This window comes from Acinetobacter sp. 197, from assembly GCF_048148385.1.
GTDB classification, from domain to species: domain Bacteria; phylum Pseudomonadota; class Gammaproteobacteria; order Pseudomonadales; family Moraxellaceae; genus Acinetobacter; species Acinetobacter pecorum.
Genome location: NZ_JAYWZK010000013.1, coordinates 1 through 56,750, shown reverse-complemented (window position 1 = coordinate 56,750; position 56,750 = coordinate 1). Strand labels below are relative to the sequence as shown.

Below are 56,750 nucleotides of genomic sequence, written 5' to 3'. Positions count from 1 at the left end.
GGGTAATGATGATTTAAGCTCTGTACCATATGCGACGCACCAGCTGGTGAGTGTAGATGGCGAGTGGACAGTCAAAACGATTTAATTGCTTGGCTCAGTGTTCATGTCACTGAGTGGGGCTTTCAACTTTAACAGCATGATGTAATGAGGCTATTATGGGCAAGAATGTTGTGGTACTTGGTACCCAATGGGGCGACGAAGGTAAAGGTAAAATCGTCGACCTGCTCACAGATCAAGCGGCAGCGGTAGTTCGTTATCAAGGCGGACATAACGCAGGTCACACTCTTGTGGTTGGTGGTAAGAAAACTGTCTTACACCTCATTCCATCAGGTATTTTACGTGAAAACGTATTGTGCTTAATTGGTAACGGTGTGGTTCTTTCTCCTGAAGCGCTCATCAAAGAGATGGACATTCTTGAAAAAGAAGGCGTTCCTGTTAAAGAACGTTTACGCATTTCTCCAAACTGTCCACTTATCCTGCCAAACCACATCGCACTTGATCAGGCGCGTGAGAAAAAACGTGGTAATGCGAAGATTGGTACGACAGGTCGTGGTATCGGTCCTGCATACGAAGATAAAGTGGCACGTCGTGCAGTACGTGTTGCTGACCTGGTACGTGGTGGTGAACATCTTACAGCCCAGCTGACTGAACTACTGGACTACCATAACTTCCAGTTAACTCAATACTACGGTGTTGAAGCAGTTAAACTGGAAGATGTGCTGGCACTGTGTGACGAATGGCGTAAGGTTGTTGCTCCACTGGTTGTGGACGTAACTACTGAATTGCATAACTACCGTAAAAACGGTGACAACATCATGTTCGAAGGCGCGCAAGGTTCACTTCTTGACGTTGACCACGGTACATATCCGTATGTAACTTCTTCGAATACAACTGCTGGTGGCGTAAGCTCTGGTTCAGGTCTGGGTCCTTTGCACCTTGACTATGTACTGGGTATTACCAAAGCGTATACAACGCGTGTAGGTGCAGGTCCATTCCCAACCGAGCTGGTGTATGACGCTGCAAATGACACAGGTGATGCGATTGGTAAACACCTCGGTACGATTGGTAATGAATTTGGTGCCTCTACTGGCCGTCAACGTCGTTGTGGCTGGTTCGATGCTGAAATTCTACGCCGTTCAGTCGATGTAAACTCACTTTCTGGTATTTGCCTGACTAAACTTGACGTTCTTGACGGTTTGGAAGAAGTGAAAATCTGTGTAGGCTATGAAGCTGCAGATTCTGGTTGTGTGGGTTCTTCTGATGCGCTTGCATTCGAAACTTTAAAACCGATTTACGAAACTATGCCAGGCTGGTCTGAGTCAACTTTTGGTGCGAAATCACTGGATCAGTTGCCACAAGCTGCATTGAACTATGTAAAACGTCTTGAGCAATTGATTGAATGTCCAATCGACATCATTTCAACGGGTCCAGACCGTGAAGAAACTATCATTCTTCGCCATCCATTCGATGCTTAATTTGTTTTAAGCTTCAATAAAAAAACCCATCTTCGGATGGGTTTTTTTATAGGTTGAAATTATGTAGCTATTTCAAGACTAAAGTTGCATCGGTAATCAGGCATGATGTGCTTTAACATATCGATATATAAAGAAAGAAAAATGAGTATCAGGATGCAAAAAAATATATCGGCGACCATGTTTTATTCATTATTATTCGCGATGGGCGGGGCACCAACAATTGCCATGATGATTATTCGTGCGCAAACCCAAAATCCTGAGATTATTTATACTGTACTCATTGGTCTCAGCGTCATTATTGCCTGTATCCTAGTGCCTGTTATCTTGCTGCAAAATGCTTTTTTATATTTCAAACGTAAAGATGAAATACTTGAACAGAAAATAAAACCTCTCAGTCAGGGGTATCTGGGCTTAAATATTATTTGTCTGATTTACTGGTTAGCGATACAGTACTTGGCTTAAAAATTACATAATTTATAAGAAGATGGAGTAATTATACGTTTAGCTACTGCATGCTTTCCCTTATAATTTTTACAATGTAAATTAAGCTTGAGCTAAGGTAGAGTTAATTATAATGAAGAATAAACTTTTATTAAGTATGGCCACTGCCACAGTGGTGACATTGTCGGGTTGTACTACCATTGCCGATATTGCCGGGGCGGATACTGCGACTTTAAATGCATCTGCCAGCCAAAGCTATAATGCCATGGTGAATGATGCGCGCAATAAAGGTCAGCTGGATACCAGTTCAGCCACATATAAACGTATTAATACCGTGTTTAATCGCTTGAAGCCGATTGCTAACCAAATGAATCAAACCGGTACGCCATTCCAGTGGCAACTGGCTGTACTTAAATCTGACCAGGTCAATGCCTTTGTTGCCCCGGGTGGTAAAGTCGTATTCTACACTGGTATTGTGAATAAACTGAATCTGACTGATGCTGAAATTGCAGCAATTATGGGTCATGAAATGGTACATGCCTTAGAAGAGCACTCTAAGCAGAAAATCGGCGCGCAGGCCCTCACTGACCTGGCCTTGGGAATTGGCCTGAGTGCAGCAGGTGTAGGTCAGGGCGGCGCTGCAGCTGCACAGCTGGGTAGTCAGATCGGGATTGGTTTGCCGTACTCGCGTAATCTGGAAAGTCGTGCTGACCAGGGCGGTTTGATGCTGATGGCGCGTGCAGGCTATAACCCGAATGCAGCCATTACCCTGTGGGAAAAAATGAATAAATTAGAAGGTGGCGGCGGAGTCGCTTTCCTGTCTACGCATCCATCGAATAGCCAGCGTATTGGACAGATGCGTCAGCAGTTGCCAGCAGCAATGCAGATTTATAACCAAAACAAATAATCCAATGATTATTCTTTGAAAGAAGATCTTGATGGGATTAAAAGGGCAGGGTATTGATCCTGCCTTTTTTATGGCTCATTTTTTGATGGACATTGTTTGAGTTATTTTTCTTGGCAACAAAAAAGGGCAAAGTTTGCACTTTGCCCTTTATCACACCCGATCAGAAGATCTTAGTGTTGGTGACCACCTGCACCATGTACATGGCCGTGATCTAATTCTTCTTGAGAAGCTTCACGAACAGATACGATTTCAACTTCAAAAGTCAGATCTTGACCAGCAAGTGGGAAGTTAGCATCAACAACAACATTGTCGCCTTCAACTGCTTTAACAGTTACGATTTGCACGCCGTCATCAGTTTGAGCCTGGAACTGCATACCTGCTTGAATATTGTCTACGCCTTGGAACATTTGCGCAGGAACTTCTTGAACTAGGTCTGGGTTGTATTCGCCATAACCTTCAGCAGCTGGAACGTTTACAGTGAATTTATCACCTACAGTTTTACCTTCTAGCGCGTTTTCTAATCCTGGGATGATATTACCTGCACCGTGCAAATAGGCAAGTGGTTCACCTTGAGATTGATCGAGAGTTTCACCCTCTGCGTTAGTCAATGTGTAGTGGAAAGAAACCACGTGGTTATTTGCAATAGCAGTCATGTTAATTGATCCATTCAATTTTTTAAGGGTACATCATAAAGTGAAATTGCGTTTTTGTAGACTAAAATTAGCAAAAAAACGCAATTCGACAATTTTATTGACGATTTTTTCATTGATTGGGCCAAATTCTGGAATTTCAATGCAATTTCAGCTTTGGAGAAATTTTCCGTGTAACAAAATCTTTTGCGGTTAGAATGCCTGCATGCGCATACCCATGAATGGTTGCCTGATGAATCCGGTACAAGGACACATACATTGATTTGGCGACAAAGCCTTGCACATTGACCTGACCGAGTAATTCCCCAACGGCTTTATTCTGACTTAGGGAAATGAGTGAACCTTTGTCAGAAAATTTAAACATGGGTAAGTAGTTTTCCTCATTGATCCGTGCTTTTAAGGCATTGGCCAGAAAGTTGGCCTGCTGGCTGGCGACTTGGGCGCGTGGACCCAATACCGGTTCATCTGCTGCAGGTTGGCAATGTGCACAGTCACCAAAAGCAAAAATGTCTGGATCAGACTTGGTCTGCAGGGTGGAATAGACTTTCAATCGGTGAATATTGTCCTTTTCCATATCTTGTAGTTGCACCAAGACTTCAGGTGCTTTGATACCTGCGGCCCAGACTTTAATCTCGGCATCCAGACTTGAACCATCTGTAAAATAAATCTTGTCTTCATCGACCTTGGCCACCCGATGACCGGTCAAGACTTCAATGCCAAACTTTTCCATCTGTTGCATGGTGTGTTCAGCAACTCTAGGTGAGAGCGCCGTCAGAATGCGGTCCGCCGCTTCAATTAGGGTGATTTTGACTTTTTTCGGGTCAACCTTGTTTAAACCATATTTAAAGAAATTATGTTTGGCTTCTACCAGCTCCGCTGCCAGTTCTACCCCAGTTGCTCCAGCACCAATAATCGCGATATTCAGTTCACGATTCGAAGCTTCATGCTGTGCGTTCAGATAGAGATGCAACATGTCCTGCTGAAAAACATCCGCCTGTTTACGGCTGTCGAGAAAATGACAGAATTGTCTTACCCCTTCAGTATTAAAATCATTCGAGGTAGAACCCAAGGCCAGTACCAGTGTGTCATAGGAAATATGCTGGTTTTTCTTGGATTGGGCTATTTTGGAGAAATACTCTGTTTCGACCAGGATTTGTTTGGCTTTACGATCTAGTCCTGTGAATGTACCCAAGACAAATTCATAATGATGTGCTGCTGAATGAGCAAAATAATTGGTTTCTTCTTGATGTGGATTTAAGGTACCTGCAGCCACTTCATGCAGCAGCGGTTTCCAGATATGTGTCAGTTTTTGATCGACCAGAATAATCCGGGCCTTACCGCTTTTACCCAAGCTATCACCCAACTGAGTCGCCAGTTCCAGACCACCGGCACCGCCACCCACAATCACGATTTTATGTGCTGTCATATATGATTAACCTGTTTATTTTTTTAATAAAAATAAGAGAAATAGAAAGAAAATATACTATGGCATGGGCCAGATCGCGTCTTGGTTAAAATTGTTATACACATTACAAAACGTAGCAATTCTGTGAGGGCAGGTAAGTTTCCCTGTCTTGAGGGTGTGAGGCAGGGAGAAAGGAAAATCTGCCAGAAGATCAGCGAAAAAATCTTCTGGCTTAAAGAACAGTTAACTTGACAGCTAGCGCTATTATTTATTTAGAGGATAAAGCTTTACGCTTGGTGTAGAGTCTGAAAAGAAAGTAAATAAACCTTGCAGCCAGCTAAAGAATTTCTGAAACAGGTTAGCTTCTTCAATTTCGACATGATCTTCAATCAGGATAGTACGGATTAACTGGTTATTTTGATAGACCTGAATGGTTGCCAGAGGCATGATAGTCGCCAAGGGCGCAATGAGCTCAGATGCCTTTACTTCCACACTGATATGCGTCTGGGTTTCTTGTAAAGGTTCGATACTTCTTAAAATGCCATCACCAGTATTCAGCATAATACGTTGATTGGTCTGGTCGAATTGATTCAGGTCGATACTATACCCCTGATCATATAAAGAGGTGGTAATAATCTGCGGTTGCTTGGTCTGCACCTTAAACATTTTTAAGGTTGATTTGATTACAGGCAGCTCAGCCAGTAGCTGTTTATCTTTGATCGCTACTTCATTGCGGGTATAGGTATAGGCCAGATTCATCAGCTTATGCGATACTTCAGCGCGTTTTGCCGCACTTTTAGTACCCAGTACTACCACAATCAGACGTCGGTTCGGCATTTCAAGATCTGCCGTGACACGATTGGCCGTCAGCGCCAGGTTGTAGCCTGCTGCACGGGTAAAACCGGTTTTTAAACCATCCACCGTAGGATCTACCTGAAGCACACGGTTGGTTGCGCGATGAAAATGTCGGTTATAGGTAAAGCTTGGCTGTTTGGAATAATACAGATAATCCGGAGTTTCATTGACGACTGCCATAGATAGTCTGGCCAAATCTGCGGCAGTAGAATAATGTTCAGGCATGGTAATACCTGCCGGATTCTGGAAATTGGTATGCTGCATGCCCAGCGCTTTGGCTTCCTGATTCATGCGTTCAACAAACTGCGGAATACCACCCGAAATTTTCTCAGCCAGCGTCACCGCAGCATCATTGGCAGACATGATAATTAAGCCCGCCAGAAGCTGATCGACTGAAATCTGATCACCTTCTTTCAGGTACATCTGTGACTCATCCCACATCACAGTTTTCACCACAGGAGTCGCGGTTAAAACTTCATTTTTATTTAATTTTCCGGCCTCAATTTCCTTTAAGGCAATATAAGCCACCATCATTTTGGTTAGCGAGGCCGGAGCACGCTGAACATCAGCATTGTGCTCGGCAATAACTTGACCAGATTGTGAATCCAGAATGGTCCAGGCTTCAGCTTCAACACTTTCAGGCATAATATTGAGTAGGGCAGCATGGGAAAATGCAGAAATAAATAAACTGAATACCGCAATCAGTGAGATGATGTATTTCAATGGTGTTCCTTGATAACCCGGCGGGTGTCGAACGTTAAAATTTCACGCATGCTATGCCTTTTTTATACAGATAGCTAGTCGTAAATGTAGACAAATAAGACAGCTAAACCATCCTGGCTTAAAAAATGCTAAGCTAAGCTATATCTCATTTATTTTAATTTTATATCGTCTATTATGTTGCATTATCAAATCGAATTTGACGATTATCGTCAGCATCTTATTCACGTAACTGTTCGCTTTCTTGCTGATCCGACGCAAGTCTTGTCATTGCCGACCTGGATTCCGGGAAGCTATCTGATCCGGGAATTTTCCAAACATATTGAAGCGGTCAAGGCTTATGATGAAGATGGGCGCCAGCTACAAATCCAGAAGTTTGAAAAGAATAAATGGCGTTTATTCAATACCGATCATGAGCTGATTACGGTGGAATATGATGTCTATGCCTATGACCTGTCCGTTCGTGGTGCATACGTGGATCAAAATCGTCTCTACGTGAACCCGGCTTGTGCATGTCTGGGGCTGGAAGGTCAGGAAAATAAAGAAATTGAACTGGAAATCTTCCTGCCAGATGAATTAAAGCATTTCCAATTGGCAACAGGCATGCAGGCCAAAAGTCTGGTCAAAGGCCGTTTCACGCTGAAAGCTAAAAACTATGCCGAACTGATTGATGCGCCATTTGAGCTGGCAGAACAAACCCGTTTCAGTTTTGATGCCAATGGGATTCCACATGAATTTGTGGTGTCAGGCAAACATGCCATGAATGCTACGCGTATGCAGCAGGACATTGAAAAAATCTGTCGTACAGAAATTTCCATGTTTGGTTCAGCGCCATTTGCGGACTATACCTTTATGACCATGGCAACAGGCAATAGCTATGGTGGTTTGGAGCATCCAAATTCTACCAGTCTGATTTCACCACGTGATGACTTGCCGAAAGCCAATGAACCTGAAGAACCTTCAAAAGATTATCAGCGTTTCCTCGGCTTATGTAGCCATGAATATTTCCATTCATGGTTGGTGAAGTTTATTCGACCTGAAAACTTCGTGAACTATGATCTAAACAGAGAAGGCTATACGTCTTTGCTGTGGATCTTTGAAGGTTTCACCTCTTATTACGATGATTTGATTTTGCTGCGTAGCGGCGTGATTAATCAGGAATCATATATTGCTTTGTTAAAAGCACAGATTGACCGTTATTTGCAAAATCCGGGACGTGCGATTCAGTCAGTGGCTGAATCCAGTTTTGACGCCTGGGTGAAATTCTACCGTCAGGATGAAAACTCCAATAATGCCGGAACCAGCTATTACAACAAAGGTTGTCTGGTAGCGCTATGTCTGGACTTGGGACTGCGTTTACGTGGTTCAAGTCTGGATGCCTTAATGCGCCGTTTGTATGAAAATGCGCAAAATGGTATTCAGGTGCACGAACGGACAATCTTTGAATTATGCAAAGAACTGACAGGTGATGATTGGTCAGAACAGATTAATCACTTGATCAATACGACAGATGAACTACCGCTGGATCAGCTCTTACCTGAGTTTGGTATCGGTTATAGCCTGAAAAATGACAAGTCTTTGCCATTCGGCTTAAAGCTGGCAGATAAGCCGGAAGGTGTACTGGTTCAATCTGCGCGTCGTGATGCTGTGGCTGTACAGGCCGGTCTTTCTGCCAATGACATGATTATTGCGATTGACGGTCTAAAAGCCACCACCAAGCTTCTCGAAAGCTATGCAAAACAGAACGGTAGTTTTACAGTATACGCGTTCCGTCGAGATGAGCTGATGACTTTTGAAGTTCAGGCAGGCGGTGCTGAACTGACCGAAGTTGAACTGAAAGTTGAAGATCAGGCCAAAGCTGAGAAATGGTTGAAAGCTTAATTCAATTTAAAACTTTAAAACTTTAAAACCGATGCTTAGGCATCGGTTTTTTATTGACTAAATATCAACATGATATTTATTTGATGAGAGGTCAGGAAGTTCCATTGAATTTAGCTGCGATTTAATGATGCTGATTCCTCATTTGAATTCATAAAATGCTAGTACGACCATTATTGGCTTTGCGTTCTGCTATAGCAGTCAATGTATCGCAAAGACCTCTTGGTCCTGATTAAACATCTGGTTAGCTTGCTGATCCAATGTAAAGCTCCTTTTTTGAATACATTTTATTTTTTAGATCACTAAATATGAATCGTAAATGGCATTTCAATAAAAGAATAACAAGAAAAAAAGGAAGGCCCAAAGAGGGTGGGCCTTAAGTGGGAGAGCTTAGTTGCCGCGATAGGTTGAATAACCATAGGGGCTTAATAGCAGCGGGATATGATAGTGATTGACTGAGCCATCTACTTCAAAAATCACCGGTACTTCCGGGAAAAAGCTGTTTTGCTTTTGGGTTTTAAACCAGTCACCAGTTTTAAAAGTCACTTTGTAGGTTCCTTTATCAAAGGTTTTATTCTCTGGGTACAGTGCTGTGATACGACCCTGAGGATTGGTCCTTGCTTGTGAAAGCTGTACCCATTTGCCATTTTTCTGTGTTTCCAGCGTCACTTCTACATTCGGAGAAGGTAGGCCATTTTCCAGATTCAGCACGTGTACACTCAGCGGGTTCTGGGCAAAAGAAAGAGTTGCTGCAGTAGTGGCAAGAGTCGCGATTAAGATTTTTTTCATGTTATGTTCCTCGTTGGAATGACGGAATAATGTTTAATCAAAGGAATAAAAAATTACTAATTAAAAGAAATCAAAGCTGCTTTAAGGTGGTTTGAATGCCGCTATTGGCACATTGATGATCCTGTACTGAACCGCCCGCACCTGCGACGCCTACAGCGCCTACAATCTGGTTTTGGTAAATGACAGGGACGCCACCACCCAGTAATAGCAATTCAGGCAAGCTATTCAGATTCTGTGCATCCGGATTTTTCTGGGCATTGCGCATAAAATCCAGTGTGCTGGTTTTAGTTGAATACGCGGTGAAAGCTTTCCGTTCCGCTGCAATCAGGTTGTGAATGCCGACAGATTCATGGCGCTGGCTGGCCAGCAGGTTGCCACCCTGATCCAGAATAATGACTGCCGCCGGCTTGGCCTGTTTCTGGCAAGCAAGCATGACGTTGCTGGCCATGAGCTTTGCTACTTCTAGCGACATGACTGGCGCCGTTTTAAATTCTGCATGTGCCAGTGAGCTGAATAGTAATACGCTGCTGAGCATGGTCAGGGTTGTGTTGGCAATTGAAATTTTCATGGTTATCTTTCATGCAATTGGCTACTGGGACTATCTTAGAAAAAAATCCGCCAGTACAGCATGACAATCAGATTACCAATTTGTAATCTAGAACTAGCTAAAAACAGCTAAACTACTGACATGCATATTTTAATTGTAGAAGATGAAGTCAAGATTGCTGAATATCTGGCAAAAGGACTGAATGAGTCAGGTTATAGTACGACCATCGCAGAAAATGGCGTGCGAGCATTATCGTGTTTGCAGCAACAGTCTTTTGATCTGGTGCTGCTTGATGTGATGCTGCCGGACCTGGACGGCTGGCAGGTATTACATACCCTGCGAACTTTTAGCCAGATTCCGGTATTAATGCTCACTGCACGTGATCATGTGCTAGATCGGGTGAAAGGACTGGAGCTTGGTGCCGATGATTATCTGACCAAGCCTTTTTCCTATATTGAATTACTGGCCCGAATTAAAAGTCTGTTGCGCCGTGTGCCGCGTCTGGAGCAGGAGGCCTATCAGGTTTCAGATCTGGTATTGAACCGCTTAAAGCATGAGGTTTACCGTAACGGACAAAAGATCGACTTGAGCCAGAAAGAATTTGCCCTGTTGCAATTGTTAATGGAACATCAGGGACAGGTGATGACCCGGAGCCAGATTGCGTCCATGGTCTGGAATATCAATTTTAATACTGATACTAATGTGGTCGATGTGGCTATTCGCAGGCTGCGTAGCAAAATTGATGATCATTACACGCCAAAACTGATCCATACCGTACGTGGTATGGGTTATAAGCTAGATGAATGTCCATGAAAAACCCTGTGTTATTGCCGTTGGCAACACGATTGAGTATTGCATTTGCACTGGTGTCTTGCGTGGTGTTTCTGAGTGTGGCGTTGCTGTCTTATCAAAATATGCAACAGATGATTCAGACCCAGCAGGATCAGGCGCTGGCTGCGCGTATTTCCCGGATTGAGATTTTTCTTGAAGATGCCCAGAGTTTCAAACTTCTGGTCCAGCATCCCAAATTATATGAAAATATGCTGGGACAGGAAGATAATTTACTGCTGCTGCAGCATCAGAATAGTCGTCTGATCGAAATCAATCCTTTGCAGGTTCATATTCCGGCATTGCATTATTCTTCCAAATTACAGTTTCAGAATAATCAGGCTGAACATCCTTCAACACGTCTGGCTTTTAAACAGGTGCAGTTTGATGGTCGCAGCTACCAGCTGGTAGCGGGTAAACAGTTGGCAGAAGGACAAAGGGCACTGGCAACCTATTTATCAAAACTGGTGCTCTATAGTCTGCTTGGTATATTGCTCTCGACCTTTATGGCCTGGCTGGCTGGACGCTATATTCTCAAGTCAATGCGTCAGCTGATGCTGGCGACAGCACAGGTCAATATTCAGCAGCCCAATCAGCACATTGATGTTCAGAGTAATACGCTTGAGGTACAAGAGCTGAGTCAGGCCATGAACGATATGCTCGGTAATATTCAGTCTGCATATCAGCAGTTGGCACGTTTTTCTGAGGATATTTCGCACGAACTTCGCACGCCATTAAACAATCTAATCGGGCAGACACAGATTCTGTTATCGCGGCCGCGCGAGCCTGCTGAACTGGAAAATCTGCTCTATTCCAACCTGGAAGAATATGAACGCCTAAGCCAGATGATTGAAAGCATGCTGTTTATCGCGCGGGTAGAGCATGGTGGATTTACGGTTGAAAAACAGCATTTCAATCTGAATGAGATGCTGCAAGAATTACTTGAGTACTTCAGTTTTCTGGCTGAAGAAAAGCAGATGCATTTAAAAATTAATGTTCCAGCAGATTTAAGTCTGACTGCCAGCACCGCATTATTACAGCGCGCAGTTGCCAATCTGATCAGCAATGCCATTACTTATGGTCAGCCGGGGAGTGAGATTAGTGTGTCGGCACAGCGACTGAATCATCGCATTAAAATATCGGTGCTGACGCCAGAGGTATGGATTGCAGATGAGCATCATCCGCATTTATTTGAGCGTTTTTATCAGATAGATGACAGCCGACATGAAAAAGCCCAGACGGGTGGTCTGGGCCTTGCCATTGTGCAGTCGATTATGCAGCTCCATCAGGGGGGAGCAACTGTAGAAAATACGCCGTCTGGCGTGGTATTTAGCCTGTCACTACCTGATGAATAGGCTGAGCTTTAACCACGACCCCGGCCACGACCACGTGGTGCCTTGGTATTTGGACGAGTAGTACCATTGGTGCGACGTTTCGGCTTTTCGCTTTCGTCCATTTGCCAGATGCGTTTGGTGCCAGACTTTTTCACGGAACCATCTTTGTTCTTGCGAACGATTGGTTTGCCACCCGTACCCCCCGGCTTCTTCACATAAGAACGTGAACGATATGGTTCTTCAGCAGGGATATTCTGGAAGTCAGGGTAAAGTAATGGCTCAATTTCTCTGGTCTCACCCGGCTGCAATCCCATACGAACCAAATCAATCTCACCAATTTTGGTACGGATCAAACGTAAGGTCGGGAAGCCGACAGCAGAAGTCATGCGACGAACCTGACGGTTACGACCTTCACAGATGGAAATCTCAACCCAAGACGTCGGAACAGAGGCACGGAAACGAACAGGAGGATTACGCTCCCACAACCATTCCGGTTCAGACACTTTTTCAGCACGTGCAGGAAGCGTCATGCCATCTTTCAGCTCAACACCTTTACGAAGCTGTTCAAGGGCCTCGTCAGTCATATCACCTTCAACCTGCACCATATAAGTTTTAAACTTTTTATTGGCAGGATTGGTGATATATTGGTTGAGACCACCGTGATCGGTGAGAAAAACCAGACCTTCTGAGTCCATGTCCAAACGGCCAGCAAGACGCAGATCTTTGTCGTTGACGAAATCGGCCATGGTAGGATGCTTTTCATCCGGACGGAATTGGGAGAGGACGTCATAAGGTTTGTTTAGAATGACGATTTTCATAGGAAATAACTTCTATAATTACATTAATTTAAAAAATGTAGAGGTTTATTTAAAAGGGAAACTTTGTTATTTCCCGTATAAATCTCAAAAACAACAAATCTGGATTAGAATATTATGCGTTAAGAACAGCTGAAAGTATTGCCTAATTGGCAATTATTTAAGATTTGTCAGCGGCATTAGGGAGAATACTAATAATGGGATATCAAAAAATCGTAGTACCTGTGGATGGTACCAAAATTACCGTAAATGCAGACCTTTCACTCAACGTACCAAATAATCCAATTATCCCATTTATTGAGGGGGATGGAATTGGTGTTGATATTACACCAACAATGCAGGCTGTGGTAGATGCTGCTGTGCAAAAAGCATACGCCGGGAAGCGTTCCATCGAATGGATGGAGGTCTACTGCGGTGAAAAAGCTAATAAAATTTATGGCATTTATATGCCTGAAGAAACTCTGGAAGCGCTGCGAGATTATGTGATATCTATTAAGGGTCCACTGACTACGCCAGTCGGTGGGGGGATTCGTTCCCTGAACGTGGCATTACGCCAGGAACTGGATTTATATGTCTGTGTGCGTCCGGTACGCTGGTTTGAAGGTGTTCCGTCACCGGTACATCATCCGGAACTGACCGACATGGTCATTTTTCGTGAGAATTCAGAAGATATTTATGCCGGAATTGAATGGAAAGCAGATTCTCCCGAAGCAAAAAAAGTGATCAAGTTTCTGAAACAAGAAATGGGTGTAACCAACATTCGTTTTGAAGACAATTGTGGGATCGGGATCAAGCCTGTCTCCAAAGAGGGTAGCCAGCGACTGGTGCGTAAAGCTATCCAGTTTGCTATTGAGAATGACAAGCCGAGTGTGACCTTGGTACACAAAGGCAATATCATGAAATACACTGAAGGGGCGTTTAAAGAATGGGGCTATGAAGTTGCGCTAGAACGTTTTGGTGGAGAGCTTTTGGATGGTGGACCGTGGGTTAAAATCAAAAATCCAAGAACAGGTAAAGACATTATTATTAAGGATGTCATTGCCGATGCTTTCTTGCAGCAAATCTTGATGCGTCCGGCAGATTATTCCGTGATTGCCACACTGAACTTAAATGGTGATTATATTTCTGATGCGCTTGCTGCGGAAGTCGGGGGAATCGGGATTGCACCAGGTGCCAATATTGGCGGTTCGATTGCAGTCTATGAAGCAACCCACGGGACAGCGCCTAAATATGCCGGACAAGATAAGGTGAATCCAGGCTCGATTATTCTGTCTGCAGAAATGATGCTGCGCGATATGGGCTGGACAGAAGCTGCCGACCTGATCATTAAGGGTATTTCAGGGGCAATTGCGGCAAAAACGGTGACCTATGATTTCGAGCGCCTGATGCCAGGTGCAACTTTACTTCGTTGTTCTGAGTTTGGTCAGGCCATCATTGACAACATGGATGCTTAAAACTGTAATTTATAAATCAAAACCTGCATTAACTGCGGGTTTTTTTATAGCTGCTTTTTCACTAAAAGTTTAAGTGATTTTAGCTGAAAGTTAAAATGGGTATCAGGCTGCAAATTTATGTAAGAAGTGTAATAAGCCCCAAAATGATTCGCTCATAGCTGAATGACTTAGTGAAATTTGTATTACATTAACGTATTTGGATACAGCTCAGCGATTGGCTTATTTTGTATACACGGTACAGTAATGAATGGAACTTCCAGTGATATAGAGACGGTTCTCTAAAGGAGTATATAATGGCGAAAACTAGAGCGAAGCATAAGCAGGTCCAGCAAAAAGACAAGCAGAACAATGCTCAGAACGAAGAGCAACAACAGCAACAACAACCATCGAAACCATCTCGCGCAAAAAAACGCAGGTAATCTCTTTTTTAACCTAAATAACAAAGCCCTCATTTGAGGGTTTTGTTATTTAAAAGCTTATATAAAATCATCACTAAAAATAACAGGATTATGATTTTAAATTAGGCGGTTGTGATTAAGATAAAAGTCATTTATTTAATTAGATGCGAATATTGGTGAAATTTCTTTGGATTATAAGCTTACTGTTGTCTATGGGGTTTTTACTGACGGCCTGTCAGCCACCGCCGTCAGGTCAGGCAGCGGGATGGAAAAGCCCATATCTATATTGGCAATTACAAAGAACCGAGTTAGAAGCGCCGCTACAGATTCCGGTGGAAGGGGTTAGAGTCGGCCAAATCAATGATACCTGGGGAGCAGCACGTAGTGCTGGTCGCAAACATGAAGGTACAGATATTTTTGCCAAACGTGGTACACCTGTATTTAGTGCGACTCAAGGTATTGTAGGGAAGATTGGGACCAATAATCTGGGTGGAAAAATCATCTGGGTGACCGGTCCAAATATGAGCCAACATTATTATGCACATCTGGACGATTATGCAGAACATATTCAGGAAGGTGACTGGGTTGAGGCAGGTGAAGTTATTGCTTATGTGGGTAATACGGGTAATGCTAAAAATACCCCGCCGCATTTACATTATGGGATTTATTTAGGGGGGCAAGGGGCTACCAATCCGTATCCTTATTTGGTACCTTCTCCTTGAGTAGAATCTGGCTGAATGTGTTTGTTGGTTTTGAGTCTGGAGAAACCTGTATACCAGAATAGTTGCATTGTTCCCAATAAAAGGACAAATGCAGCCAATATAAACTGCTGATGGTAGCTTAATCCCAGATACTGTAGCGCACTGAAACTGAGGCCACCGATCAGCTGAACAGCGGCAAAACATAAGGTGGCAATACTCCAGAGTTTTTTATAAGCCAATCCATACAGTTGTAGAATGGTGTAAGAGGTCAGGAAGACCACAGCGGGATTTAGCATCCCGGTAAAAAAGGAAGAGCTAAAAGTGAGTAAGGGATAGGCATCTAGAGTCGCAATAAAAATGGCCATAATATAAAGGCTATAAAGAATTTTCAGTGCAGCAAAATTACCCCATTTTTTGGCCAGTGCATAAGCACTCAAGGCACCTAAGGCACTGCCTAGTCCATACAGAATCCAGTTGAAATTAATCCAGAACAAGCTCAATCCCAACTGCTGGCTTAAATAATCAATCCAGAAGAGTGAATGCGGTATATAGGCGAATGCACTACAGGCGTATACCGTCAATAAACTATAAAAAATACTATTCAGAGGGAGATGAGCGGTAACAGCAGGTGCCTGTAGAGAAAGATAGGGTTTAAACTGCTGTAGTAGTAAGCTTAAAACAGTAGACATAAGCAGGGCAAAGCCCCACAAGATCAGCCATGCAGTCTGGACGGAAATTTGATCCAGATAGGGCAGAAACAGGGTTGCAACTAAAACACCTACTCCAATTCCGCTAAAACCAATAAAGTTGATTTTAAGACGGTCTTGAAGTTCACAGCACTGCGCGACCACACTCGGCGATAAGATCATCATTAATCCACCGCTGATCCCGGAAATAATCCGCCAAGCGATATACCATGCTTCAGAAAAACCAGAAAATGCACAGCACATCAGGCTGAACATGCCGGCAAAGGCTGAAATTTGAATATAAGTGCTCATACTCCGGTCTTGAGGCAGGCGCATGGCGGTAAATGCGCCGATCAAATAGCCTAGCAAATTGGCGCTGCCCAAGAGACTGGCAAAATCTGTACTCCAGCCAAAGGCCTCGCGTGTACCAGGTAACAGGGCGGTATAAGAAAAACGAAGAATACCAATACCTAAGCACATGCTAAGACAAAGGAGCAGGCTGAGTTTTATTGTATTTGAGGACATCCGTGTACTCATAGAATTTTATATTTGGTCAAAAAATAACATGAATTTTTATGGTTGAGGAAGAATTGCCCGTTAAGAAACCCTGGAGTACAGAAATTTGTGCAAGAAAACCGCTAGGCTTTTTAAAATGTATAAGTTAAAACCTGAACTTTTCAGAAAAGTAAAAAAACCGCATTTAAAAATGCGGTTTTTTTTATATCGTCTGGTGCCGGAATTAACGCATCTTGGCCAGGAAACGGCCAACACGCGTAATAGCTTCACGCAGTTCATTTTCAGCCGGCAGGAATACTACACGGAAATGATCCGGTGTCGGCCAGTTAAAGCCTGTACCTTGAACCAGAAGTACTTTCTCTGCGCGTAACAAATCCAGCATCAGTTTTTCATCGTCCTGAATTGGATACACATTCGGATCCAGTTTCGGGAAGCAGTACATTGCACCTTCAGGCTTGACGCAAGATACCCCGGGGATCTCGTTCAGCATTTCCCAGGCAATGTTGCGCTGTTCATATAAACGCCCACCTGGACGAATCAGGTCGTTAATGGACTGATAACCGCCCAGCGCAGTCTGAATCGCATATTGTGCCTGATGATTGGCGCACAGGCGCATCGACGCCAGCATATCCAGACCTTCGATATAATCTGCTGCACGAGACTTGTCACCAGTGATTGCCATCCAGCCCGAACGGTAACCGGCAATACGATACGCTTTAGACAAGCCGTTAAATGATACGCAAAGTTGATTACCTGCCAAGGCAGCCACAGCAACATGCTCGATCCCATCGTAGACAATTTTGTCATAGATTTCGTCAGCAAATAAAATCAGGTCATATTTCTTGGCCAAGTCGACGATTTGTTGCAAGACATGACGTGGGTAAACCGAACCAGTCGGGTTATTCGGGTTAATAATCACAATGCCGCGGGTATTCGGCGTGATTTTGCTTTCCATGTCGGCAATATCTGGATACCAGTGATTTTCTTCATCACATTTATAGTGAATCGCTGTACCACCAGACAGATTCACTGCTGCCGTCCAGAGCGGATAATCTGGCATCGGAATCAGCATTTCATCGCCATCATCCAGAAGGCCTTGCATGGCCATTACGATCAGTTCCGATACCCCATTACCGACATAGACGTCATTGACGTGCATATCCAGAATACTTTTTTGCTGGTAATACTGGCAGATGGCCTTACGCGCCGGGAAAATCCCTTTGGAATCGGTATAGCCAATCGCATTTGGCAGGTTTAAAGCTACATCATTGATAATTTCTTGCGGCGCTTCAAAGCCGAATGGGGCAGGGTTACCAATATTTAATTTAATGATTTTATGGCCAGCTTCTTCCATCTCTATGGCCGCTCGTAACACAGGTCCGCGAATGTCGTAGCAAACATGATCAAGCTTGGATGATTTCTTGATTTCGCGAGGGGATTGGATAGTGTTCGGCATTTTGATGTTCTCGGATGGAGTGGAGGTCACTTTTGCATAACGATATAAATAACTTTTAAATGTCTCAGTTGTGACTAGATCGAGATGGTGATCATCGCGGAGTAGTGCAACAATTTTCTCATGCGTAAATCCAAGCTGTTGATACTGTTTGATCACAGGCAGCAGATTTTTAAAAATTACGCTCTTCTTTTGCGACATTTTTTAATCCTGAGAAAATTTAAAACTAAGGATATCACTAAATTTGCTCACATAGAATCATTTAATACATAAATTGCTTACTTATATATTTTGCATTTGCTTACTTTTTGCTTTTATGGGCATTATTATCTTTTGTAAAATATTGAATAAAGACTAGAATTTTTAAAATGAATCACGTAAATATAGGATTATCCTATTTTAAATAGCAAGATAAAAAGGTGCGTAAGCATGGGAAAACTCAATAAAACAGACCGTGAGTGGCAAAGAGAGTTATCACCTGAGGAGTTTCGCATTACCCGCGAGAAAGGCACAGAGCCGGCATTTACCGGAAAATACTGGAATACCAAGCAAGATGGAACCTATGTTTGCCGTTGCTGTGGCACCCCCCTGTTCTCATCAGAGACCAAGTATGACAGCGGCTGTGGCTGGCCAAGCTTCTACCGTCCTATCAGCAATTCAGTAGTAGAAGAATTACCTGATACTTCACATGGAATGGTCAGAACCGAAATTGTTTGTCATCATTGTGACGCACATTTAGGGCATGTTTTTCCTGATGGTCCGGAACCGACAGGCTTGCGTTATTGTGTTAACTCGGCTTCTCTAGATCTAGAAACACAAGAAAAAAATGATGAGGAAACCTATCCATGACTAACATTTATCAGTTTGAAGCTGAATTGTTAAATGGCAAAAGCAAGGCGCTTGCGGATTATGAAGGCAAGGTACTTTTGATTGTCAATACAGCGAGTAAGTGTGGTTTTACCCCCCAGTTTTCAGGATTGGAAAAACTCTACGAAAAATATAAAGATCAAGGTCTGGAAATTTTAGGCTTTCCATGTAACCAGTTTGGTGGTCAAGATCCTGGTTCTAATGAACAGATTGGTGAATTTTGTCAGAAAAATTACGGCGTATCTTTCCCGATGTTTTCCAAGGTGGACGTCAAAGGCCCTGAGGCACATGCTATTTTTCGCTATTTAACCAACAATTCCAAAGGTATTTTAGGCAATGGGATCAAATGGAATTTTACCAAGTTCCTGATCGGACGTGATGGCAAGGTATTGAACCGTTTTGCTCCGACCACCAAGCCTGAAGATCTTGAAGATGAAATTGCAAAAGTATTGTAATCATTAGCGTCATCTTCTCAGTATGAGATAAAAATAGAGCTCATCTGATTTCAATTTAAAAAACCCACTTTAAACCAGTGGGTTTTTTAGTTTTGATCAAAACTTAGAGAATGGCTTTCAGGCGTCGAATAACCTCTTCACATTGCGCCAGATCGGCTACGAGTGCCAGACGTACATGATGCTCACCCGGATTACCCTGTTCGGTATCGCGAGATAAATAGCGACCCGGAAGAACTTTAATATGTGCTTCTTCCATCAGGCGTTTGGCAAAGGCTTCATCGTTGTCAACTTTTAACCAGTAGTAGAAGCCGGCATCCGGTTTTTTGAGCGGCAATAAATGTCCGAGTTCCTGTTGAAATAAATCAAACTTGGCACGGTATTGCACCCGGTTTTCTTCCACATGCGCTTCATCATCCCAGGCAGCAATCGACGCCAGTTGATGTTGTACCGGCATCGCTGCACCGTGATAAGTACGATATTGCAAATAAGGTTTTAACAGGCTGGCATCACCAGCAACAAAACCTGAACGCATGCCCGGGAGGTTAGAACGTTTAGACAGTGAATGGAACACTACACAGTTTTTATAGTCATCCCGGCCGATTTCTGCACAAACTTCCAGTAAACCTACAGGTGCCTCATCAAACCACAGTTCCGAATAGCATTCGTCTGAAGCAATCACAAAGTTGTATTGATCCGACAGGGCAATCAGTTTTTTAAACTGTTCTTTGGATAATACTGCTCCGGTTGGATTGCCCGGGGTGCAAACAAATAGCAGTGCAGTTTTTTCCCAGACTTCTGCCGGAACAGCATCAAAATCACCAAGGTAATTGTTCTCCTCAGTACAGTTGATGAAATAAGGTTTGGCACCTGCGAGCAGTGTTGCACCTTCATAAATCTGGTAAAACGGATTCGGCATGACCACATAAGGTGCCTCTTCACGATTCACCAAAGCCTGTACAAACGAGAAAATCGCTTCACGCGTACCGGAAACAGGCAGGATATTGCTGTCTGCACTGATGCTATTTAGCTGAAAACGGCGCGTCAGCCATTGGGCGATACTTTCACGTAGCTCCGGCAAGCCTTTGCTGTTTGGATACGTCGACAAATGCTTGAAATTATCAATAATGGCTTGTTTCACAAACTCCGGTGCAGGATGCTTTGGTTCGCCAATCGACAGGGGAATTAATGGCATATTAGCAGGCTGGATATCCGCAAAAAGCTGATTTAACTTTTCAAACGGATAAGGATGCAGTAGAGACAAGCTAGAGTTCATGAATGTGTTACCGAGCAAAATGTTAGTGTTGGCCGCTGACCTGATGTGAAGCCTCATCCAGGGCAGCTTTGAGCGCAGCTGCAAATTCCTGAGACTCCGTTGGGGTCATTGGTATACCATTCTTTTTGGTGACAAAGAATATATCTTCGGCACGTTCGCCAAGTGTGGCAATTTTGGCAGAGTGGATATCCAGGCCTTGCATCATAAATAAACCACCGATTTTGGCAAGTAAACCAGGGTGATCGAGGGTGGCAATTTCAACCATATTTTGATTCAAGGCAGGATTGATACTGATATCGACTGTATTTTCAATATCAAAATGACGTAATTGACGTGGGATTCGGCGCTGCATCAAGCCCGGATATTCATCTGAATGACTTAAGGCATCTTTTAGGGCTTCAATGACTGTGGCTTCGCGTTCCGGATCGGTCAATAAGGTACCAAAACGGTCGAGTACCACATAGGTATCCAGACTGAAGGCTTTGGTGGCAGTAATAATTCGAGCATCTTGTACATCCAGATTCATACGATCCAGAATAGCTACCGTGGTGGCAAACAGGTTGGGTTGATCCTGCGTATAAATAAAGATCTGTACCGCATCCTGGGCGTAATTACGATGTGCCCGCATCAGCACCAGCGGGGCAGGATTGTCGCCGTGCTGTAAAATGGCACGGGTATGCCAGGCAATTTCATCTGCTGTTTCTTTGAGGAAATAGTCATCACCAAGTTCCTGCCAGACTTTTTCGACCTCATCCAGTGAGAAGTCCTGAACCAGAAGTTCACTGGCTGCAAATTTGGTATCTTCAATCAGCATTTGATAATCAACCGGACGGCCCAGACCAGAACGGATTACGTCACGTGCCTGAGTATATAGTTGACGCATTAACGAGGCGCGCCAGGTATTCCACAGCTTCGGATTGGTGGCATTAATATCGGCTACCGTCAGGGTGTATAAATAATCCAGATGCTCCATGTCGCCCATTTTTTCGGCGAACTCCTTGACCACATCCGGATCGGAAATATCTTTTTTCTGGGCGGTGACAGACATTACCAGATGATTCTGGATCAGCCAGGCCACCAGGTTACTTTCGCGTTCGGTAAAGCCGTGACTACGGCAGAACTTGATCGCATCGCTGGCGCCGAGTTCACTGTGATCACCACCGCGACCTTTGGCAATATCATGAAAAATTGCTGCCAGATAAACGATGTCACGACGGGTCAGACGCTGGAATACTGAACTGACCACCGTGAATTCTTTGGCAAATTCAGGTTCTTTAAAGCGGTTTAAATTGCGTAGTAACAATAAAGTATGCGCATCGACCGTATAGATGTGGAACAGATCGTATTGCATCAGTCCCATAATCTGACCAAAGGCTGGAATATAATTTCCGAGCACACCGTAACGCTTCATGGCGACCATGGTGTCGTACAGCCGATGCGGTGAGCGGATAATTGCCATGAACAGCGCCTGATGCACCGGATTATCACGAAAATCATGATCAATGCGTTTTCCAGCCAAGGTTAGCAGGCGTAAGGTACGCGCACGTATGCCTTCGATCTCGGGACGGTTGGCCAACAGATAGAAAATTTCCAGAATTGCGCTGGGGTTTTCCGAGAAAATCTTGTGATGCTGGACAGCCAGTTTGCCATCGACCAGTTTGAAATTTTCATTAATTTCTTCAATCTGGCGTTCATATTGCGGCAAACGCGGGGTAATCACCGATTCGTTGAAATAAGCCAGCAACATTTCGTTCAGTGTCGACACCTGCTGTGCAGTGCGATAATAACGCTTCATGAACTGTTCGATAGGATAATTTGGGTGATGGCCTTCTTCACGCACATAGCCGAACTTGGCTGCAATATCACGCTGATAATCAAATAATAAGCGGTTTTCATCGCGCTTGGTCAAGCGGTGCAGATGATGGCGGATTTCCCAGAGGAAACTTTCGGCTTCCTCAAGTACACCGAGTTCAAATTCTGAAATAAAACCGAGATGTACCAGATCATAAATCCGGTTGACGCGAAAATGCCGTTTGGCAATCCAGCCAATCTGGTTAATGTCACGGATACCACCTGGCGCATTTTTAATATCCGGTTCCAGATTGCTTTCAGTATTGTTGTGCTGAGCATAACGCTTGTGCTGCTCATCCATCTTGGCATCAAAAAAGGTTTTGTCGGTCCATGTACGTGACACGATGCGACGTGGCCATTTGCATAGATTTTCATTGCCAGTAATCAGGCGTGCTTCGATGAGGGTGGTAGCTACACTCAAATCACTACTGGCCTGATTGACACATTCATTGATGGTACGGACACTGATGCCTGGTTTGAAATTCCCAACATCCCATAGCGATGAAATAAATATAGAAATCAGCTGTTCCTGTTCTGGGCTAATCTCATCTTCTGACAAGATCATGATATCGACATCAGAATAAGGCAGCATTTCACGGCGGCCATAGCCCCCGACAGCAAACAGAGCCAAATCAGTTTGATCCAGTTCGGCATGCTGCCAAAGAAACTGCAGGGCTTCATCGATCAGGTTGGAGCGTGCCAGAATAATATCTCGAATCGACTGCCCATTTTCAAAACTTTCCTGAAGCTGATTTTCGACATCACTGCGCCATTGATTGATGGCTTTAATGTCATGGTTGCTTTTAGCGTAATTCAGCAGTGGATGGGTGTTGATCATGTACAGTCGTCCGTTGGTATTTCAGTTTAGTTCTGGTTGACACTAACCTGGCTTGCTGCCTGTAGTGCCAGTTCACGTGCCTGTTCGATAGTTTCTGCACGTGCAGTGGCGACACCCATGCGGCGACGTTTAAAGCCTTCCGGTTTGCCAAACAGGCGCAAATCAGTGTTGCCGTCTGCTAAAGCAAGATCCAGGCCAGAAAAGGAAAGATTGCGTCCATCGACTCCGGCATAAATCACCGCGCTGGCAGCTGTACTATGTCGTGCAGTATTCACCGGCAAGCCTAAGATAGCACGTGCATGCAGTTCAAATTCACTTTGGAATTGTGAAGCTAAAGTCACCAGTCCGGTATCGTGCGGACGAGGGGAAACCTCACTAAACCATACCTTGTCACCTTTTACAAAGAGTTCCACACCAAAGATTCCGCAACCACCGAGTGCTGCAGTAACCTTGTTGGCAATACGTTTGGACTCTTCCAGCGCGGCCGGAGTCATCGGCTGAGGTTGCCAGCTTTCCACATAGTCGCCCGAGTCCTGACGATGTCCGATTGGATCGCAGTAAGACGTTTCGATTTCGCCAGTTGCCGGATTTTTGGCACGAACAGTCAATAAGGTAATTTCAAAATCAAAGTCAATCTGTGATTCTACAATGACGGTGCCCTGATTGACCCGACCTCCAGTTTGTGCATATTCCCAAGCCGCATCGACTTCATCAAAGCAGGTGACACGAGACTGGCCTTTACCTGAAGATGACATCACTGGTTTCACAAAATTTGGATAGCCGACATCGTCGCAGGCTGCACGGAAAGACTCTAGACTGTCGGCAAACCGGTAATCTGAAGTGGGCAGACCAAGTTCTTCTGCAGCCAGACGACGAATGCCTTCACGGTTCATGGTCAGATTAACGGCTTTGGCAGAAGGAATGACCGTAGCAATGTTCTGGGCTTCAATCTCAAGCAGAACTTCGGTTGCAATGGCTTCAATTTCAGGCACGATTAAATGTGGCTGGATTTGATTGATGAGTTGTTTAAGTTCTACAGCATCTGCCATATTCAAGGTATAGGAATAATGCGCAACCTGCATGGCAGGGGCATGATCATAACGGTCAGCAGCATGAACTTCGACTCCAAGACGTTGCAGGGAAATCACCACTTCCTTGCCCAGTTCACCAGAACCCAATAATAGAACTTTGTAGGCAGAAGATTGAAGTGGAGTACCAATAGTCACGCTCATGTGTGTCATCCATGCTTGATTTTATGGACTTTTAGCATAGCAGAACTGAGCCGGCAGTTAAGCCAAGATTCATATAAAATTGTGATATTACCTAACAATTTTATTTATAAAGTTTTCTAATATTATCCGGGCTTGAAATTGAGGTATTGGTGAGTGACTCAACTGGTTTTGCTAAAGGATAAATCCGGCTTGGTGGATTTAACTTTTCCATGTCCACAAGATGCGCTGGACTTAGAGCGAATAGATGTAGTAGTTTTCGAGTTTGTGCTCGTCTATAAGAATAAAATGCCAACATCGGTAATCCGACCAAAATCGATGCTAACAATAAACCCCAGAAGCTAAAGAGAGTTGCCTCCTGCACGGCACGTTCAAAACTTGTGCTAACCAGAAAGAAAAAGCCCGTCAGCAAAATCAGGGAAAGAGCTATAATTTTGATTAAATTAGGAATGATCCGATGCATCCAGCTCCAGCGACTAAAAATGATGGTGCTGGGATGTAAATGTAAAACTTGCTGAGTGTGATTCAACATGGCTATGATTTTATTCTGGCCATTTTTCTGTATATAAACCATACGGACTTGATCCGCTGGCTGCACATGTACTTCCACAAAATGTCCGGTAAAGTTTTGAGCATTGATAAAACATTTAAAATACTGTCCCAGTACTTCATGTCGATGGAATAAGGTTAACATTTCATCGCGCCGATGATGAATAAAGATTTTTCCTTCAATCATCTGTTTGACTTCAAACATGCGCATCCTTCCTTGTTTTTATTGTTATATAAAAAAAGACCTATACTATGAGTTTAGCATAAGCCTTTGTCTTGATTGATTAATCATTTAAACCTTAAAAAGGCATAGGTACATAGGTATACACCAGACCATAGGTCAGCGCTGCAGTCAGGGTCGCCATAACGATCCGTTTAAACTTGAAGTACAAAGCAATAAGCACAATAAAGCCGACCAGCATCGCAAAACTTTTATTCGGTGTTTCTAATAAAGGCGGCAGGGTGGCAACCACCAACATGGAGCTGATCGCAGCAATACCGATTGAGCCCAAAGCAATTTTTAGCCACAATGCTCCACGTTTTTGCGAACCTTGCTGAAATTTCTGAATCACAAAAAAAGGTCCGAAACGGGAAGCGAAATTGGCAATGCCGACTATAATTCCCACCAGAATAATCTCTAGATTCATGCTTGATCTCCTGCGTGTTCAGGGTCTGGCTGTTTCAGAATATAGTGCTTGAACAGGCCGGCAAAAATACCCGAACTAATCCCGATAAAAATCGCGGCAGACAAGTCGATAAAGTAACAGGCAATCGCAGACACCAGAATTGTGACGGCTACTACAAAAGTATGTTTCTTTTCAAAGGCTGCCAACAAGAAACTCAGGAATAGTGCAGGTAACAGGAAGTCTAGTGCAGCCTGCAAGAACTGTGGCAAGTTGCTGACCTGATCGGCAAACAATCCACCGAGGAAAGATCCGAGAGCCCAGGACATCCAGCTAAACAGGCTTAAACCCAGCATCCATGATTCCGACCACTCTTGACGCCGTTGCGAGAGCTTGATCATGCCAGAGGCAAAGACTTCATCGGTCAGACCCCAAGACCAGATTGCTGTTTTCTTTAAATTGAGCCGGTCTTGAATCAGGTTTTGCAGCGCCGGACCATAGAGCAGATGGCGAATATCTAAAGCTATTACCGTTAATGCCGTCATCCAGATAGATGTTCCACTGCCTAAAAGAGCGACCACCAAAAACTGGCTGGCACCTGCATACATTGAGCAGGACAGGAACAAGGCTTCCCAGGCGGTAAAGCCAAACTGGGTGGCTGAAACACCAAACGCAAACGACACCGGTAAATAAGTGAAGATAATTGCTTGGCTATCTTTTGCACCTTGCCAGAAGCCAGCAGGTTGGGTAGCGAGTTGATTCGGTTCAGACACGACACACCTTGAAGAAGAGTGGAACGATGGGTCAAATGGAGATTGTGTATTCTACGTGAATTTAATAGCATAGGCCGAAATGTTTAAATTGGCGAGCCTGATATGTGGATGTTCAAGACACGCGCAATGCTGACTGCTGCTTTAGTAGGCACGGCAATGTTATTACAAGCGTGTGGGAATGACAGTCAATCGACTGATAAGCCAGAAATTAAACCGGCACCTAAACTGAGCAATGATGCGACGACTTATGCCAAGGCTGCCTGGCAGCTGATCAATGAAGTGGACCCACTGGTTTATGATAAAGAAGTGGATCAACTGGAAAGTCAGGTACGTCAACCGGTACGTAAACTGAGTACAGAGTGGCGTATTAATGTCAAAATGACAGATTCGGTGACTGAAGGGAAATATGCCCTGTGCCGTAAGGCCTTGACCAGTCTCGATATCTGGGCGCGCACTATCATCGAAAATGGTAATGGCCTGTCACAAAAACAGGCAGATTATGAACGGGATAAATTGCAATGCCAGAATGCGATTGCCAATCCTGCACTGGGAAATACTGATCCTAAACAGAAGGGTACAGCGATTGCCAATATGCAATAAATCCCTATTTGTTCAAATTTGCCCAAAAAAGCCAGTCATTCAGCCTGGCTTTTTAGCAAAATAAACTCTAAAAATAGGGCATCCACACTTGTTCTAATAAAAGCCGAATACATCACAGATCAGGAGTGTGCTGCCAATCATGTATTGTATCAGCGTGCGTGTAAACATGGCCGATCTCCTCAAAGATTTAAAGTATGTTCAACGCTTTCAGATAACGATAATTTACTGCTTCTCATTTTGTGCCTGCTGTACCTGCATGGATATTATTGATAGAAGTTTGATGAGGCTTACTTATAATAAATAATAAATTGCCATGGTCTTGCTATTGATATGAAGTTCTAGCACATTTATAGGCATCATAAGGCAATGCAGGCGGGAGATAGCTCATCGTCAGGTTTCTTTGCGTAAAATAAAGCTGGGTTAATTTTCATAAGATTTAAGATACGCTTTAATTAAACCTTTATATATGCGAATAATTATTATTGTTAATGCGTGTTGATATTGTGCGCTGACAGCAAGGTGGTTATATGTATGTCCCCTCTTTTAAAAGCAATAAAAAAGCCCCAAGAAAGGGCTTTTTTAAACAGTAAATACTTAAACGTTAAAACGGAAGTGTAAAACGTCACCATCCTGAACGATGTAAGTTTTACCTTCTAGACGCCATTTACCGGCTTCTTTCGCTCCAGCTTCGCCGTTGTACTGCACGAAATCATCATAAGCGATACATTCTGCACGGATAAAGCCTTTTTCAAAGTCGGTATGAATCACACCAGCTGCCTGTGGTGCAGTTGCGCCAACTTTCACGGTCCAGGCGCGAACTTCTTGCACGCCAGCGGTGAAATAAGTTTGTAGGCCAAGCAGTGAATAACCTGCACGAATGACCACGTTTAAACCCGGCTCTTCCATACCCATCGCTTCCAGGAATTCAGCACGGTCTTCATCTTCAAGCAATGAAATTTCAGCTTCAATCTGGTTGCAAAGTGGAACTACAATCGCATTTTCTTCAGCAGCTAATTTTCTTACTGCATCTAAATGCGGGTTGTTTTCAAAACCGTCTTCAGCAACATTGGCAATATACATGGTTGGTTTAAGCGTCATTAAACCAAAACCACGTACCAGCTTGCGTTCGTCATCATCCAAATTCGCTGCGCGTGCCGGTTTACCTTCATTCAGTAAAGGCAGGATCTTTTCCAGCACTGCTTTAGTGGCAATCGCTTCTTTGTCGCCACCTTTGGCAGATTTGGTTAAACGGGTAACAGCTTTCTCAACAGTGTCCAGATCTGCAAGCGCAAGTTCGGTATTGATCGTTGCGATGTCATCTAGTGGATCAATACGACCATTCACATGAATGACGTTTTCATCTTCAAAACAGCGCACAACATGAGCAATCGCATCAGTTTCGCGAATATTTGCCAGGAACTGGTTGCCTAAGCCTTCGCCTTTAGATGCGCCTGCGACCAGACCAGCAATATCTACAAATTCCATAGTAGTTGGAATAATACGTTGCGGTTTAACAATTTCTGCCAATTTGTCTAAACGTGGATCAGGAACAGGCACAATCCCGGTGTTTGGTTCGATCGTACAGAAAGGGAAGTTTTCTGCAGCAATAGCAGCTTTGGTTAAGGCATTGAAAAGTGTAGATTTACCAACGTTCGGCAAGCCGACAATACCGCAATTAAAACCCATGAAATAACTCACAAAAGCGTTATATAAAAATTGCCCCCGATTTTACATGAAAGCACGGCTAAAGTCAGGTCATGCGCTTGCGGTTTATTGCAATCAAATACTTCTGGCTGCCTGATATGGGCTGTCAGGCTTAGCAGAATTTGTCATGAGTCCGTTAAATATGGAGATATAATCACCCAGTATTTTACTTTTGAATAAAAATCACATTGTTTTTCTAAAATTGAGTGACTAAAGTATCTGAATAAAACAGTGGCTTACATATGCCCTAATCCAATAATCATAAACATGGAGTATACATGCGAACTTTATACCAGTTTCCGTTATCTCACTTTTGCGAAAAAGCACGTTGGATGCTGGACCATAAAGAGCTGAATTATGTTGCTCACAATCTGATTCCCGGAGTACATCGCGCTTTTGCCCGCTTGAAAACCGGTCAGAATCGTCTGCCTATTTTGCGCGATCAGGACCGCTGGGTCGCAGATTCCACCCAGATTGCTTTATATCTGGATGATACTTATCCAGAGCACCGCTTATTGTATGCAGAAGGACATTTTCGAAATAAAGCTTTAGAAATTAATGAAATTACGCTGGAATTAGGCCGTCATGTCCGCCGCTGGATGCTCTCTCAAGCGCTGACTTCTGATCATGAGTCTCTGGATATCTTAATTGGGGAGCAGGGCTATCTGCGCCAGTTTGAAAAATTTTCCAAACCTTTATTGAAAGCAATGGTCGCCAAGGGTTATGCCTTGAATGAAGAAACCGTAGCAGAATCCAAACAGCATATTGAGGTGGCTGTACAGCAACTGAACCAGATGCTGGTCAGTCAAGGTGGGCACTATTTTGTCGGAAATCGTTTAGGTCTGGCAGATATTGCGGTTTGTTCCATGTTGGCACCGCTTTTGGCGATTCCAGGTACACCGTGGGAAAAGGAGAATTTTGAAAGCTTGTCTGAAGAATATCGTGACTATCAGCAGTACTTGAATCAGCTGCCACTAGGTGAATATATTTGCCGTACTTACCGAGCTGAACGTAATGCACGGGTAGACTGGCGTGGTGTATAGGTTTAATGCTACTTTCAAAATTAAAAAATGCGCATGAAATGTGCTTTTTAAGGCGATGATTAATTGAAAGGATTATTCTGAGAAAATTTCTCAGGAAGCAAACAGAATTAAAGCCAGATAAGATTTACCCAGTCAAAGTCATTTAAAATAGTGAAAATCCCTTCGATCATGCTCGCATATCCAGATTGCCACAGATAGCAAAACCACGCATGATTTTTCACCTGCCCATCCGCCAACTCAATCGATAATAGCCACATTGACAATAACCACCGAAATTATAATTATCGATTGTATTGATAATCTTAAATCGCTGAAAAATTTAGATGATTATCTATTTTAAGCCTCTTTGTGTGAATCTATTTTCATATGCTTGAAAGATGCCAGTTGAGTCAGGCGAATGATAGTAGGATCTGCGAAGCTATTATAATAGCGTCTACAATTTGAAAAATATTTTCAGAATATTAAATTTTTGTGAAAAATAAATAATTGTTGTATAACAGAGAAAGTGCAAAAATTTCTGCATTTACTGTTTATTGATATATAGAGTACAAAAATGGAACTGGATCGTTTCGATAAACATATTCTGGAAATATTGACGCATGAAGATGTCAATTTGAATGAGCTGTCCGAGCGGGTAAATTTATCTGTCAGTTCGGTGCATCGCAGGATCAAACACTTAATAGATCATAATATTATTAGTGGCTTAAAGCGTGAAATCAATTACCAGAAATTGGGTTTCAGCCTGCATGTACTGTTACAGGTATCTTTAAGCAAACATGATAGCGACACTTTTGCCAAATTTCTGGAAGAGCTGGAAAGTATTCCTGAAGTGATTAATGCCTTTTTGGTCACTGGTCAGTCGGCAGATTTTATTGTCGAAGTGGTGGCACGTGATATGGAAAATTATAGTGAAATCCTGCTCAAACGGATTGGGAAAATTGAACATGTGGTTGCGCTGCATTCGAGCTTTGTCATTAAAGAATATAATGTTTTTAACTGTAGCGGATTACTCAATAAGGTTTAATCCCAGATGAGCATGGCAGATAGCAATAAAAAACGCACCCAGGGGTGCGTTTTTTGAATCAGTGATAGTTAAGCATCCAGTTCTGCTAAAACGGCATCTGAGAATTCAACGTTGGTATATACGTTCTGGACATCATCCAAGTCTTCAAGCATATCAATCATTTTCATGATTTTTTTCGCTTGATCGATGTCTGTGATTTCTGCTTTGGTTGAAGGGCTCATCACCACTTCAGCGTTATCGGATTTTAAACCTGCAGCAGTTAGAGCATCTTGAACATCACCGAAAGCTTCAGGTGTGGTAATGACCAGAATTTCATCTTCAGTGACTTCAATATCTTCAGCACCTGCTTCTAATGCCACTTCCATGATTTGATCTTCCAAAGACACATCTTCAAAAGTGATCTCGCCACGTTTAGTGAACAGGAAGGCAACCGAGCCGTTGGTGCCTAGGTTACCGTCAGTTTTAGAGAAGCAATGACGTACGTCAGGTACGGTACGGTTCAAGTTGTCAGTCATGGTTTCAACAATAACCGCAACACCACCTACACCATAACCTTCGTAGGTCACTTCTTTCAGGTCGTCGTTATCTTCGCCACCAGCACCACGTTGAATGGCACGGTTGATCACGTCACGTGTCATATTCACTGATAATGCTTTTTCAACCACAGCACGTAGACGAGGGTTGCTTGCAGTATCTGGACCACCAAGCTTTGCAGCAGTGGTTAATTCACGAATGTATTTGGTAAAAACTTTACCACGACTCGCATCTTGTTTTGCTTTGCGATGCTTAATATTGGCCCACTTGGAATGACCCGCCATGCGAACTATGCTCCTTGTAGATTGGCTGTATGCCTATCAGAATGCCGAAATTCTACCATAAGCGTTTTTTTAAAAAAAAGTGCCTGGATTTGAGATTTCAGGATAAAAACAAAAAAAGTGCAATATTGAGAAAAAATAGAAAGAGGATAGGGAAATTTATAATTCTTTTTGTACATTTATATAGACAGATGGCCAAGGCATAAACAGCAAAATTGCTGTTTATGCCCGTACTTTTCTTTTAAAAAGCTTATTCAGGAATAACGATATCCAGACCAACTTTGTCTTTATAAAGTTGCTTGATCAAAGCCAGGTCATGCGCAAGGTCTGTTGGATAGATCTTGCCCAGAATGCCACCTTGCTTAGTTTTGGAGTTGGCATATAACAGCACGATCGGTACATTGGCAGCCTTGGCAATATGCCAGAAACCGGTGCGAATCGGTTTGCGCGCTTCACCCTGTTTGGCCCGTGTTGCTTCTGGTGCAATCACCAGATTAAACTTTTCATTGTTCTGAAAATGTTCCACCATCTGGGTCACGATATCTTTATTGGCCTTGCGGTCAACTGGAATACCCCCTACAGCTTTTAATAGCGGTTTGAATGGACCTTTAAATAATTCTTTTTTAATTAGGGTGTGAATTTTGAGGTCATAAATCTGGAACAGTGCAATTGACAATACCGCATCCATCATTGAAGTGTGTTCAAATCCAATAATGACCTGTTTGTCTTCAAGCACATCTGGTTCGACATGATATTGCCAACCTGCAAGTTTAAATGCAGATTCGCCAAGGAATTTATTTAGCATAAGTACAGAGAAGTAAAAACCGTATGAAGAGAACTGCATAATTTCATCTTGTTCGATGATACAGTCAATAGGCTTTCCAATAAAATCGGTGAATAATGTAAAAATCTATGATTTATTCATTTTTTTTAAATTAAAAATTAAGAGTTAAAATATATAAGAAAAATCACACTAATATTTTATGAGTATTACTGAATATAAAAAAAGTCTTAAAATGGTGAAAAAATGACTATTCAGAACACATTTTAATTATTAGACTTTTGTCGAAGAAGAGACCCTATACAGGTCTTTTCTATTTTCGTATTCTTTCTACGCTGAGATTGAAAAGTATGACTTACATTGCAGCCTTTATAGTGTCTATGCTGATTTTGGCACTCATAATTGTATGGTCTTTAATCGAAATCAAACAGGATTTGCGTAAAGACGAAGAAATGAAGTCTGAATTCTAGTGCTTTCCTCTATTTCGGCTAAATGCTTTTTTCTCTAAATCTCTGTTCATCTAATAAAGAATTTTGATACCTTATAGATATACTAAGACGTTAAATCTATCAATTTAAGGATGAGATTGATAAGATGAGGTTGAAATTCAGAGGTTCATTTGTTTTGAATTGCCTGTTATTTTCTCAAGCCTGAGAAGGCTCTTATACTGAAGTCTTAAATAGCCGATATTCTGGTTTAGACATCTCACTCATAATTGCTGCCTAAATGTTCAAGTGGTCATAAAATTACTTGTCTTTCCAAAAAATCTTAGCTAGTATTCATGACGCCTGAACTTATTGATAAATAAAGTTTTCAGCATTTAGGGCCTATAGCTCAGTTGGTTAGAGCAGCGGACTCATAATCCGTTGGTCGACAGTTCAAGTCTGTCTGGGCCCACCAAATATATCAAGCACTTAAGAGCGATTCTCTTAAGTGCTTTTTTAATTCTAAAAATCCATGTAAGCAATAAAAATAAATGGTAATCGCATGTTTGGTATTGAAAGGTCAACATCTGAAAAGAAACCAAAATGGAAATCACTAGAGTTTTATAAGGACAATCGTAAGCGTCCGCTGAGCCCCACTTTTTCTAACTCATTAATACCGCGATAGTGTCCACTAAAATTTAAGTGGACACCTATTTATGGATTTAAAGACAGTTATAGACACTGCACCAACGCTAAAAAAGCCCCGTCGAACCTTCACGGCTGATCTCAAGCAGAAATTTGCCGAACCGATGACCATTAGCCGTTATTTACCCAAACCGATCTGGCAGAAGTATGTGGCCACTGTCTTGAATATTGAAAATGCAGAGCAGGTCGGCCTACAGGAGCTGGAACGCTTTATCCAGATGGTGCCTGGCCAGCAGATTAGCCCGGCACACGATCAAGGGGTGCACTACCATTTAAATATGCCGATGGTCCGCCATGACACTCTTAAGGGTATTCCAGCCTTTGCCAATACCTTACTCGGGCCTTCTTATAATTATGAAAAACCCCGTTTTTATTTTGCTGATGGTTCAGAGATCAGTTCAGACTTGCTTGCAGAACTGGCAGAGCGTTGTGAAGCCTGGACCTCAGAAATTGACTGGCAGGGTGGTGATCTGGTGAGCATTGATAACAAACGCTTTATGCATGGCCGACGTGAAATCTTGGTGCCACTTGAGCAGCGCAAGTTATACATTTGTATGGGATTGGGCCTGAATCCTGATTTTTAAGCAAAGCAGAAAAAGACATCTAAAAAATTCAACCATAAGAGAAGTGATCTATGTCCAATTTAACAGCAGTTCTTCTAGGTGCGACCGGTGGCATTGGTCAGGCCATTGCCGATATTCTTGGAAAAAATGGCCTGAATCTGGTTCTGGTCGGACGTAATGAACAGACTTTGCGAAAATTAGGTGAAAAACTGGCACAGCGTTATCCGGATATACAACTGCAAGGGATCTGCTGTGACCTGGCCGAGCAGCACAGCCGTAACGAATTACTGGGTGCGCTGGCCGAACTGAATACCCCCATTCACTATTACATCAATAATGCCGGTATCAATGATTTCAGTCTGTTCTCACAGCAAGCACAGGAAATGATGGAGCAGATGATGCTGATTAATGTGGTCTATCCCTTGCAACTGGTGCAGGGCATTATTCCACTAATGTCAAAAAATCAGTCAAGCCAGATCATTCATATTGGCTCTACCTTTGGCAGCATTGGCTATCCGGGTTATGTCAGTTATTGTGCCAGTAAATTCGCCTTGCGCGGTGCTACCGAAGCCTTGGCACGTGAGTATGCTAAGACCTCAATTCAATTCCGTTATTTTTCACCAAGGGCAACGATCACGGAGATGAATGATGCAAATGTCACAGAAATGAATCAGGCACTGGGAACTAAAATGGATGATCCTGATTTTGTCGCACAAGAGTTTTATCGTTTTTTAGAGACAGACTGTCAGTCCTATCAGGTGGGTTATCCTGAAAAAATCTTTGTGAAGGTAAATCAGTTTTTACCCCATATCGTTTCCGGGTCAATTGAAAAAGATCTGGATACTATTTATAGATATGCGAACCGAGATCCAGCAGCCTACCACACTGAATAGTAGAAGATGAATGTAATGACTGATCAGCGCTAGGTCAATAAACAGTTGTTTTATTCTTTACAGATATCGCTGTAACCGATATGTTCTGGAGCTTTTGTATCTGTTAACACGAAAATTTTTTCTTTTTAGAGAAACCTGCGGCAGCGGTGGCACAGGGTATTTTGCTGTAATAAATAATATTTTAATTTTGAAAAAGAAAGTTTTCAGGCTAAAAGTATTTTCATGCTTTTTTGAAAAGCAATAATTTTGATTTCAAAAAATCTCTATGGCTTGCAGTCATATTGTATTTTTAATATGGAACTATAGATGAATATTTTATTGATCGCAGGCTGGGGATTAGGAACAACAGTCCTGGAAGAATTTTCTGAAAAACTCAGGCCAGATCATACAGTCGCAATCTCTGATATTTTTGACCCATTTGATGCAGCGACCCTGCAGGAAAAGATAAAGCTCGCACAAGATTATGATGTACTCATAGGCTGGTCTTTAGGGGGACAATTGGCCATATATTTGGCTAATGAAATCTATCAGCAGACAGGGGTAGCAAAGCCTGTGATTGCCTGTATGTCTAATCCCTGTTTTGTGGTTAATACACATTGGCAACAGGCAATGCCTGAAGCTGATTTTGAAAAATTTTCTCAGGCGGCCCGACTGGACATGCTAACGACATTGAAACGTTTTAGTCATCTTGTCTGTATGGGGGCGAAGGATGCACGGCAACGGGTAAAATATTTACAATCCAAACTGTCTTTAATTGATTTAAATCATCAAGAAAAGCATCTTTATCTTTTGAAACAATTAGATTTGGTAGAGATCTTAAAAACCTGTTCAACGAAGATACTGTTTATATTTTCAAACCAAGATTCACTGGTTCCTTGCCAAGTTTCCCTAGAATCTGTCTTTTATCAACAAAGTTTAATCAAAGTTAAAGAAATCGAGGCTGCACATGATGCAATCCTGTTCGATACAGAATTAGTACTAACACCTATTCTGGTTTTTCTAGATGATTTACCAGTTACTTCAGCAAGATAAAGAATTCAGTCATTTGCATTTTTAACTGAGCAGGCTAAGATCGATATTTCCACAATTTTTCAGGATGAATTTTGTGTTTGACGCTTTTGATCAAGAGCATATTTGGCATCCCTATACCTCAATGACTGCACCCTTGCCATGTTATCCGGTCGCTAGCGCCAGCGGTGCCCAGATCTATCTGCAAGATGGCACGGCGCTGATTGATGGTATGTCCTCCTGGTGGTGTACGATTCATGGCTACAGTCATCCTGAGCTGAATCAGGCCGCCATTGAGCAGCTTAATAAGATGTCACATGTGATGTTTGGCGGATTGACCCATCAGCCTGCCATTGAACTTGCGAAAATCCTGCTGGAGATCACGACATCTGAGCTTGATAAAGTCTTTTTTGCTGATTCCGGTTCAGTTGCTGTAGAAGTTGCCTTGAAAATGGCGGTGCAATACTGGCATGCCCAAGGTCAACCGGAAAAAAGTAATTTTGTCACGACACGTTCGGGCTACCATGGTGATACATGGAACGCGATGTCAGTTTGCGATCCCGTCACGGGTATGCATCAAATCTTCGGTTCAAGCCTGCCTAATCGATATTTTGTTCCTGCACCTGAAAGTAGTTTCAATGGCGAATGGCAGGAGCAGGATATCCAGCCACTGGAACAGTTACTGGCAGAAAAACACAGACAAATCGCTGCCCTGATTATTGAGCCGATCGTTCAGGGTGCGGGGGGGATGCGTTTTTATCATCCTGAATACTTACGTCAAGCCAAAGCTTTGTGTAAGCAATACGATGTACTCCTGATTCTGGATGAGATTGCGACAGGTTTTGGACGCACTGGTAAGTTATTTGCCTATGAGCATGCCGATATCATCCCTGACATACTTTGTTTAGGTAAAGCCCTGACCAGTGGCTATATGACATTATCTGCTACGCTCACCACCAGGCAGGTTGCAGAGACCATTTCTCGGGGTGAAGCGGGCGTTTTTATGCATGGCCCGACCTTTATGGCCAATCCGTTGGCGTGTGCAGTTGCAGTAAAAAGTATCCAGCTTTTACTGGCACAGGACTGGCAAGCCAATATCCAGTGTATTGAACAGCAATTAAGTACTTTGTATGTTTTAGAGGGGCATCCTGTAGTCAAAGATGTGCGGGTGCTTGGGGCAATTGGAGTGGTTGAGCTGCATCAGGCAGTTAATCTGGCTGAATTCCAGGCAGAATGTGTTCGTCGTGGTGTATGGATTCGTCCATTTGGCAGACTGGTGTATGTCATGCCGCCTTTTATTATTTCTACAGCCGAATTGCAGACATTGCTGGAACATATGATCGCTATGATTCAGCATCTGGAGCTTGCAGCATGAATCACCTCGAACATTTTGCACAGCAACTTGATGTATTAAAGCAACAAGGGCAGTACCGCGAGTTTAAATCCAACATTACCAGTGCTGCCCATTTTGAACTCAACGGCAAAACCATGTTGAACCTGGCATCGAATGATTATCTGGGTCTTGCCAGCCAAGTGGATTTACGGGAAGCATTTTTTGATATGACTCCTGTTTCTGAGCGGCAGATGAGTGCCAGTTCCTCCCGGTTGCTGACTGGAAATTTTCCCGCTTATGAACAGCTTGAACATGACATGTCGCAAGTCTTTGGCCGTGCGGTACTGCTGTTTAATAGCGGCTATCATATGAATATCGGGATTTTACCTGCGCTTGCGGACAGTAAGACCCAAATCATTGCTGATAAACTGGTTCATGCCAGTATGATTGATGGTATCCGTTTATCTAAAGCGAATTATGTGCGATATCGGCATAATGATTTAGATCACTTGGCACAACTTTTATTGAAATATCATTCAGATGAGTCAATTGAACGTATCATTGTCGTCACAGAATCCATTTTTAGTATGGATGGGGATGAAACCGATTTAACTGCTTTGGTGGCGCTAAAGAAACAGCATCCTAAAGTCATGCTGTATGTTGATGAGGCGCATGCGATAGGCGTACGCGGTTTACGTGGACTGGGCTGTGCCGAACAATATAATGTGATAGGAGATATCGATTTCCTGGTAGGTACCTTTGGTAAAGCGCTTGCTTCGGTTGGCGGCTATTTGGTCTGCGAACCGGTAATCCGGGAATATCTGATTAATTCAATGCGCCCGCTCATTTTCAGTACGGCCCAACCTCCCATCTGTATGGCCTGGACAAATTTTATCTTTCAGCATCAACAGGGCTTAAACGCAGAACGCCAAGCATTAACTGCATTATCACAATACAGTCAGCAGGCAGTAAAAAATCTGGGTTATGACTGTCCGTCAAGTTCCCAGATTATTCCGGTCATTATTGGGGAAACGCATCAGACCGTAGCTTCGGCAGCCTATTTGCAAGATCATGGTTTTTATGTATTGCCTGTACGTCCACCCACTGTTCCCAAAAACTCGTCACGACTGCGGATATGTTTGCATCATGGAATAAAGAATCAGGAAATTCAGCACTGTTTTAGTGTACTGGAGCAGTATCAGCCATGAACAACACACTGATTGCACAACGATTTGCTCAGGCTCAGCACAGTTATGATCAGCATGCCGTAGCACAGCGCCATGTCGCTCAACATTTACTTCATTTAATGCAACAGCATATTCCCCAACCGCATATGCAACGTGCGCTAGAAATTGGTTGCGGTTCAGGTCTGTTTAGCCATGCTTTTTTACAGCATTATGGGGTTGATCAGTTGTTTTTAAATGATCTTTATCCTGAAGTGAAACAGCATTTTCCTGAAACTGAGCAATTCATCTGGGATATAGGCGATATTGAACAGTTACCATTACCGCAGTCTTTAGACGTGGTGGTGTCCTGTTCAGCCTTGCAGTGGATTCAGGAGCTACCGGCCTTAATCCGAAAAGTGGCCACTGCCTTGAACCCATCAGGATATTTCTGTTTTGCCAGTTATGCAGAAGACAATTTAAAAGAAATTAAAGTATTAACAGGACAGGGTCTGGATTATTTACCACTGGAAACTGTAGCCAATATCTTGCAGGCACAGGGCTTTGAACTACTAATGGCAAATGAAGAACGGATCCAGCTCAACTTTGCCCAGCCTAGAGATGTGCTAAAACACATGAAATCTACCGGTGTGCAGGCAACGGCTCAGGGTTTTCGCTGGAGCAAAAGCTTACTTGCGCAGTTCGAGCACCATTATGCTCAATTCCAGATCCCGGAAACAGGGAGTTATCCTTTGACCTACCATCCCATTTACCTGATTGCACGGAAAGCTCTATGAGTTCGAAAATCTATTTTGTCAGCGGCATTGATACCGCTATTGGTAAGACCTATGCCACCGGTTTTTTGGCCAGAAGCTGGAATGAACAGGGAATTCGAACCATTACCCAAAAGCTGATTCAAACTGGCAATGTGGATGTTTCAGAAGATATCGAGCAGCACAGGATGATCATGGGGTGTGGGCTGCTGCCTGAAGACCATGACAAGCTGACCATGCCAGAAATTTTTAGCTATCCGGCCTCACCGCATCTGGCATCTGAACTGGATCGGCGTTCGATCGATTTCGGAAAAATTCAGCAGGCAGCCACTATACTGGCCGAGCGTTATGACCGGGTTTTGCTTGAAGGGGCGGGCGGATTAATGGTGCCGCTAACCCGGGACATGCTGACGATCGATTATATTGCAGCGCACGATTATCCTGTCATTCTGGTGACTTCAGGCCGTCTGGGCAGTATTAATCATACTTTACTGAGTCTGGAGCTACTCAAAAAGCGTAAAGTCGCACTTCATGCTGTGGCATTTAACCATGCTGATGACCACCAGGACCAAACGATTGCGATGGATACCATTCAATATTTAAAGGAGTATCTGACCCGGTATTTTCCAACAGCCGTATGGCTGGATATTCCTAAGCTTGCAGGTCACGCTTAGACACGCCGTACTTGATTTCAATGCGAAGCCCATAGGGCCGTCGGGCATTAAAAGAGAGCAGATAGCCATACTGTTTTAACAGGTTAACGGTCAATGCCAGTCCTAAACCATGGCCATGCTGCTGAGCAGATTTGCGCCAGAAGCGTTGTCCTAAATGTTGGATATCCTTGGCTGTAAGTTGTTGTCCATCATCTTCAATCACCAGGCCATGAGACTGCATGGAAATCCAGATATGGGTAGCCTGTGCATGCAGCAGTGCATTTTCAAGCAGATTTTTCAGTACCGTATACAGCACAAATTCAGGTAGCTGAATTTCGCCTAGACTTTCCCAGTCCACCTGTATTTTTTCATTCATTTCTGGATAGCGTGTACTTAAGTCTGCAAGCACCTTCTCAAGCGTGGGGCGAAGCCAGATGGCTTCAGACATTGCTTGGATACTGTTTTCTGATTGGGTCAGCAATAAAAGCTGCTCGAGTAACAGCGTATAACGCCGGATGCTCTCATTGGCCTGCTGCAAATTGTGCTGAATGGATTCAGGCAGGTGCTGCTGCTGACCGATCAGCTGGGCCAGTTGTACATGGGTTTTAATTGCGGTCAGGGGACTGCGTAATTCATGTGCAGCATAGGCACTAAAGGCTTTCTCCTGTTGCAGACTGTCATTGAGTTTCTGAATCAACTGCGTGGAATTGTTGACAAAAGGCTGTACTTCCTGAGGGATGCTTGCAGGCTTGAGCTGCATTAAAAAATCTGCCGCCTGTGAATAGTTGAGGTTTTTCTGGTTCAGGTATTGACTGAGCTGATCCAAAGGCCGGAACTGTCTGCGGATAATAAAGATGATCAAGGCAATACAGATCAGCAGTGAGAAGACCAAGGGAACCAGTACGGACTGCAGAATCTGCTGTAGTAGCATATCCCTCAAGAACATGCGTTCTGCCGCCACCACCTGAATATCGCCACGACGCAGAACATAACTGCGCCATTCCGTATCACCCTGCTGCCAGGTGCTGAATCCTTCTGGTCGCTGGCTTAAATTTTGGGGGGGCACCGCGTGTTTTGGCAATCACCTGATTACCTAACGAGATGTCAGAGCTAAAAAGAGAGACTTCACAGGCAATTAACTGGTTTGCATCATCATTCTTGGCTAATTTTGATAGGGTTGCATCCCCCAGACTATCCAGCGGTAACTGCTGAATCAGCCGGGCAACCATTTGTGCAGATGCCGATAAGCGTTGATCCAGTGTGTCTTGTAAACGCTGTTTCAGGTCAATATACAGCCATGAAAATACCGCACTCCACAACACAATAAACACGGCCAAAAGACTCATGACCAAACGCCATTTCAAGCTGTGACTAAACATGACGTTGCTCAAACGGTTTGAAAATATAGCCCACACCGCGAACGGTCTGAATCAAGTCTGGATGCAGTTTTTGTCTCAGGTGATAAATGTGTACATTCAGGGCATTGCTCTCTATAGCGTCCTGAAAGCCATAGAGCTTGTCAATAAGCTGTTCATTTTTCAGGATCTGGTTGGGGTGACTCATCAGGGTTTCCAGCAGGCTGAATTCACGGCGAGATAAATTCACGGCCTGGTCTTGATAGGTCACAGTCTGGGTATCCCGGTTCAGAACCAGTTCATCAAATTGCAGTGTATTCGAGGCAAAGCCACGGTGGCGCCGGGTGAGGGCATGAATCCGGGCAATCAGCTCCTCCAGTTCAAAGGGTTTGGTCAGATAGTCATCGGCACCGGCATTCAGGGCCTGAACACACTGATCGGTCCGCAGCCGCGCCGTCAATACCAGTACCGGGAGATCAATCTGGTCGCGTCGCCAGCTGTGCAGCAACTCCAGGCCATCCTGATCCGGCAGACCTAAATCCAGCAAACACAAATCGACTGCACTATGCCGGATAAAATAATCCGCAGCACGTGCGTGACTAACATGCTCCACTGAAATATTCAGATAGTTCAGAGCAGCACAAATGCTCTGTGCGATATAGGGGTCATCCTCAACCAATACAATAAACATAGAACATCCTGATCAAACTGCCATTATTTTATAAATGATTTGGGCTGTTAATGTTGCCTTAATTTTAGTTTTTCAATAATGCAGTCCTAACAGGAGGAGAGCAGCTGGATGTTGAAGTGGATATTGGGTGCCGTGATCGGCGTTGGAATCATGACGGGAACTGTACATGCAGACTTTTTACCACCGGATCAGGCATTTCAGTTTCAGGTGGTTTCTACAAGCCAGGATCAGGCAGAGCTTAGCTGGAAAATCGCAGAGGGTTATTACCTGTATCATGACCAGCTTAAAGTGTCTCATCAGCAGACCCCAGTCAAGTTGGCGTTGCCCAAACCCGAAGACAAAGACGATCCCAATTTCGGTTTGACCCAAGTGCATTATGGGCAAGTCAAAACCAATATGAATGTGCAGCCCAACCAGCAGTTTGTAGTGCAATGGCAGGGCTGTGCAGAAAGTGGTTTATGTTATCCGGTACAACGCACCACAGTAACAACTGATGCAGATGGTTTATTTCCAGCGCAAAACTTGAGCAAGCCTCAAAAGCTGCTGGCCAGCACTACACAGCCACAAGTAAACGAAAAAATTCTGACTGCTCAGAAAGATGAGCTCCAAGCTATAGAGCAAACTCCAATTACAGATCAAGCACTGACCGAAGAAAAGATAGAGGAAATACAAGTCGCTGCAGTTTCTGAACCTGTGGTGCAGCCTGAGGTGGAATTAACAGAGAAAAATGACCAGCTCATTGCAGACCCTAAAAATCAAACTTCGTCAGCAGGCATGAATACCCAGTGGAACAATGACCAGTATTTTTTAAGTCTGCTGTCTGAACAAGGTCTGTTAATTAATGCCCTGATTTTTCTCGGGCTTGGCATTCTGCTGGCCTTTTTACCGTGTTCTTTACCTTTAATTCCAATTTTAACGGGAATTCTGGTCCAGCAGCACCGGGGCTACCGTGCTGCGCTGATTGCGCTGGTCTTTGTTTTGGGTATGGCACTGGTCTATGCGGTCATGGGACTTGCTGTGGCACAGCTCGGTTACAGTTTTCAGCGCTGGTTTCAAAGTCCGGTATTCATCAGTATTTTCAGCATTCTGTTTATTTTGTTCGCGCTTAATCTGTTCGGAGCATTTCAACTGTCCTTACCTCAAGGGATGTTACAGCGGCTGGATCAATGGCAGCAAAAGCAGAAGGGTGGCACGCTGATTGGTGCTGGTCTCATGGGCATGATCGCGGCACTGATTGTAGGGCCATGTATGAGTGCACCGTTGGCCGGTGCCTTAATCTATGTGTCTCAGCTCAATCAACCGATGCTGGGCGCCAGTTATCTGTTCGTCTTAGGCCTTGGGCTGGGCTTACCACTATTTATTGCTGCCGTATTTGGGTCTCATCTTTTCCCCAAACCAGGCATCTGGATGGATCGCCTGAAGTTTAGTTTTGGCTTTGTCATGTTGGCTCTGGCCTTGTATTTCGCCCGTCCATTATTGCCCAGCATTTTATACCTGAGCCTTTTGGGTGTGGTACTGATCACCTGTTCAGGCTACTTCTTGTTCAAGATGCTGCCCCATGTGCATCGGTCTGTATCGAAAATAGTCTTGATGCTGCTCAGTGGTGTACTGGTCTATGCAGGAGGTATGCAGCTCTATCATGTCTGGAGCCAGGTACAGGTCGCCCATGTGGAATCACGGCTTGAATGGCAGAAGGTCAGCACAGCCGCACAATTGCAACAGGTTTTAGCCAAACATCCTGCACAACCGGTGGTGATAGATGTCTATGCGGACTGGTGTGTGGCTTGTCAACCGATTGAAAAAGAAGTGATTCCACGTAGTGATGTTCAGGCTGCTTTACAAAATTTGGTTCGTATCAAATTGGATCTGACCCACTATCATCCAAGTCAGGATGAGCTGCTAAAAGAATAGCAAATCCTCGGCCCACCCACCTTTATATTTTTAAATGCAGCGCATCAGGAACAGCGGGACTTGCGTTTGACCGGAAGCTTTAGTGCGACACATTTACTAGGCACATTGCAGCAACTGCAAGGGGAGTAACCATGATGATTTCCAGTGATGCACTGCATCTGGGACCTTTGATGTTGCCCTGGACACTTATTATTGTTGCCACTGGCTTGATGCTGTTATCTGCCATCCTGTTTGGATTAGTCAGAAAGTATTCATGGTCTAAACAGCAGCTTGGACAAAGTCAGGATTTGCTCTGGAGCAGTTTTTTGGTTGGAATGCTGGGTGCGCGTCTTGTTTTCGTCCTGCTTAATGCCGAGCTGTATTTTGCAGCACCCATCGACATACTGAAAATCCAGGACAAAGGTTTCCATTTATGGGGAGGGGTGCTGCTTGGTGCTTTGTGGTATGTCATTCGAAACAGACAGTTGCAGACCCGATTCAAAGCCATCTTGTTGATCATCTTTGTACTCTGGATCGGGCTTGGGCTCGCATTCAAATCCAGTCTAAAAACTGAAGCAGCGTTTCCTGATCTAGCCTTTGCTAGATTAGAACAGGAGCGTCCGGGTACAGACAAGATTTCACTCAGCCAATTCATTGGCCAGCCCACGGTAATTAATTTGTGGGCAAGCTGGTGTCCACCGTGTCACCGCGAAATGCCAGTGTTGGCCAAAGCAGCCCAGCAGCATCCTCAAGTGAATTTTGTCATGCTCAATCAGGGTGAGGAGGTAGCCACCGTAAATGCCTATTTAAGAAAACATCAGTTTCAATTTAAACATGTCCTGCTGGACCCATATGGTGAACTACCCCAGCAGCTGAATAGTTTTGGCCTGCCAACGACGCTGTTTTTTAATGCTCAAGGCCAGCTGGTCGAGCGGCATATGGGGGAACTCAGTCCGGCCATGTTGCAGCAATATTTAAACAGAATTTCAGATCAACCTTAAAAAACGGAAGGACTTAGTATGAACAAAATTTACCAGGTGCTTGGTGCAGGTATGTTCCTGATCATGAGCATGCACACGCAGGCAAATATAAAACAGAACATTGAAAAACAGGGTTTTGTGTTTGTAAAACAGATTCCGGCACCACAAGGAATGACCGGCTGGGTAGGGCATGAAGACCAATACTCCAATACGCTCTTTATCTCCAATGATAATAAATACTATATCAAGGGCGAACTGTTTGATGCGCAAGGGAAAAGCCTGTCCAATGAGCAGATTGAAAAGCATATGAAAAAAGCGGTATTGGACGATGTCTGGAAAACCCTGGAAAAATCGACCTGGATTCAGGATGGCAAGCCAGATGCACCACGGGTGGTCTATGTCTTTTCCGATCCGAATTGTCCATATTGCTATAAATTCTGGCAGGCGGCCCGGCCTTGGGTCGAATCAGGCAAGGTACAGCTGCGTCATATTCAGGTCGGTGTGATCCGTGAAGAAAGCCGGGGTCAGGTGGCAACATTGTTAATGTCGAAAGATCCAGCGGCAGTTTTTAACGATATGAACAAGAATAAAGGCAAAAAGCAGCTCAAGAAAATGGAAAAGATTCCTGCCGAAATTGCTGCAAAGATTGATGCCAATCAGGCCCTGATGGGGAAATACGGCTTTTTCTCCACACCGTCGATGGCCTGGAAAAACAATCAGGGGGAATTTAAATCTACTCAAGGCCTGGCGAGGGATATCAAGGAAATTTTTGAACAGTAAGATTTTAACTACATGATAAAAAAGTTATTTTTACTTAAAATATCTATACATGATTGAGATCCAGACTTACATTGGTGGATAGGCTAAGCATGAAGAGCAGATAAGACATGTCAAATTTGGATGATCCACGGGTACTGCTTGCTTTGGAACGAACCGCTCTGGCGTGGAACCGGAGTGGTTTGGCATTAATTGCTTTTGGTTTTGTGATTGAAAAATCCAACCTGTTAGTGCAACTGGTGGACCCAGACACTTATGCACAGAAAATAGTTTATTCACAATGGCTGGGAATTGCGGTGATTGTATTTGGTATGTTGGTAAATTTCGCCTCAATCCTGCAATATCGACGGGGATTGGCCTCACTGCGACCGCCGGAATTTATTGAAGGTTATTACACCCAGTATCCCGTATGGCTAAACCTGTTTACTGCTTTTAGCGGACTGCTTCTGATCATTTCTTTTTGGCTGCACTAAGAAGAAGGTTGGGCGCAATACAGCTCGTACAGCTTTTGCATCAGGCTCAAGACCTTGGGGTCACTCAGACGATAAAAAATCTGTTTACCCTCACGTCGGGTGCCGACCATGTTGGCCTTACGCAGTACAGTCAGCTGTTGTGAAAGTGTAGGTTGATGAATATCGGTAGATTCTTCAATTTCCTGAACATTCATTTCCCCGTCGACCAAGACACATAAGATTTTCAGACGATCAGGATTGGCTAAAACTTTTAGGCATTGGCTGACGAAATCGACCTGTGAAAAATCAATTTTGGCATTTGCAGCAATCATATCCATAAATGTCCTCGAAACCTTTGATATAGCCCGTGCAGTTTACACAATTTACCATAAAACTGCTTGATTATTATTTTTTATTATATAATATAAAAAAGTATATTGTATAGAGATTGATTCACCATGCATGACTTCCTCATCGCATTTATTGGCGGTTTAATGCTCGGACTTTCAGTGGTCGGCTATCTGTACGTCAATGGCCGTATTGCAGGAATCAGTGGTCTGGTTGGGCAGGTATTAAACCCAAAAACCGTATTTAAAACGCCTGCGATCTGGTTCTTATCAGGCTTGATCATCACACCGTTTATTTATGGTCTGTTTGTACAACCTGAAATCGAATTGAATGCCAGCCCATTGATGATGATTGTGGCAGGTCTGCTGGTAGGCTTTGGGACGCGTTTGGGCTCGGGCTGTACCAGCGGTCACGGAATTTGTGGCATTAGTCGCCTGTCTAAGCGTTCTATTGTCGCAACCATGACTTTCATGTTTGCAGGTTTTGTCACCGTTTATATTATCCGTCATATCACAGGAGCATTCTAAAATGAAAAATGTGTTTGCCTTTTTATTTGGTGCCCTGTTCTCTGGGGGTCTGATGGTGTCGGGCATGTCCAATCCTAAAAAGGTACTCGATTTCTTGGATCTGTTTGGGGATTGGGATGCCAGTCTGGCCTTTGTCATGATGGGCGCGATTGCAGTGGCCTTTATTCCTTTCCAGAAAGCAGTACATAAGGCTCAACCGAAAACAATATTTAATGAGCCTATTAATTTGCCTAAAAATAATCAGATAGATAAAAAACTGATTACGGGTGCGGTTTTATTTGGTGCAGGTTGGGGTATTGCCGGCATCTGTCCGGCACCAAGTTTCACCTTGATCGGTTTGGGCCACTATCAAGTGCTCTATTTTGTTGTAGCAATGCTGGTGGGTGTATGGATTCACCGTAAATGGTCAGGAGCTTAACTATGCAAGACATCTCAATGGAAAAACAGGTACAACAACCGGTTGTGCAAGATTTCTTTGAAGAAAACACCAATACCTTCAGTTATGTGGTGAGTGATCCTTCAACCGGACATTGTGCCATTATTGACAGTGTCCTGGATTATGATGCGGCCTCGGCCAGCACATCGACTACACACGCAGATCGTATTATTGCCTATGTTAAGGCAGAAAATTTAACTGTGGAGTGGATTCTGGAAACCCATGTTCATGCCGATCATCTGACAGCAGCGCAATATCTCAAGGCAGAACTGGGCGGTAAAATTGCCATGAGCCAGAAGATTTCTGTGGTACAGGAAACCTTTGGTGCGATTTATCACCTGGACATGAAACAGTTTAATGCCCTGCAACCATTTGACTACCTGTTTGAGGATCATGAGCATTTCAAGATTGGTGAACTGGATGCCTATAATATTCCTACGCCAGGGCATACACCGGCCTGTCTCAGCTATGTAATCGGGGATGCGGTATTTGTCGGTGATACCCTGTTTATGCCGGATTATGGTACAGCACGTTGCGATTTCCCGCGTGGGAGTGCATCGACCTTATTCGATTCGGTACAGTCACTGTATCAGCTTCCGCCTGAAACTCGGATGTTCTTGTGTCATGACTACCTGCCTTCAACACGTCATGATTATGTCTGTGAAACAGATATACACACCCAGAAAACCCAGAATATTCATATCCACGAAGGCACCAGTAAAGCAGAGTTTGTCGAAATGCGTCATCAGCGTGATGCTACTTTAAATATGCCGAAACTGATTCTGCCGGCAATTCAGATCAATATGAAAGCAGGGCAGTTCCCTGAGCCTGAAGCCAATGGTGTGTCTTATTTGAAATTGCCATTGAATTATTTTAAGTCTTAAAATCCTCCTTGGCATGTGGGATCATGTTGATTGCACATGCTTTTTTTATCTGAATCAGATTGAAGTTAAACGTTAACCAAGGTGAGCTCGTCTGCTTCGTACGAGCCAGCGAGAAGTAAATCTAGTTATTCAATTAAATTTACTTCTCGCTATTTTTTGAACAGCAAATGTTAATACATTTTTTATTTACGCAGTTTTATCCAGGTTTGCTATTTAAAACAGATCTCCCTGTCCGGATGAACGCTGCATAATAATCTTTCCATTTCTATCTTTTCATCGAAGAGCTTCTTTTCAGCGAAATAGCTTAGTCTTGTATCAAGGTGCCATTTTTGTTTGGTATATTTAAATCATTCCCTTTAATCCAAAAAAATAATATTCGTGAAAGGACTATGTTGCGTTTCAAAAAAATTAACAAAAAAAGTGAAAAGTAGGTGAAATGCATTTTACAAGTGAAAAAATTATGTTAATTAATGGGAGGTGATTTTTTAGTCAAAAATCATGATGTTTCAGGAAGGAATATCTTAAGAAGCGTATTAAAAAAATGATTAAACAGGAGTTTCAAAGATGCTTCAGCTTTTAAGAAAACTGTTCTGTCTGCATATTTATGAATATGAGCAAATGCAAGAAATCGGCGAACATAGGGAGTGTCGTAAATGCGGGACAAATAAGGACTAACGTTCTTGCAAGAAAAGTGAGCATAGGCTCACTTTTTTATGTCTGTAATTCGCTAATTTACGTTAAAATTAAAGGGAATTTTAACTGGGTGAACAGCGGAAGATGAGCAAGGATTTCTATGCAGATACCTATATCGTAGATGATAACCTGGCGGATACGCTGCACTGGCTCAGCCTGCATCAAGACAGTTATGACGCATTTAGCTATGATGCAGTCACTCAAGAGCTAGTGGTGCATCATGCCAATGGAACAGATCAAATCCGAGTGGGAGATTATCTGAATGCCCGTTATGGCATTTTAATTACTGCACATAACTTTTCTACGAGTTCATCAAGTTAAACAATTATTAGCTTGTCATGGCATCTGTGGCCAGACTACGAACACCTGGTTTTGGCTGTTCTGCAACCAGACCTAATTTAGCAAAAAGTTGCTGATCTCTGCCTTGAGCAGTATTAGGGGTCGTCAACAGTTTTTCACCCGAGAAAATAGAATTTGCACCGGCCATAAATGCCAGAGCCTGATCTGAATCGGTTAAGGATTCGCGGCCTGCAGAAAGGCGGATATAACTTTTTGGCATCAGCAATCGTGCTACGGCAATCGTCCGAATCCACTCGATGACATCCAGTTTTTCTACATCTGCCATCGGTGTGCCTTCAATCGGAACCAGCATATTGATTGGCACAGATTCCGGATGCACAGCCAAAGTCGCAAGTTCATACAATAAGCCAATCCGGTCATTACGGCTTTCGCCCAGACCAACGATACCGCCACTACAGACTTTCAGGCCAGCTTGACGCACATGATCCAACGTATCTAGACGATCATCAAAGCTACGTGTGCTGATAACGTGTGAGTAGTATTCACGAGAAGTATCCAGGTTGTGGTTATAATAATCCAGACCTGCATCTTTCAGGCGTTCTGCCTGTGACTCATTTAGCATACCCAGTGTCATGCAGGTTTCCAAACCTAATGCTTTGACTTCACGTACCATTTCCAGCACATAAGGCATATCGCGTTCATGCGGGTTGCGCCACGCAGCACCCATACAAAAACGTGAACTGCCAGAAGCCAGTGCCTGTTTAGCTTCCTGGATGACTTTCTCGACTGCAATACGTTTTTCAGCTTCCAGTTTGGAATCATAGTGAGCTGATTGAGAACAGTATTTGCAATCTTCAGGGCATTTACCGGTTTTAATCGAGAGCAGGGTACTGACCTGAACGGTATTTGCAGTGAAATTTTCACGATGAACCTGTTGTGCCTGAAACACTAAATCCATTAAAGGTTGCTGATAAAGTGCTTGTATTTCTTCACGTGACCAATCATTACGTACGACATCACTACTGTTCATCTGTCTGTCCTTGTTCATACTTATTTACATGCTTCATCTTAAGTAAAAGCATGGCTATCTTCATTAGCAAAATATGACCTTATAGAAAAAACAAAACCCACACAAGGTGGGCTTTGCATTTTACTGGACAGCTTATTTGTTGCTGTGATTTCCATGAATATCCTGACCATGCAGATCACTACGATGCTGCTTGTTAAACACGCGCTGGTCCTGTTCATGCTGGTTGTTTTTCGGAGAATTAATTGGCCCATGCTGGGGTTGCTGCTGTTGGTGCTTCTGCTGTTCTTCCTGAAGCTGTTCAAGTAGCTCTTGATTTGGATTTTTTGATGACATCATCTTTCCTCCATTTCATTTTGACTATTTGTATTTATGCCATAGTCTGAAATAAGGGTGTGTAAGGCTTTTAAGTGAAACTGTGACGCTAGGTAAAGATAGAAAATTAACTGGATTTTGCCAGTTGTTCTTGAACAGCCCAATCAATATGCACCTGTACAATCTCATCATGATGGGCGCGCTGCTGATGGAGTGCCTGAACAATTTGTTCATCAAAAGGTGCATTTCCCAAACCGATCGCGATATTACGCATAAAGCTTTGATATCCGGTACGGCGCATCGGGCTACCTTCAGTCGAACTTAAAAAGGTCGCTTCATCCCATTGCCATAAGTCCAGTAAACTGACCTGATCCAGTCCGTGCCGCGGATGAAAATCCTCTACCGAGGTGACTTGGGCAAAACTGTTCCAAGGGCAAATCAGCTGGCAATCGTCACAGCCAAAAACACGGTTACCAATCCCGCGTCGCAAATCTTCTGGAATAACGCCTTTATATTCGATAGTCAGATAGGCAATACAGCGGCGAGCATCCAGCATATAAGGCTCGACAATTGCCTGAGTCGGACAGATGTCGATACATGCAGTACAGGAACCACAATGTTTACTGGCAGGCGCATCAAAAGGGAGTTCGAGTGAAGTAAACAGTTCGCCCAGCACAAAGAATGAGCCTGATGTTTTATGAATCAGAAGGGTATGTTTACCTGTCCAACCCATACCGGCACTTTCAGCCAGAGATTTTTCAAAGATAGGGGCTGAATCCGCAAAAGGACGTGATTCAAAATCTCCTACTTTTTCCCGGATTTTTGACGCCAAGGTCTTCAGGCGTCCACGCATGGTCTTATGATAATCCCTGCCACGGGCATAACGGGCAATAATAGCGGAGTTCGGAGCATAAGGAATATACCTGGGTTCCGGTTTATCAACCAGATAATCCATGCGTACACAGATAATGCTGCGTGTGCCGGGAACCAGTAAAGCGGGATTGGCGCGTTTTTCCAGATTGTCTTCCAGAAATTTCATGTCACCATGATATCCGCGATCCAGATATTCCTGTAAGCGGGCTAATTCTGCTTGAGCATCCGGTTTGGCAATGACACAATCAGTAAAACCCAATTCTAAAGCCTGTGCTTTAATCCAGGCCTTTAACTCAGCTGGATCTTGTTGATAGAACTGAATTTGCGCGTGAGAATCGGGAGTTGTCATAAACCAAAGACAGGAAATTAGAAATGCAGCAACTAGTTTACCATAGCCTCGTTTATCATAGCCAAAGTATTCAAGCCTGGGAAAAGCGCTGGTTTCAGCAGCAAAATAGCTCCTATGGTTTAATGCAACAAATGGCCTGGGCAATCAGCCAGCAACTGGGCACTTTATTTTTCAGGCAAAAAATTAAAAAAATCGCTGTCTGCTGCGGTCAGGGTAATAATGCCGGCGATGGTTATCTGGTGGCCAAATATTTAAAACAGGCCGGTTTTCAAGTTGATATTTATGCGGCTGAACCGGGCAGTTCCAGAGATCTGGCAACAGCTGTGCAGGAAGCCAAACAAGCCGGTTTGCAGCCTTATTCGCAGTTTGACTTTCAAACCGAATATGAAGCCTATGTCGATGCTTTATTCGGCATTGGTCTGAACCGTCAGCTGGATTCAAATTGGCAAGACATTATTCATGGTATTAACCGGCAAAATGGATTAAAAATCTCGATCGATATTCCGAGTGGATTGGGTGCCAATACCGGCCAGCCTTTGCCTGTTGCGATTAAAGCTGACTACACTTTTACGGGTTTAGGGCTCAAGGCCGGACTATTCACCGGTCAGGGTAAGGAATATGCGGGCAAGATTGAACTGATTTCTGCAATTCCCGCAGATACTGAGCTTCAACCGATTGCCCAGCTTGCATCACATCAGATCCAATTACCCAAACGCCAAGCTTTTGGTCATAAAGGCAGTTATGGTCATGTGTTGGTGATTGGTGGACATGCCAATATGGGAGGGGCTGTGATTATGGCTGCCGAAGCAGCATTTGCTACAGGAGCGGGAAAAGTCACCATTGCTTGTGATGCGAAACACCATACAGCGATTTTGTCGCGTGCACCGAATATCATGCTACGTGATATTAATGCTCTCACTGTGGAGCAGCGTATAGCGTTGATTCAGCAGGTTGATGCAGTCTGTTTCGGGATGGGCTTGGGGCGTGATGAATGGGCAAAAGAGCAATATCAAGCATGGTTTGATTTAATTCAAAATTCAGACCTGGAAATTGTCCTGGATGCAGATGCACTGTGGTTTTTAGCCAGACACCCCCAAATATTGAACTCCAAAACCTATGCTACACCGCATTCCGGGGAAGCCGCTACGCTATTGCAGAAAGATATTCAAGAAATAGAATCAGACCGGGTTGCAGCTATTCATGCCCTGCAACAAAAATATCAGGGACAGTGGCTGCTAAAAGGTTCAGGCAGTCTGATTCTGGAAGAAAAACTTTATATATGCACAGCTGGAAATGCCGGTATGGGGACGGGTGGAATGGGAGATGTGCTGGCCGGAATGATTGCCAGTCTAAAGGCACAATTTAAACAAAAAATTCATTTGCATGAAATTGTGACACTGCATGCACTTGCCGGTGATGAACTGGCCAAAAATGGCGAACGTGGCTTGCAGGCACAGGATATGAAACATGCGATTTACCAGGTAGTAAACCGTTAACATTAAGGAGGAACGGGATGTCTGTTATCAAACTGAGTATTGCTGGCCAAGTACAAGGAGTTGGGTATCGTTACTGGTTTGCCGAGCAGGCTCAGGCACTTGGCCTGAAAGGATATGTGAAGAACTTGAGCACAGGTGAGGTGGAGGCTGTTATTGCTGGAACAGACTCCCAGCTTCAGGAAATGATTACACGAAGTTGGCAAGGGCCTGCTCGTGCAATCGTAAAGTCTGTTATACAAGAGTTTCTGCAATCTGACCTAGATGCTCAAGACTTTAGAATATTACGTTAAACCTTATCGACGACGGCTACTGACGCGACTCCGGCCGCGTGCCATACCGCCTAGAGCATTCAATACCGCCATTTTACTCATACTACCTGAAGCATGAGCATGACAAATGGCAGCAGCTAAGGCATCGGCAGCATCCTGTTGGGGCTTGATGCTGAGTTTTAGAATATTCATCACCATCATCTGTACCTGTTCTTTGTCAGCAGCACCATAACCTACCACCGACTGTTTGATCTGGCGCGCGGTATATTCAGCGACTTTCAAATCCAGATTGACCAGTGCAGCAACTGCAGCGCCACGCGCCTGCCCAAGTTTTAGGGCAGAATCCGGATTTTGTGCCATAAAAACCTGTTCGACTGCAGCTTCGGTCGGACCATAAAATTTTACAATGCGCTCCACGCCGGCAAAGATCCGTTTTAAACGTTCAGGCATTTCCGCCGTTTCTGTTCTAATGGTACCGGCATCGACAAAAGTCAGTTTGGAGCCGTCTTTTTCGATAATCCCGTAACCAGTTAAACGAGAACCGGGGTCAATCCCAATAATTAATGACATGCCTGCACTTTAAAAATAGAATAATGCCCATATTGTTACATAAGCGTATCAAAAAAGCTTGATCCTGATGAAGCTGTTGATTTCCCCATCCTATTATTTATTTTACTGAGATTAGATTAATTTTCATGAAATTATTTCTTATTATCCTTGCAGGTGTAATCCTAGAAGTACTGGTCTGGATTGGCGTGGGTGACCTCGTCGGGAGCATGTGGTACGTATTTTTCTGGTTTGTAGCCGCATTCTTTATTGGTATGAATCTGATCCGTAAATATTCGGCCGGTGTCATGCCACAGATGCAGCAAATGCAGATGGGACAGATGAGTGCAGATCCTGCACTAACAGGAAATTTACCTAAAATTCTGGCAGGTTTCTTTTTGCTTATTCCTGGATTGATTACTGACGTACTGGCAGTCTTGATGCTTATTCCGGCAGTTCAGCAGGTCTTTAAAGCCGCAATAATGAAAGCGATGATGAAGCGTCAGCAACTCATGATGGAAAAAATGATGGGGGGCATGATGGGTGATATGGGTGGTACACAAGGCCAAAATCCATTTGCCGAGATGATGCGTCAAATGCAGGATATGCAAAAGCAGCAGTCAGGCCACGGTGATTCAACGATCATTGATGGTGAAGCACGTGAAGTGACACCTGATGCCAAAAAAATTGAAATGAAAGATGTGAATCCCAAATAAATATTCTATTTGAAGCTTGAACCGAATCATTTGATTCGGTTTTTTATTACCAGAATAAATAATGCGAATATTCACGCAAAAGTTATAATGCATTGTTTTCAGCATTCTTTTATGGAACCCATGTCACTGCTTCTAACCATTTGTGCCTTACATTTTGTGGCCCAGTTAAGTCCCGGTCCCGATATTCTTTTGATAGCCAAAAGCGCGGCATCTACCACACGCAAGAATGCCCTGAAAGTTATCGCAGGAATCTCTGCCGGAATTGTGGTGTGGGTTATCCTGACATTGGCTGGATTCACTGTATTGATTGATCAGTTTCCATGGATTCAACAGGTATTGATGGTGCTCGGTGGTGTGTTCCTGGCGAAAATGGGCTGGGCCATGCTAAAGGGAGGCTTGCACAGCTTTAAAAATAGATATCAACCCGATGATAATGTAAATGAGCAAGTGCAAGTTAAAAACTATTTTATGCTGGGCTTATGGACTAATCTTTCTAATCCTAAAACACTGATCTATTTTAGTAGCGTATTTTCACTCGCCTTGAGTTCATCTGCTTCAGATTATTTGAAAACACAGTTGGCTTTAATTATTCCCTTGCAGACCTTTATTACGTTCGCTTTATTGATGATACTGATTTCCCAACCAAAAATTAAAGCGTTGTACCAACGTTCGGGGAGTTATATTGATGTGACTTCAGGCGGACTCTTTCTGCTGTTTGCATTGTGGTTGTGGTATGACGCACTTATTCTGATGAATTAATTTGTGCATTTTCATTCAAGGCTGTAGTCATAGATGAGACAGCTATAGGAGATGCTGCATTATCCTGGCTTTTAACCACCGTTTGATAACGATTAGGCTTTAAAGTGGTTTCAGTATTTTCAGAACCTTGATAGCTGCGGCTACGGTTGGCGCGCTCACGCAATCCACCTTTTTTAATTAGCTGAACCATGACCTGTCTCTCATTTGAATCTATGGTTATTGTAAATCAAATCGAGGTCTTGTGAGGTGGTTTTTTGCAGCACGATTCGGATGCCTCAAGTATCATAAAAGACCTGTTTGGGATGAACAGGTCTTGCTGCGGGGTGTATAAAATTAACGAAGCCTTTTATCTTCTTCTTTTAAAACATCCAATAGCGAGTGTTGTGCCGGTACTTCTTGTTGTGACTGCACATACAAATGCACCACTTTAAATACGATAGCTGTAACGAGACAGGCGATTAGACATAAAATCCAGAAACCAAAAGGGCTGCGAATATGGTGTGAACCACAATCGTTACAAACCTTTTGAGTGGATTCAACCACTTTGTCACAGCATGCACAATGATACTGGTAACGTAGCATGATGATCTCCTTGAATTCACAGCATTCGAGTGAATAATTTATTTTTTTTAATGTACATCAGCATGTTTTTTACACATCAGATTCTAAATCAATGCATGAACCATGCCTATGGGGTTTAACAAAAAGGTTACTAAAGCATTTTTTGCATAAAAACCATTTCATTTAAAACGATCAATATCAGGAGTGCGGCAACGCAGCCAAAAAAGATTATCTTAGCGACCCAAGGTATTCTAAAAATTTTTAAATATTTGATTTAAAGCATGAGTTGTAATTATTAACGAGGGGGTTAGCGGGAAATTTATATATAAAAATTAGGTAAATATTTAAATAATTTTGATAATTTATGTTATGTAACCAGAAATACTCCAATAAAGAGCCAAAGCATGAAAAAAATAGCAGTGCTACTTGTAAGTTTAAGGGGGATGGGCAATGTTTCGTACAAACTGAGGTGGAAAAACAAGCTGTCACGTAGTTTCAGCAAGATTTTAACGCAGCTGCATATGAAAGGTTGTTTCAATGCTTTTTGAATTTTAGACCTGAATAATAAAAAAGCAGTGACTATCTTAAATAATGTATCTGCCATTCATGCAGAAATGGGCAATATTGAGCACTTAACAGCCGAGCTCCGAAAATAAAAATTGTACTTAAAACAAAAAAGCCAGTCAGGATGACTGGCTTTTCTATCGTTAAGA

Annotated in this window: 57 protein-coding genes, 1 tRNA gene and 3 pseudogenes (1 of these 61 running past the window's edge); 35 read left to right on the top strand and 26 right to left on the bottom strand. The window is 43.5% G+C overall.

The window, feature by feature from the left end; translation table 11 throughout:
* The 4 genes from VXQ11_RS13060 to VXQ11_RS13045 form a co-directional block, all read left to right on the top strand.
* On the top strand, positions 1-85 hold the 3' end of the coding sequence (locus VXQ11_RS13060) for an ATP phosphoribosyltransferase regulatory subunit (RefSeq protein ID WP_416706228.1). The gene continues 1,082 nt to the left of window position 1, outside the view; the window shows 85 of its 1,167 coding nt (coding positions 1,083-1,167); the start codon falls outside the window, past its left edge; its stop codon occupies positions 83-85.
* A 70-nt stretch (positions 86-155) separates the two neighbouring features.
* On the top strand, positions 156-1,475 hold the full coding sequence (locus VXQ11_RS13055) for an adenylosuccinate synthase (RefSeq protein WP_064096637.1): 1,320 nt from the start codon (positions 156-158) through the stop codon (positions 1,473-1,475).
* 153 nt (positions 1,476-1,628) lie between these two features.
* Positions 1,629-1,937 (top strand): hypothetical protein, encoded by a 309-nt coding sequence (locus VXQ11_RS13050; protein WP_416682102.1) that lies wholly within the window; start codon positions 1,629-1,631, stop codon positions 1,935-1,937.
* 112 nt (positions 1,938-2,049) lie between these two features.
* Positions 2,050-2,823 carry a M48 family metallopeptidase gene (locus VXQ11_RS13045; protein WP_064096639.1) on the top strand — a complete coding sequence of 258 codons (774 nt, stop codon included), beginning with the start codon at positions 2,050-2,052 and terminating at the stop codon, positions 2,821-2,823.
* 170 nt (positions 2,824-2,993) lie between these two features.
* Here the strand turns inward: VXQ11_RS13045 and slyD are convergent, their stop codons facing one another.
* From slyD to VXQ11_RS13030, 3 genes are all read right to left on the bottom strand, one after another.
* Entirely contained in the window at positions 2,994-3,476 is a 483-nt protein-coding gene (gene slyD, locus VXQ11_RS13040) for a peptidylprolyl isomerase (protein WP_064096640.1), read from the bottom strand.
* A 136-nt stretch (positions 3,477-3,612) separates the two neighbouring features.
* Positions 3,613-4,899 carry an NAD(P)/FAD-dependent oxidoreductase gene (locus VXQ11_RS13035; RefSeq protein WP_416682099.1) on the bottom strand — a complete coding sequence of 429 codons (1,287 nt, stop codon included), beginning with the start codon at positions 4,897-4,899 and terminating at the stop codon, positions 3,613-3,615.
* A gap of 243 nt (positions 4,900-5,142) precedes the next feature.
* The gene (locus tag VXQ11_RS13030) at positions 5,143-6,456 is read right to left on the bottom strand and encodes a D-alanyl-D-alanine carboxypeptidase family protein (protein ID WP_416706227.1); all 1,314 of its coding nucleotides are present in this window, start codon (positions 6,454-6,456) and stop codon (positions 5,143-5,145) included.
* 174 nt (positions 6,457-6,630) lie between these two features.
* Here VXQ11_RS13030 and VXQ11_RS13025 point away from each other — a divergent pair, with 174 nt between their 5' ends.
* The gene (locus VXQ11_RS13025; RefSeq protein ID WP_416706226.1) at positions 6,631-8,334 is read left to right on the top strand and encodes a M61 family metallopeptidase; all 1,704 of its coding nucleotides are present in this window, start codon (positions 6,631-6,633) and stop codon (positions 8,332-8,334) included.
* Positions 8,335-8,721: 387 nt separating this feature from the next.
* Here VXQ11_RS13025 and uraH read toward each other — a convergent pair whose 3' ends face one another.
* Positions 8,722-9,120, bottom strand: coding sequence for a hydroxyisourate hydrolase (gene uraH / locus VXQ11_RS13020; protein WP_064096644.1), 399 nt, complete (start codon positions 9,118-9,120; stop codon positions 8,722-8,724).
* Positions 9,121-9,190: 70 nt separating this feature from the next.
* On the bottom strand, positions 9,191-9,688 hold the full coding sequence (locus tag VXQ11_RS13015; RefSeq protein WP_416682093.1) for a GlcG/HbpS family heme-binding protein: 498 nt from the start codon (positions 9,686-9,688) through the stop codon (positions 9,191-9,193).
* A gap of 120 nt (positions 9,689-9,808) precedes the next feature.
* On the opposite strand from VXQ11_RS13015, the gene VXQ11_RS13010 reads away from it, so the two are divergent.
* Both VXQ11_RS13010 and VXQ11_RS13005 read left to right on the top strand, forming a co-directional pair.
* Positions 9,809-10,480, top strand: coding sequence for a heavy metal response regulator transcription factor (locus VXQ11_RS13010; RefSeq protein WP_416706225.1), 672 nt, complete (start codon positions 9,809-9,811; stop codon positions 10,478-10,480).
* Positions 10,477-11,850, top strand: coding sequence for a heavy metal sensor histidine kinase (locus VXQ11_RS13005; RefSeq protein ID WP_416706224.1), 1,374 nt, complete (start codon positions 10,477-10,479; stop codon positions 11,848-11,850). Before VXQ11_RS13010 ends, VXQ11_RS13005 begins: the two co-directional genes overlap by 4 nt.
* Positions 11,851-11,858: 8 nt before the next feature.
* On the opposite strand, the gene VXQ11_RS13000 is transcribed toward VXQ11_RS13005, so the two are convergent.
* A complete protein-coding gene (locus VXQ11_RS13000; protein WP_416706223.1) occupies positions 11,859-12,647 on the bottom strand; it encodes an rRNA large subunit pseudouridine synthase E in 789 nt (262 codons plus the stop codon).
* A 194-nt stretch (positions 12,648-12,841) separates the two neighbouring features.
* On the opposite strand from VXQ11_RS13000, the gene icd reads away from it, so the two are divergent.
* The 3 genes from icd to VXQ11_RS12985 all read left to right on the top strand — a co-directional run bounded on the left by icd (position 12,842) and on the right by VXQ11_RS12985 (position 15,218).
* The gene (gene icd / locus VXQ11_RS12995) at positions 12,842-14,098 is read left to right on the top strand and encodes an NADP-dependent isocitrate dehydrogenase (RefSeq protein WP_064096649.1); all 1,257 of its coding nucleotides are present in this window, start codon (positions 12,842-12,844) and stop codon (positions 14,096-14,098) included.
* Positions 14,099-14,391: 293 nt separating this feature from the next.
* Positions 14,392-14,517 (top strand): hypothetical protein, encoded by a 126-nt coding sequence (locus VXQ11_RS12990; protein WP_263600643.1) that lies wholly within the window; start codon positions 14,392-14,394, stop codon positions 14,515-14,517.
* Positions 14,518-14,660: 143 nt separating this feature from the next.
* Positions 14,661-15,218, top strand: a complete 558-nt coding sequence (locus VXQ11_RS12985) for a M23 family metallopeptidase (RefSeq protein WP_064101860.1) — start codon at positions 14,661-14,663, stop codon at positions 15,216-15,218.
* Here the strand turns inward: VXQ11_RS12985 and VXQ11_RS12980 are convergent.
* Entirely contained in the window at positions 15,197-16,408 is a 1,212-nt protein-coding gene (locus VXQ11_RS12980; RefSeq protein WP_416706222.1) for a YbfB/YjiJ family MFS transporter, read from the bottom strand. The genes VXQ11_RS12985 and VXQ11_RS12980 overlap by 22 nt on opposite strands.
* Before the next feature lie 214 nt (positions 16,409-16,622).
* Positions 16,623-18,053: a pyridoxal phosphate-dependent aminotransferase gene (locus VXQ11_RS12975; protein WP_416706221.1), complete on the bottom strand. Its 1,431-nt coding sequence runs from the start codon at positions 18,051-18,053 to the stop codon at positions 16,623-16,625.
* 228 nt (positions 18,054-18,281) lie between these two features.
* On the opposite strand from VXQ11_RS12975, the gene msrB reads away from it, so the two are divergent.
* Both msrB and VXQ11_RS12965 read left to right on the top strand, forming a co-directional pair.
* Positions 18,282-18,701: a peptide-methionine (R)-S-oxide reductase MsrB gene (msrB, locus tag VXQ11_RS12970; protein ID WP_064096653.1), complete on the top strand. Its 420-nt coding sequence runs from the start codon at positions 18,282-18,284 to the stop codon at positions 18,699-18,701.
* On the top strand, positions 18,698-19,174 hold the full coding sequence (locus VXQ11_RS12965; RefSeq protein ID WP_064096654.1) for a glutathione peroxidase: 477 nt from the start codon (positions 18,698-18,700) through the stop codon (positions 19,172-19,174). The genes msrB and VXQ11_RS12965 overlap by 4 nt, the downstream gene beginning before the upstream one ends.
* Before the next feature lie 103 nt (positions 19,175-19,277).
* Here the strand turns inward: VXQ11_RS12965 and dapC are convergent, their stop codons facing one another.
* The 6 genes from dapC to VXQ11_RS12935 form a co-directional block, all read right to left on the bottom strand.
* The gene (gene dapC / locus VXQ11_RS12960) at positions 19,278-20,447 is read right to left on the bottom strand and encodes a succinyldiaminopimelate transaminase (protein ID WP_416706220.1); all 1,170 of its coding nucleotides are present in this window, start codon (positions 20,445-20,447) and stop codon (positions 19,278-19,280) included.
* Between the two features lie 22 nt (positions 20,448-20,469).
* On the bottom strand, positions 20,470-23,136 hold the full coding sequence (gene glnD / locus VXQ11_RS12955; protein WP_144725049.1) for a [protein-PII] uridylyltransferase: 2,667 nt from the start codon (positions 23,134-23,136) through the stop codon (positions 20,470-20,472).
* A gap of 26 nt (positions 23,137-23,162) precedes the next feature.
* The gene (gene purT / locus VXQ11_RS12950; RefSeq protein WP_416706219.1) at positions 23,163-24,377 is read right to left on the bottom strand and encodes a formate-dependent phosphoribosylglycinamide formyltransferase; all 1,215 of its coding nucleotides are present in this window, start codon (positions 24,375-24,377) and stop codon (positions 23,163-23,165) included.
* Positions 24,378-24,468: 91 nt separating this feature from the next.
* Positions 24,469-25,119, bottom strand: coding sequence for a hypothetical protein (locus VXQ11_RS12945; RefSeq protein ID WP_416706218.1), 651 nt, complete (start codon positions 25,117-25,119; stop codon positions 24,469-24,471).
* 94 nt (positions 25,120-25,213) lie between these two features.
* Positions 25,214-25,561: an L-valine transporter subunit YgaH gene (ygaH, locus tag VXQ11_RS12940; protein ID WP_416706217.1), complete on the bottom strand. Its 348-nt coding sequence runs from the start codon at positions 25,559-25,561 to the stop codon at positions 25,214-25,216.
* Entirely contained in the window at positions 25,558-26,310 is a 753-nt protein-coding gene (locus VXQ11_RS12935; RefSeq protein ID WP_004278940.1) for an AzlC family ABC transporter permease, read from the bottom strand. Before VXQ11_RS12935 ends, ygaH begins: the two co-directional genes overlap by 4 nt.
* Positions 26,311-26,412: 102 nt before the next feature.
* On the opposite strand from VXQ11_RS12935, the gene VXQ11_RS12930 reads away from it, so the two are divergent.
* The gene (locus VXQ11_RS12930) at positions 26,413-26,910 is read left to right on the top strand and encodes a hypothetical protein (protein ID WP_416706216.1); all 498 of its coding nucleotides are present in this window, start codon (positions 26,413-26,415) and stop codon (positions 26,908-26,910) included.
* A 594-nt stretch (positions 26,911-27,504) separates the two neighbouring features.
* Here VXQ11_RS12930 and ychF read toward each other — a convergent pair.
* Positions 27,505-28,596, bottom strand: coding sequence for a redox-regulated ATPase YchF (gene ychF / locus VXQ11_RS12925; protein ID WP_064096662.1), 1,092 nt, complete (start codon positions 28,594-28,596; stop codon positions 27,505-27,507).
* Between the two features lie 296 nt (positions 28,597-28,892).
* Here ychF and VXQ11_RS12920 point away from each other — a divergent pair, with 296 nt between their 5' ends.
* Together VXQ11_RS12920 and VXQ11_RS12915 are read left to right on the top strand one after the other, a co-directional pair.
* The gene (locus tag VXQ11_RS12920; RefSeq protein ID WP_180180856.1) at positions 28,893-29,657 is read left to right on the top strand and encodes a glutathione S-transferase family protein; all 765 of its coding nucleotides are present in this window, start codon (positions 28,893-28,895) and stop codon (positions 29,655-29,657) included.
* 553 nt (positions 29,658-30,210) lie between these two features.
* Entirely contained in the window at positions 30,211-30,681 is a 471-nt protein-coding gene (locus VXQ11_RS12915; RefSeq protein WP_004645518.1) for an Lrp/AsnC family transcriptional regulator, read from the top strand.
* Between the two features lie 68 nt (positions 30,682-30,749).
* On the opposite strand, the gene VXQ11_RS12910 is transcribed toward VXQ11_RS12915, so the two are convergent.
* Together VXQ11_RS12910 and VXQ11_RS12905 are read right to left on the bottom strand one after the other, a co-directional pair.
* Positions 30,750-31,499 carry a YebC/PmpR family DNA-binding transcriptional regulator gene (locus VXQ11_RS12910; RefSeq protein ID WP_004731522.1) on the bottom strand — a complete coding sequence of 250 codons (750 nt, stop codon included), beginning with the start codon at positions 31,497-31,499 and terminating at the stop codon, positions 30,750-30,752.
* A gap of 247 nt (positions 31,500-31,746) precedes the next feature.
* Positions 31,747-32,301: a 1-acyl-sn-glycerol-3-phosphate acyltransferase gene (locus tag VXQ11_RS12905; protein ID WP_064096678.1), complete on the bottom strand. Its 555-nt coding sequence runs from the start codon at positions 32,299-32,301 to the stop codon at positions 31,747-31,749.
* A 799-nt stretch (positions 32,302-33,100) separates the two neighbouring features.
* Between VXQ11_RS12905 and VXQ11_RS12900 the strand changes: the two genes are divergently transcribed.
* From VXQ11_RS12900 to bioD, 8 genes and pseudogenes are all read left to right on the top strand, one after another.
* Positions 33,101-33,177 (top strand) — tRNA-Ile (locus VXQ11_RS12900).
* 310 nt (positions 33,178-33,487) lie between these two features.
* Positions 33,488-33,991 (top strand): annotated as a pseudogene (locus tag VXQ11_RS12895) (TauD/TfdA family dioxygenase); the annotation flags it as partial.
* Positions 33,992-34,041: 50 nt separating this feature from the next.
* On the top strand, positions 34,042-34,863 hold the full coding sequence (locus tag VXQ11_RS12890; protein WP_416682005.1) for an SDR family oxidoreductase: 822 nt from the start codon (positions 34,042-34,044) through the stop codon (positions 34,861-34,863).
* A gap of 306 nt (positions 34,864-35,169) precedes the next feature.
* A complete protein-coding gene (locus VXQ11_RS12885; RefSeq protein WP_416706215.1) occupies positions 35,170-35,895 on the top strand; it encodes an alpha/beta hydrolase in 726 nt (241 codons plus the stop codon).
* Between the two features lie 73 nt (positions 35,896-35,968).
* A complete protein-coding gene (gene bioA / locus VXQ11_RS12880; protein WP_191731323.1) occupies positions 35,969-37,246 on the top strand; it encodes an adenosylmethionine--8-amino-7-oxononanoate transaminase in 1,278 nt (425 codons plus the stop codon).
* Entirely contained in the window at positions 37,243-38,412 is a 1,170-nt protein-coding gene (locus VXQ11_RS12875) for an 8-amino-7-oxononanoate synthase (protein ID WP_416706214.1), read from the top strand. The genes bioA and VXQ11_RS12875 overlap by 4 nt, the downstream gene beginning before the upstream one ends.
* Entirely contained in the window at positions 38,409-39,164 is a 756-nt protein-coding gene (gene bioC, locus VXQ11_RS12870; protein ID WP_416706213.1) for a malonyl-ACP O-methyltransferase BioC, read from the top strand. The genes VXQ11_RS12875 and bioC overlap by 4 nt, the downstream gene beginning before the upstream one ends.
* Complete coding sequence (gene bioD, locus VXQ11_RS12865) at positions 39,161-39,814, top strand: dethiobiotin synthase (RefSeq protein WP_064095385.1); 654 nt, start codon at positions 39,161-39,163, stop codon at positions 39,812-39,814. Before bioC ends, bioD begins: the two co-directional genes overlap by 4 nt.
* Here bioD and VXQ11_RS12860 read toward each other — a convergent pair.
* Both VXQ11_RS12860 and VXQ11_RS12855 read right to left on the bottom strand, forming a co-directional pair.
* Positions 39,792-41,172: pseudogene (locus VXQ11_RS12860) on the bottom strand (ATP-binding protein). The gene bioD and the pseudogene VXQ11_RS12860 sit on opposite strands and share 23 nt — an antisense overlap.
* A complete protein-coding gene (locus VXQ11_RS12855) occupies positions 41,165-41,839 on the bottom strand; it encodes a response regulator transcription factor (protein ID WP_064095383.1) in 675 nt (224 codons plus the stop codon). The pseudogene VXQ11_RS12860 and the gene VXQ11_RS12855 overlap by 8 nt, the downstream one beginning before the upstream one ends.
* A 108-nt stretch (positions 41,840-41,947) precedes the next feature.
* On the opposite strand from VXQ11_RS12855, the pseudogene dsbD reads away from it, so the two are divergent.
* The 4 genes and pseudogenes from dsbD to VXQ11_RS12835 all read left to right on the top strand — a co-directional run bounded on the left by dsbD (position 41,948) and on the right by VXQ11_RS12835 (position 45,959).
* Positions 41,948-43,879, top strand: a pseudogene (dsbD, locus tag VXQ11_RS12850) (protein-disulfide reductase DsbD).
* Between the two features lie 2 nt (positions 43,880-43,881).
* Complete coding sequence (locus VXQ11_RS12845) at positions 43,882-44,730, top strand: prolipoprotein diacylglyceryl transferase family protein (RefSeq protein ID WP_416706212.1); 849 nt, start codon at positions 43,882-43,884, stop codon at positions 44,728-44,730.
* Between the two features lie 18 nt (positions 44,731-44,748).
* Positions 44,749-45,489, top strand: a complete 741-nt coding sequence (dsbG, locus tag VXQ11_RS12840; RefSeq protein WP_416706211.1) for a thiol:disulfide interchange protein DsbG — start codon at positions 44,749-44,751, stop codon at positions 45,487-45,489.
* Between the two features lie 107 nt (positions 45,490-45,596).
* A complete protein-coding gene (locus VXQ11_RS12835; RefSeq protein ID WP_416706210.1) occupies positions 45,597-45,959 on the top strand; it encodes a YidH family protein in 363 nt (120 codons plus the stop codon).
* Here the strand turns inward: VXQ11_RS12835 and VXQ11_RS12830 are convergent.
* Positions 45,956-46,276, bottom strand: coding sequence for a metalloregulator ArsR/SmtB family transcription factor (locus tag VXQ11_RS12830; RefSeq protein WP_416706209.1), 321 nt, complete (start codon positions 46,274-46,276; stop codon positions 45,956-45,958). The genes VXQ11_RS12835 and VXQ11_RS12830 overlap by 4 nt on opposite strands.
* Before the next feature lie 120 nt (positions 46,277-46,396).
* On the opposite strand from VXQ11_RS12830, the gene VXQ11_RS12825 reads away from it, so the two are divergent.
* The 4 genes from VXQ11_RS12825 (at position 46,397) to VXQ11_RS12810 (ending at position 49,147) form a co-directional block, all read left to right on the top strand.
* Positions 46,397-46,813, top strand: a complete 417-nt coding sequence (locus VXQ11_RS12825) for a YeeE/YedE family protein (RefSeq protein WP_004810628.1) — start codon at positions 46,397-46,399, stop codon at positions 46,811-46,813.
* Position 46,814: 1 nt separating this feature from the next.
* Positions 46,815-47,231, top strand: a complete 417-nt coding sequence (locus VXQ11_RS12820) for a DUF6691 family protein (protein ID WP_334136475.1) — start codon at positions 46,815-46,817, stop codon at positions 47,229-47,231.
* A 2-nt stretch (positions 47,232-47,233) separates the two neighbouring features.
* Entirely contained in the window at positions 47,234-48,133 is a 900-nt protein-coding gene (locus tag VXQ11_RS12815; protein ID WP_416706208.1) for an MBL fold metallo-hydrolase, read from the top strand.
* A gap of 777 nt (positions 48,134-48,910) precedes the next feature.
* Entirely contained in the window at positions 48,911-49,147 is a 237-nt protein-coding gene (locus tag VXQ11_RS12810) for a hypothetical protein (protein ID WP_064101930.1), read from the top strand.
* 7 nt (positions 49,148-49,154) lie between these two features.
* Here VXQ11_RS12810 and bioB read toward each other — a convergent pair whose 3' ends face one another.
* The 3 genes from bioB to queG form a co-directional block, all read right to left on the bottom strand.
* Positions 49,155-50,156 carry a biotin synthase BioB gene (gene bioB, locus VXQ11_RS12805; RefSeq protein WP_191731329.1) on the bottom strand — a complete coding sequence of 334 codons (1,002 nt, stop codon included), beginning with the start codon at positions 50,154-50,156 and terminating at the stop codon, positions 49,155-49,157.
* A 132-nt stretch (positions 50,157-50,288) separates the two neighbouring features.
* Positions 50,289-50,492: a hypothetical protein gene (locus VXQ11_RS12800; RefSeq protein ID WP_081406329.1), complete on the bottom strand. Its 204-nt coding sequence runs from the start codon at positions 50,490-50,492 to the stop codon at positions 50,289-50,291.
* Between the two features lie 103 nt (positions 50,493-50,595).
* Positions 50,596-51,690: a tRNA epoxyqueuosine(34) reductase QueG gene (gene queG, locus VXQ11_RS12795; protein ID WP_416706207.1), complete on the bottom strand. Its 1,095-nt coding sequence runs from the start codon at positions 51,688-51,690 to the stop codon at positions 50,596-50,598.
* A gap of 23 nt (positions 51,691-51,713) precedes the next feature.
* On the opposite strand from queG, the gene VXQ11_RS12790 reads away from it, so the two are divergent.
* Positions 51,714-53,186: an NAD(P)H-hydrate dehydratase gene (locus VXQ11_RS12790; RefSeq protein ID WP_144725438.1), complete on the top strand. Its 1,473-nt coding sequence runs from the start codon at positions 51,714-51,716 to the stop codon at positions 53,184-53,186.
* A 17-nt stretch (positions 53,187-53,203) separates the two neighbouring features.
* Positions 53,204-53,476, top strand: coding sequence for an acylphosphatase (locus tag VXQ11_RS12785; RefSeq protein ID WP_144725436.1), 273 nt, complete (start codon positions 53,204-53,206; stop codon positions 53,474-53,476).
* Positions 53,477-53,479: 3 nt separating this feature from the next.
* Here VXQ11_RS12785 and ruvC read toward each other — a convergent pair whose 3' ends face one another.
* Positions 53,480-54,025, bottom strand: coding sequence for a crossover junction endodeoxyribonuclease RuvC (gene ruvC / locus VXQ11_RS12780; RefSeq protein WP_064095372.1), 546 nt, complete (start codon positions 54,023-54,025; stop codon positions 53,480-53,482).
* A gap of 125 nt (positions 54,026-54,150) precedes the next feature.
* Between ruvC and VXQ11_RS12775 the strand changes: the two genes are divergently transcribed.
* Both VXQ11_RS12775 and VXQ11_RS12770 read left to right on the top strand, forming a co-directional pair.
* Positions 54,151-54,717 carry an FxsA family protein gene (locus VXQ11_RS12775; protein WP_416706206.1) on the top strand — a complete coding sequence of 189 codons (567 nt, stop codon included), beginning with the start codon at positions 54,151-54,153 and terminating at the stop codon, positions 54,715-54,717.
* 120 nt (positions 54,718-54,837) lie between these two features.
* Positions 54,838-55,476 (top strand): LysE family transporter, encoded by a 639-nt coding sequence (locus VXQ11_RS12770; RefSeq protein ID WP_416706205.1) that lies wholly within the window; start codon positions 54,838-54,840, stop codon positions 55,474-55,476.
* Here the strand turns inward: VXQ11_RS12770 and VXQ11_RS12765 are convergent.
* The gene (locus VXQ11_RS12765; RefSeq protein WP_064101935.1) at positions 55,460-55,666 is read right to left on the bottom strand and encodes a hypothetical protein; all 207 of its coding nucleotides are present in this window, start codon (positions 55,664-55,666) and stop codon (positions 55,460-55,462) included. The two genes, VXQ11_RS12770 and VXQ11_RS12765, sit on opposite strands and share 17 nt — an antisense overlap.
* A 143-nt stretch (positions 55,667-55,809) precedes the next feature.
* A complete protein-coding gene (locus VXQ11_RS12760; RefSeq protein WP_081406328.1) occupies positions 55,810-56,058 on the bottom strand; it encodes a hypothetical protein in 249 nt (82 codons plus the stop codon).
* Positions 56,059-56,750: the final 692 nt, after the last annotated feature.

Excerpts from the sequence above, each read along its gene's own strand:
- dsbG (WP_416706211.1), top strand. The coding sequence starts at position 44,749 with ATGAACAAAATTTACCAGGTGCTTGGTGCAGGTATGTTCCTGATCATG.
- VXQ11_RS12885 (WP_416706215.1), top strand. The coding sequence starts at position 35,170 with ATGAATATTTTATTGATCGCAGGCTGGGGATTAGGAACAACAGTCCTG.
- VXQ11_RS12785 (WP_144725436.1), top strand. The coding sequence starts at position 53,204 with ATGTCTGTTATCAAACTGAGTATTGCTGGCCAAGTACAAGGAGTTGGG.
- VXQ11_RS12765 (WP_064101935.1), bottom strand. The coding sequence starts at position 55,666 with ATGGTTCAGCTAATTAAAAAAGGTGGATTGCGTGAGCGCGCCAACCGT.
- VXQ11_RS13050 (WP_416682102.1), top strand. The coding sequence starts at position 1,629 with ATGCAAAAAAATATATCGGCGACCATGTTTTATTCATTATTATTCGCG.
- VXQ11_RS12965 (WP_064096654.1), top strand. The coding sequence starts at position 18,698 with ATGACTAACATTTATCAGTTTGAAGCTGAATTGTTAAATGGCAAAAGC.
- VXQ11_RS13010 (WP_416706225.1), top strand. The coding sequence starts at position 9,809 with ATGCATATTTTAATTGTAGAAGATGAAGTCAAGATTGCTGAATATCTG.
- VXQ11_RS12790 (WP_144725438.1), top strand. The coding sequence starts at position 51,714 with ATGCAGCAACTAGTTTACCATAGCCTCGTTTATCATAGCCAAAGTATT.
- VXQ11_RS12990 (WP_263600643.1), top strand. The coding sequence starts at position 14,392 with ATGGCGAAAACTAGAGCGAAGCATAAGCAGGTCCAGCAAAAAGACAAG.
- glnD (WP_144725049.1), bottom strand. The coding sequence starts at position 23,136 with ATGATCAACACCCATCCACTGCTGAATTACGCTAAAAGCAACCATGAC.
- bioC (WP_416706213.1), top strand. The coding sequence starts at position 38,409 with ATGAACAACACACTGATTGCACAACGATTTGCTCAGGCTCAGCACAGT.
- VXQ11_RS13045 (WP_064096639.1), top strand. The coding sequence starts at position 2,050 with ATGAAGAATAAACTTTTATTAAGTATGGCCACTGCCACAGTGGTGACA.
- VXQ11_RS12920 (WP_180180856.1), top strand. The coding sequence starts at position 28,893 with ATGCGAACTTTATACCAGTTTCCGTTATCTCACTTTTGCGAAAAAGCA.
- VXQ11_RS12830 (WP_416706209.1), bottom strand. The coding sequence starts at position 46,276 with ATGGATATGATTGCTGCAAATGCCAAAATTGATTTTTCACAGGTCGAT.
- VXQ11_RS12915 (WP_004645518.1), top strand. The coding sequence starts at position 30,211 with ATGGAACTGGATCGTTTCGATAAACATATTCTGGAAATATTGACGCAT.
- VXQ11_RS12905 (WP_064096678.1), bottom strand. The coding sequence starts at position 32,301 with ATGCTAAATAAATTCCTTGGCGAATCTGCATTTAAACTTGCAGGTTGG.
- VXQ11_RS12820 (WP_334136475.1), top strand. The coding sequence starts at position 46,815 with ATGAAAAATGTGTTTGCCTTTTTATTTGGTGCCCTGTTCTCTGGGGGT.
- bioB (WP_191731329.1), bottom strand. The coding sequence starts at position 50,156 with ATGAACAGTAGTGATGTCGTACGTAATGATTGGTCACGTGAAGAAATA.
- VXQ11_RS12980 (WP_416706222.1), bottom strand. The coding sequence starts at position 16,408 with ATGTCCTCAAATACAATAAAACTCAGCCTGCTCCTTTGTCTTAGCATG.
- VXQ11_RS13015 (WP_416682093.1), bottom strand. The coding sequence starts at position 9,688 with ATGAAAATTTCAATTGCCAACACAACCCTGACCATGCTCAGCAGCGTA.
- VXQ11_RS12985 (WP_064101860.1), top strand. The coding sequence starts at position 14,661 with ATGCGAATATTGGTGAAATTTCTTTGGATTATAAGCTTACTGTTGTCT.
- VXQ11_RS13005 (WP_416706224.1), top strand. The coding sequence starts at position 10,477 with ATGAAAAACCCTGTGTTATTGCCGTTGGCAACACGATTGAGTATTGCA.
- VXQ11_RS12775 (WP_416706206.1), top strand. The coding sequence starts at position 54,151 with ATGAAATTATTTCTTATTATCCTTGCAGGTGTAATCCTAGAAGTACTG.
- VXQ11_RS13035 (WP_416682099.1), bottom strand. The coding sequence starts at position 4,899 with ATGACAGCACATAAAATCGTGATTGTGGGTGGCGGTGCCGGTGGTCTG.
- VXQ11_RS13025 (WP_416706226.1), top strand. The coding sequence starts at position 6,631 with ATGTTGCATTATCAAATCGAATTTGACGATTATCGTCAGCATCTTATT.
- VXQ11_RS12800 (WP_081406329.1), bottom strand. The coding sequence starts at position 50,492 with ATGATGTCATCAAAAAATCCAAATCAAGAGCTACTTGAACAGCTTCAG.
- icd (WP_064096649.1), top strand. The coding sequence starts at position 12,842 with ATGGGATATCAAAAAATCGTAGTACCTGTGGATGGTACCAAAATTACC.
- purT (WP_416706219.1), bottom strand. The coding sequence starts at position 24,377 with ATGACACACATGAGCGTGACTATTGGTACTCCACTTCAATCTTCTGCC.
- VXQ11_RS12890 (WP_416682005.1), top strand. The coding sequence starts at position 34,042 with ATGTCCAATTTAACAGCAGTTCTTCTAGGTGCGACCGGTGGCATTGGT.
- VXQ11_RS12945 (WP_416706218.1), bottom strand. The coding sequence starts at position 25,119 with ATGTTTGAAGTCAAACAGATGATTGAAGGAAAAATCTTTATTCATCAT.
- VXQ11_RS12930 (WP_416706216.1), top strand. The coding sequence starts at position 26,413 with ATGTGGATGTTCAAGACACGCGCAATGCTGACTGCTGCTTTAGTAGGC.
- VXQ11_RS12770 (WP_416706205.1), top strand. The coding sequence starts at position 54,838 with ATGTCACTGCTTCTAACCATTTGTGCCTTACATTTTGTGGCCCAGTTA.
- ruvC (WP_064095372.1), bottom strand. The coding sequence starts at position 54,025 with ATGTCATTAATTATTGGGATTGACCCCGGTTCTCGTTTAACTGGTTAC.
- VXQ11_RS12875 (WP_416706214.1), top strand. The coding sequence starts at position 37,243 with ATGAATCACCTCGAACATTTTGCACAGCAACTTGATGTATTAAAGCAA.
- VXQ11_RS12760 (WP_081406328.1), bottom strand. The coding sequence starts at position 56,058 with ATGCTACGTTACCAGTATCATTGTGCATGCTGTGACAAAGTGGTTGAA.
- VXQ11_RS12810 (WP_064101930.1), top strand. The coding sequence starts at position 48,911 with ATGAGCAAGGATTTCTATGCAGATACCTATATCGTAGATGATAACCTG.
- slyD (WP_064096640.1), bottom strand. The coding sequence starts at position 3,476 with ATGACTGCTATTGCAAATAACCACGTGGTTTCTTTCCACTACACATTG.
- dapC (WP_416706220.1), bottom strand. The coding sequence starts at position 20,447 with ATGAACTCTAGCTTGTCTCTACTGCATCCTTATCCGTTTGAAAAGTTA.
- msrB (WP_064096653.1), top strand. The coding sequence starts at position 18,282 with ATGGGAAAACTCAATAAAACAGACCGTGAGTGGCAAAGAGAGTTATCA.
- VXQ11_RS12975 (WP_416706221.1), bottom strand. The coding sequence starts at position 18,053 with ATGTCGCAAAAGAAGAGCGTAATTTTTAAAAATCTGCTGCCTGTGATC.
- ygaH (WP_416706217.1), bottom strand. The coding sequence starts at position 25,561 with ATGAATCTAGAGATTATTCTGGTGGGAATTATAGTCGGCATTGCCAAT.
- ychF (WP_064096662.1), bottom strand. The coding sequence starts at position 28,596 with ATGGGTTTTAATTGCGGTATTGTCGGCTTGCCGAACGTTGGTAAATCT.
- VXQ11_RS12825 (WP_004810628.1), top strand. The coding sequence starts at position 46,397 with ATGCATGACTTCCTCATCGCATTTATTGGCGGTTTAATGCTCGGACTT.
- VXQ11_RS12910 (WP_004731522.1), bottom strand. The coding sequence starts at position 31,499 with ATGGCGGGTCATTCCAAGTGGGCCAATATTAAGCATCGCAAAGCAAAA.
- VXQ11_RS12855 (WP_064095383.1), bottom strand. The coding sequence starts at position 41,839 with ATGTTTATTGTATTGGTTGAGGATGACCCCTATATCGCACAGAGCATT.
- uraH (WP_064096644.1), bottom strand. The coding sequence starts at position 9,120 with ATGAAAAAAATCTTAATCGCGACTCTTGCCACTACTGCAGCAACTCTT.
- VXQ11_RS13000 (WP_416706223.1), bottom strand. The coding sequence starts at position 12,647 with ATGAAAATCGTCATTCTAAACAAACCTTATGACGTCCTCTCCCAATTC.
- VXQ11_RS13055 (WP_064096637.1), top strand. The coding sequence starts at position 156 with ATGGGCAAGAATGTTGTGGTACTTGGTACCCAATGGGGCGACGAAGGT.
- VXQ11_RS12835 (WP_416706210.1), top strand. The coding sequence starts at position 45,597 with ATGTCAAATTTGGATGATCCACGGGTACTGCTTGCTTTGGAACGAACC.
- queG (WP_416706207.1), bottom strand. The coding sequence starts at position 51,690 with ATGACAACTCCCGATTCTCACGCGCAAATTCAGTTCTATCAACAAGAT.
- VXQ11_RS12845 (WP_416706212.1), top strand. The coding sequence starts at position 43,882 with ATGATGATTTCCAGTGATGCACTGCATCTGGGACCTTTGATGTTGCCC.
- VXQ11_RS12815 (WP_416706208.1), top strand. The coding sequence starts at position 47,234 with ATGCAAGACATCTCAATGGAAAAACAGGTACAACAACCGGTTGTGCAA.
- bioD (WP_064095385.1), top strand. The coding sequence starts at position 39,161 with ATGAGTTCGAAAATCTATTTTGTCAGCGGCATTGATACCGCTATTGGT.